General features: G+C 34.0%; 50 protein-coding genes (2 of these 50 cut by a window edge). 37 read left to right on the top strand and 13 right to left on the bottom strand.

Annotation, left to right across the window (positions count from 1 at the left end; translation table 11 throughout):
• The 4 genes from Q1A01_RS11325 to Q1A01_RS11340 form a co-directional block, all read right to left on the bottom strand.
• Window positions 1-4,994, bottom strand: partial view of a CHRD domain-containing protein gene (locus tag Q1A01_RS11325; RefSeq protein WP_299680498.1) — the 5' portion only. Its footprint begins 1,546 nt before the window's first position; only the first 4,994 of its 6,540 coding nucleotides appear in the window; it begins with the start codon at window positions 4,992-4,994; its stop codon lies off the left edge, out of view.
• Between the two features lie 758 nt (window positions 4,995-5,752).
• A complete protein-coding gene (locus Q1A01_RS11330; protein ID WP_299680501.1) occupies window positions 5,753-6,631 on the bottom strand; it encodes a DUF5777 family beta-barrel protein in 879 nt (292 codons plus the stop codon).
• Between the two features lie 28 nt (window positions 6,632-6,659).
• Window positions 6,660-7,211, bottom strand: coding sequence for a YceI family protein (locus Q1A01_RS11335; protein ID WP_299680504.1), 552 nt, complete (start codon window positions 7,209-7,211; stop codon window positions 6,660-6,662).
• Window positions 7,204-7,644, bottom strand: coding sequence for a hypothetical protein (locus Q1A01_RS11340; protein WP_299680507.1), 441 nt, complete (start codon window positions 7,642-7,644; stop codon window positions 7,204-7,206). The genes Q1A01_RS11335 and Q1A01_RS11340 overlap by 8 nt, the downstream gene beginning before the upstream one ends.
• A 229-nt stretch (window positions 7,645-7,873) precedes the next feature.
• Between Q1A01_RS11340 and Q1A01_RS11345 the strand changes: the two genes are divergently transcribed.
• Together Q1A01_RS11345 and ppgK are read left to right on the top strand one after the other, a co-directional pair.
• A complete protein-coding gene (locus tag Q1A01_RS11345) occupies window positions 7,874-9,013 on the top strand; it encodes a LytTR family transcriptional regulator DNA-binding domain-containing protein (protein ID WP_299680510.1) in 1,140 nt (379 codons plus the stop codon).
• 282 nt (window positions 9,014-9,295) lie between these two features.
• Window positions 9,296-10,039 (top strand): polyphosphate--glucose phosphotransferase, encoded by a 744-nt coding sequence (gene ppgK / locus Q1A01_RS11350; protein WP_299680512.1) that lies wholly within the window; start codon window positions 9,296-9,298, stop codon window positions 10,037-10,039.
• A gap of 152 nt (window positions 10,040-10,191) precedes the next feature.
• Here ppgK and Q1A01_RS11355 read toward each other — a convergent pair whose 3' ends face one another.
• The 4 genes from Q1A01_RS11355 to Q1A01_RS11370 all read right to left on the bottom strand — a co-directional run bounded on the left by Q1A01_RS11355 (window position 10,192) and on the right by Q1A01_RS11370 (window position 14,196).
• On the bottom strand, window positions 10,192-11,079 hold the full coding sequence (locus tag Q1A01_RS11355; protein WP_299680515.1) for a bifunctional 5,10-methylenetetrahydrofolate dehydrogenase/5,10-methenyltetrahydrofolate cyclohydrolase: 888 nt from the start codon (window positions 11,077-11,079) through the stop codon (window positions 10,192-10,194).
• 77 nt (window positions 11,080-11,156) lie between these two features.
• Window positions 11,157-12,488, bottom strand: a complete 1,332-nt coding sequence (ffh, locus tag Q1A01_RS11360) for a signal recognition particle protein (RefSeq protein ID WP_299680517.1) — start codon at window positions 12,486-12,488, stop codon at window positions 11,157-11,159.
• A 201-nt stretch (window positions 12,489-12,689) separates the two neighbouring features.
• Window positions 12,690-13,790: a hypothetical protein gene (locus Q1A01_RS11365; protein ID WP_299680520.1), complete on the bottom strand. Its 1,101-nt coding sequence runs from the start codon at window positions 13,788-13,790 to the stop codon at window positions 12,690-12,692.
• 232 nt (window positions 13,791-14,022) lie between these two features.
• Window positions 14,023-14,196 (bottom strand): hypothetical protein, encoded by a 174-nt coding sequence (locus tag Q1A01_RS11370; RefSeq protein WP_299680523.1) that lies wholly within the window; start codon window positions 14,194-14,196, stop codon window positions 14,023-14,025.
• Between the two features lie 145 nt (window positions 14,197-14,341).
• Between Q1A01_RS11370 and fumC the strand changes: the two genes are divergently transcribed.
• Together fumC and Q1A01_RS11380 are read left to right on the top strand one after the other, a co-directional pair.
• On the top strand, window positions 14,342-15,736 hold the full coding sequence (gene fumC, locus Q1A01_RS11375) for a class II fumarate hydratase (RefSeq protein ID WP_299680526.1): 1,395 nt from the start codon (window positions 14,342-14,344) through the stop codon (window positions 15,734-15,736).
• A 117-nt stretch (window positions 15,737-15,853) separates the two neighbouring features.
• The gene (locus Q1A01_RS11380; protein WP_299680529.1) at window positions 15,854-17,185 is read left to right on the top strand and encodes a 7TM diverse intracellular signaling domain-containing protein; all 1,332 of its coding nucleotides are present in this window, start codon (window positions 15,854-15,856) and stop codon (window positions 17,183-17,185) included.
• Here the strand turns inward: Q1A01_RS11380 and ccsA are convergent.
• Window positions 17,182-20,556, bottom strand: a complete 3,375-nt coding sequence (gene ccsA / locus Q1A01_RS11385; RefSeq protein WP_299680533.1) for a cytochrome c biogenesis protein CcsA — start codon at window positions 20,554-20,556, stop codon at window positions 17,182-17,184. The genes Q1A01_RS11380 and ccsA overlap by 4 nt on opposite strands.
• A gap of 171 nt (window positions 20,557-20,727) precedes the next feature.
• On the opposite strand from ccsA, the gene Q1A01_RS11390 reads away from it, so the two are divergent.
• The 18 genes from Q1A01_RS11390 to Q1A01_RS11475 all read left to right on the top strand — a co-directional run bounded on the left by Q1A01_RS11390 (window position 20,728) and on the right by Q1A01_RS11475 (window position 38,290).
• Window positions 20,728-21,489: a DUF2520 domain-containing protein gene (locus tag Q1A01_RS11390; protein WP_299680536.1), complete on the top strand. Its 762-nt coding sequence runs from the start codon at window positions 20,728-20,730 to the stop codon at window positions 21,487-21,489.
• Window positions 21,473-22,000, top strand: coding sequence for an HAD family hydrolase (locus Q1A01_RS11395; protein ID WP_299680539.1), 528 nt, complete (start codon window positions 21,473-21,475; stop codon window positions 21,998-22,000). The genes Q1A01_RS11390 and Q1A01_RS11395 overlap by 17 nt, the downstream gene beginning before the upstream one ends.
• A 64-nt stretch (window positions 22,001-22,064) precedes the next feature.
• Entirely contained in the window at window positions 22,065-22,391 is a 327-nt protein-coding gene (locus tag Q1A01_RS11400) for a hypothetical protein (RefSeq protein ID WP_299680542.1), read from the top strand.
• A 15-nt stretch (window positions 22,392-22,406) separates the two neighbouring features.
• Window positions 22,407-22,868 carry a hypothetical protein gene (locus tag Q1A01_RS11405; protein ID WP_299680545.1) on the top strand — a complete coding sequence of 154 codons (462 nt, stop codon included), beginning with the start codon at window positions 22,407-22,409 and terminating at the stop codon, window positions 22,866-22,868.
• A gap of 9 nt (window positions 22,869-22,877) precedes the next feature.
• The gene (locus tag Q1A01_RS11410) at window positions 22,878-23,312 is read left to right on the top strand and encodes a hypothetical protein (protein ID WP_299680548.1); all 435 of its coding nucleotides are present in this window, start codon (window positions 22,878-22,880) and stop codon (window positions 23,310-23,312) included.
• Between the two features lie 302 nt (window positions 23,313-23,614).
• Window positions 23,615-24,961, top strand: a complete 1,347-nt coding sequence (locus Q1A01_RS11415) for a microtubule-binding protein (protein ID WP_299680551.1) — start codon at window positions 23,615-23,617, stop codon at window positions 24,959-24,961.
• Window positions 24,962-25,302: 341 nt separating this feature from the next.
• The gene (locus tag Q1A01_RS11420; RefSeq protein WP_299680554.1) at window positions 25,303-26,355 is read left to right on the top strand and encodes a hypothetical protein; all 1,053 of its coding nucleotides are present in this window, start codon (window positions 25,303-25,305) and stop codon (window positions 26,353-26,355) included.
• A 3-nt stretch (window positions 26,356-26,358) separates the two neighbouring features.
• Entirely contained in the window at window positions 26,359-28,320 is a 1,962-nt protein-coding gene (locus Q1A01_RS11425) for an AAA family ATPase (protein ID WP_299680557.1), read from the top strand.
• Window positions 28,321-28,488: 168 nt separating this feature from the next.
• Window positions 28,489-29,661, top strand: a complete 1,173-nt coding sequence (locus Q1A01_RS11430) for a hypothetical protein (RefSeq protein ID WP_299680560.1) — start codon at window positions 28,489-28,491, stop codon at window positions 29,659-29,661.
• Between the two features lie 145 nt (window positions 29,662-29,806).
• On the top strand, window positions 29,807-31,048 hold the full coding sequence (locus Q1A01_RS11435) for a DUF6638 family protein (protein WP_299680563.1): 1,242 nt from the start codon (window positions 29,807-29,809) through the stop codon (window positions 31,046-31,048).
• A gap of 204 nt (window positions 31,049-31,252) precedes the next feature.
• Window positions 31,253-31,549 carry a hypothetical protein gene (locus Q1A01_RS11440; protein WP_299680566.1) on the top strand — a complete coding sequence of 99 codons (297 nt, stop codon included), beginning with the start codon at window positions 31,253-31,255 and terminating at the stop codon, window positions 31,547-31,549.
• 101 nt (window positions 31,550-31,650) lie between these two features.
• Window positions 31,651-32,175 (top strand): hypothetical protein, encoded by a 525-nt coding sequence (locus Q1A01_RS11445; protein WP_299680569.1) that lies wholly within the window; start codon window positions 31,651-31,653, stop codon window positions 32,173-32,175.
• Window positions 32,176-32,602: 427 nt separating this feature from the next.
• On the top strand, window positions 32,603-33,229 hold the full coding sequence (locus Q1A01_RS11450; protein ID WP_299680572.1) for a hypothetical protein: 627 nt from the start codon (window positions 32,603-32,605) through the stop codon (window positions 33,227-33,229).
• A 32-nt stretch (window positions 33,230-33,261) separates the two neighbouring features.
• The gene (locus Q1A01_RS11455; RefSeq protein WP_299680575.1) at window positions 33,262-34,968 is read left to right on the top strand and encodes a hypothetical protein; all 1,707 of its coding nucleotides are present in this window, start codon (window positions 33,262-33,264) and stop codon (window positions 34,966-34,968) included.
• A gap of 9 nt (window positions 34,969-34,977) precedes the next feature.
• The gene (locus tag Q1A01_RS11460) at window positions 34,978-35,640 is read left to right on the top strand and encodes a type II CAAX endopeptidase family protein (protein ID WP_299680578.1); all 663 of its coding nucleotides are present in this window, start codon (window positions 34,978-34,980) and stop codon (window positions 35,638-35,640) included.
• 158 nt (window positions 35,641-35,798) lie between these two features.
• Complete coding sequence (locus tag Q1A01_RS11465) at window positions 35,799-36,797, top strand: geranylgeranylglycerol-phosphate geranylgeranyltransferase (RefSeq protein ID WP_299680581.1); 999 nt, start codon at window positions 35,799-35,801, stop codon at window positions 36,795-36,797.
• Window positions 36,710-37,297, top strand: a complete 588-nt coding sequence (locus Q1A01_RS11470) for a Maf-like protein (RefSeq protein WP_299680584.1) — start codon at window positions 36,710-36,712, stop codon at window positions 37,295-37,297. The genes Q1A01_RS11465 and Q1A01_RS11470 overlap by 88 nt, the downstream gene beginning before the upstream one ends.
• Window positions 37,298-37,330: 33 nt before the next feature.
• Complete coding sequence (locus Q1A01_RS11475) at window positions 37,331-38,290, top strand: septum formation inhibitor Maf (RefSeq protein WP_299680587.1); 960 nt, start codon at window positions 37,331-37,333, stop codon at window positions 38,288-38,290.
• Window positions 38,291-38,627: 337 nt separating this feature from the next.
• Here the strand turns inward: Q1A01_RS11475 and Q1A01_RS11480 are convergent, their stop codons facing one another.
• Both Q1A01_RS11480 and Q1A01_RS11485 read right to left on the bottom strand, forming a co-directional pair.
• Window positions 38,628-39,746, bottom strand: a complete 1,119-nt coding sequence (locus Q1A01_RS11480) for a serine hydrolase domain-containing protein (RefSeq protein WP_299680590.1) — start codon at window positions 39,744-39,746, stop codon at window positions 38,628-38,630.
• Entirely contained in the window at window positions 39,697-40,281 is a 585-nt protein-coding gene (locus tag Q1A01_RS11485; protein WP_299680593.1) for a serine hydrolase domain-containing protein, read from the bottom strand. Before Q1A01_RS11485 ends, Q1A01_RS11480 begins: the two co-directional genes overlap by 50 nt.
• Before the next feature lie 191 nt (window positions 40,282-40,472).
• On the opposite strand from Q1A01_RS11485, the gene Q1A01_RS11490 reads away from it, so the two are divergent.
• From Q1A01_RS11490 to Q1A01_RS11520, 7 genes are all read left to right on the top strand, one after another.
• The gene (locus Q1A01_RS11490) at window positions 40,473-43,004 is read left to right on the top strand and encodes a PIG-L family deacetylase (protein WP_299680596.1); all 2,532 of its coding nucleotides are present in this window, start codon (window positions 40,473-40,475) and stop codon (window positions 43,002-43,004) included.
• Window positions 43,005-43,117: 113 nt separating this feature from the next.
• Window positions 43,118-44,827 (top strand): sodium:solute symporter, encoded by a 1,710-nt coding sequence (locus tag Q1A01_RS11495; RefSeq protein WP_299680599.1) that lies wholly within the window; start codon window positions 43,118-43,120, stop codon window positions 44,825-44,827.
• Window positions 44,828-44,893: 66 nt separating this feature from the next.
• Window positions 44,894-45,949 (top strand): AraC family transcriptional regulator, encoded by a 1,056-nt coding sequence (locus Q1A01_RS11500; RefSeq protein ID WP_299680601.1) that lies wholly within the window; start codon window positions 44,894-44,896, stop codon window positions 45,947-45,949.
• 79 nt (window positions 45,950-46,028) lie between these two features.
• Window positions 46,029-46,382 (top strand): hypothetical protein, encoded by a 354-nt coding sequence (locus tag Q1A01_RS11505; RefSeq protein WP_299680603.1) that lies wholly within the window; start codon window positions 46,029-46,031, stop codon window positions 46,380-46,382.
• Window positions 46,383-46,424: 42 nt separating this feature from the next.
• A complete protein-coding gene (locus tag Q1A01_RS11510) occupies window positions 46,425-46,895 on the top strand; it encodes a YHS domain-containing (seleno)protein (RefSeq protein ID WP_299674361.1) in 471 nt (156 codons plus the stop codon).
• A 114-nt stretch (window positions 46,896-47,009) separates the two neighbouring features.
• Window positions 47,010-47,987, top strand: coding sequence for a Gfo/Idh/MocA family oxidoreductase (locus Q1A01_RS11515; protein WP_299680605.1), 978 nt, complete (start codon window positions 47,010-47,012; stop codon window positions 47,985-47,987).
• Between the two features lie 67 nt (window positions 47,988-48,054).
• Window positions 48,055-48,528 carry a hypothetical protein gene (locus tag Q1A01_RS11520; RefSeq protein WP_299680608.1) on the top strand — a complete coding sequence of 158 codons (474 nt, stop codon included), beginning with the start codon at window positions 48,055-48,057 and terminating at the stop codon, window positions 48,526-48,528.
• Between the two features lie 60 nt (window positions 48,529-48,588).
• Here the strand turns inward: Q1A01_RS11520 and Q1A01_RS11525 are convergent, their stop codons facing one another.
• Window positions 48,589-49,434 (bottom strand): DUF2911 domain-containing protein, encoded by an 846-nt coding sequence (locus tag Q1A01_RS11525; RefSeq protein ID WP_299680611.1) that lies wholly within the window; start codon window positions 49,432-49,434, stop codon window positions 48,589-48,591.
• Between the two features lie 170 nt (window positions 49,435-49,604).
• Between Q1A01_RS11525 and Q1A01_RS11530 the strand changes: the two genes are divergently transcribed.
• Complete coding sequence (locus Q1A01_RS11530) at window positions 49,605-50,273, top strand: MIP family channel protein (protein ID WP_299680614.1); 669 nt, start codon at window positions 49,605-49,607, stop codon at window positions 50,271-50,273.
• On the opposite strand, the gene Q1A01_RS11535 is transcribed toward Q1A01_RS11530, so the two are convergent.
• Window positions 50,270-50,776 carry a hypothetical protein gene (locus Q1A01_RS11535; RefSeq protein WP_299680616.1) on the bottom strand — a complete coding sequence of 169 codons (507 nt, stop codon included), beginning with the start codon at window positions 50,774-50,776 and terminating at the stop codon, window positions 50,270-50,272. The two genes, Q1A01_RS11530 and Q1A01_RS11535, sit on opposite strands and share 4 nt — an antisense overlap.
• 208 nt (window positions 50,777-50,984) lie before the next feature.
• On the opposite strand from Q1A01_RS11535, the gene Q1A01_RS11540 reads away from it, so the two are divergent.
• The 7 genes from Q1A01_RS11540 to Q1A01_RS11570 form a co-directional block, all read left to right on the top strand.
• Window positions 50,985-52,097 (top strand): Gfo/Idh/MocA family oxidoreductase, encoded by a 1,113-nt coding sequence (locus Q1A01_RS11540; protein WP_299680618.1) that lies wholly within the window; start codon window positions 50,985-50,987, stop codon window positions 52,095-52,097.
• A gap of 89 nt (window positions 52,098-52,186) precedes the next feature.
• A complete protein-coding gene (locus Q1A01_RS11545; RefSeq protein ID WP_299680620.1) occupies window positions 52,187-52,663 on the top strand; it encodes an SRPBCC family protein in 477 nt (158 codons plus the stop codon).
• 17 nt (window positions 52,664-52,680) lie between these two features.
• A complete protein-coding gene (locus tag Q1A01_RS11550; RefSeq protein WP_299680622.1) occupies window positions 52,681-53,379 on the top strand; it encodes an SDR family oxidoreductase in 699 nt (232 codons plus the stop codon).
• 275 nt (window positions 53,380-53,654) lie between these two features.
• The gene (locus tag Q1A01_RS11555; RefSeq protein ID WP_299680624.1) at window positions 53,655-54,983 is read left to right on the top strand and encodes a deoxyribodipyrimidine photo-lyase; all 1,329 of its coding nucleotides are present in this window, start codon (window positions 53,655-53,657) and stop codon (window positions 54,981-54,983) included.
• Between the two features lie 80 nt (window positions 54,984-55,063).
• On the top strand, window positions 55,064-55,420 hold the full coding sequence (locus Q1A01_RS11560) for a hypothetical protein (protein ID WP_299680626.1): 357 nt from the start codon (window positions 55,064-55,066) through the stop codon (window positions 55,418-55,420).
• Window positions 55,421-55,957: 537 nt separating this feature from the next.
• The gene (locus Q1A01_RS11565; RefSeq protein WP_299680628.1) at window positions 55,958-57,169 is read left to right on the top strand and encodes a hypothetical protein; all 1,212 of its coding nucleotides are present in this window, start codon (window positions 55,958-55,960) and stop codon (window positions 57,167-57,169) included.
• 20 nt (window positions 57,170-57,189) lie between these two features.
• Window positions 57,190-57,671, top strand: the 5' portion of a protein-coding gene (locus tag Q1A01_RS11570; RefSeq protein ID WP_299680631.1) for an alpha-ketoglutarate-dependent dioxygenase AlkB. The gene runs 301 nt beyond the window's last position; 482 of the gene's 783 nt are visible here — the first part of the coding sequence; its start codon is at window positions 57,190-57,192; its stop codon lies off the right edge, out of view.

Here is a 57,671-nt window from a genome sequence, read left to right on the forward strand (position 1 = left end):
CCGAAAATTTCGAATTCTGAATTAGTTATTCCATTTAAATCTACAACACCACTATTATCTGTTGTTAAAATGACATCTTCAATTAAAGAAGTCTCAAAATTAAATACTAATAAATAATAAGGTAATTCTGATCCTGTAGTTTCTACATTTATAACTAATGGATCTGCTTGTGTATCTCCACATATGATCGCTACAAAATCATCTTCAAACGTAGTTGTTCCATTTGGATTTCCTGTTGCTTCTAAATCTATAGAGATTGTAGAATCTGCATCGGCAGCTTCTCTAATAACTGTTACTGCATTGTCTGAGATATCTGAACAATCTAAATCATCTAGTGCTGAAAGTGGCTCTCCTACTTGATCTAATCCGTTTCCTGGTACATTTCTGTAAGACCATCCCCAGATTTCGCATACACCAGCTGCTACTCCATTTAGATCAATACTATTTGTATTTACTACATTTAAGATTAATCCTGTTTCAGCATCTGTAATTACATATCTGTATGATAAGTTTGGAGAATCATTCTCGTGTACGACTACGATTGGATCCATTTGTGAATCTAAACAGATCACCGCTTCCGTATCTCCATTGAATGTTGTTGTTCCATTTGGATTTCCTGTCGCTTCTAAATCAATACTTACAGTACCTCCATCGGCAGCTTCTCTAATAACTGTTACTGCATTGTCTGAGATATCTGAACAATCTAAATCATCTAAAGAAGATAATGGTTCTCCAATTTGATCTAATCCGTTTCCTGGTACATTTCTGTAAGACCACCCCCAGATTTCGCATACACCTGCTGCTACTCCATTTAGATCAATACTATTTGTATTTACTACATTTAAGATTAATCCTGTTGCAGCATCTGTAATTACATATCTGTATGATAAGTTTGGAGAATCATTCTCGTGTACGACTACGATTGGATCCATTTGTGAATCTAAACAGATCACTGCTTCTGTATCTCCATTGAATGTTGTAGTTCCATTTGGATTTCCTGTTGCTTCTAAATCAATACTTACAGTACCTCCATCGGCAGCTTCTCTAATAACTGTTACTGCATTATCAGAGATATCTGAACAATCTAAATCATCTAGTGCTGAAAGTGGTTCCCCTACTTGATCTAATCCGTTTCCTGGAACACCTCTATAAGACCATCCCCAGATTTCGCATACACCTGCTGCTACTCCATTTAGATCAATACTATTTGTATTTACTACATTTAAGATTAATCCTGTTTCAGCATCTGTAATTACATAACGGTAAGATAAGTTTGGAGAATCATTCTCGTGTACGACTACGATAGGGTCTGCCTGTGAATCTAAACAGATCACTGCTTCTGTATCTCCATTAAAACTAGTAGTTCCATTTGGATTTCCTGTTGCTTCTAAATCAATACTTACAGTACCTCCATCGGCAGCTTCTCTAATAACTGTTACTGCATTGTCTGAGATATCTGAACAATCTAAATCATCTAGTGCTGAAAGTGGCTCTCCTACTTGATCTAATCCGTTTCCTGGTACATTTCTGTAAGACCATCCCCAGATTTCGCATACACCAGCTGCTACTCCATTTAGATCAATACTATTTGTATTTACTACATTTAAGATTAATCCTGTTTCAGCATCTGTAATTACATATCTGTATGATAAGTTTGGAGAATCATTCTCATGTACGACTACGATAGGGTCTGCCTGTGAATCTAAACAGATCACTGCTTCCGTATCTCCATTGAATGTTGTAGTTCCATTTGGATTTCCTGTTGCTTCTAAATCAATACTTACAGTACCTCCATCGGCAGCTTCTCTAATAACTGTTACTGCATTGTCTGAGATGTCTGAACAATCTAAATCATCTAGTGCTGAAAGTGGTTCTCCTACTTGATCTAATCCGTTTCCTGGAACACCTCTATAAGACCATCCCCAGATTTCGCATACACCTGCTGCTACTCCGTTTAAGTCAATACTGTTTGTTGCAACAACATTCAAAATTAATCCTGTTTCAGCATCTGTAATTACATATCTGTATGATAATTCTTCTGACCCTGGATTCTCGTGTACTACTACGATTGGATCCATTTGTGAATCTAAACAGATTACTGCTTCTGTATCTCCATTAAAACTAGTAGTTCCATTTGGATTTCCTGTTGCCTCTAAATCAATACTTACAGTACCTCCGTTAGCTTCTTGTCTAATGATTGTTACTGCATTGTCAGAGATATCTGAACAATCTAAATCATCAAGTGCTGATAGTGGCTCTCCAATTTGATCTAATCCGTTTCCTGGAACACCTCTGTAAGACCATCCCCAGATTTCGCATACACCAGCTTCTACTCCGTTTAAGTCAATACTGTTTGTATTTACTACATTTAAGATTAATCCTGTTGCAGCATCTGTGATTACATAACGGTATGATAAATCTTCTGCCCCTGGATTTTCGTGTATCACTACAATTGGATCTGCTTGTGAATCTAAACAGATTACTGCTTCTGTATCTCCATTAAAACTAGTAGTTCCATTTGGATTCCCTGTCGCTTCAAGATCGATACTCACAGTTCCTCCATCTGCTATACAGTTTAATGTAGTTGTTTGCGCTGCTGATGGTGTTGAAACACTTCCATCTGATGCTAATACTCTTTGATATAAAAGTGCATTTACAGGTGCTCCTGCAATAGCATTAAATACCACTGAATTTTCTACGTTATATTCTAAAGCAGTCCCTACACTTGTATTAATTAATAGGTCTGTAAAAGCTGCATCTGTAGCCAGTTGGTATGCATATACTACTAAATCTCCATCTGGATCTGTTGTAGCATCCCACGTTACAACATATGGTGTTGCACTATCATCTACTAAATTTACATTTCCATTTGCTGGAGATGTAATTGCTGTTGCTAAAGGGAACGCATTATCATCTCTTAATACTTGACCACGTATTTCTCCTGCTCCATTTGCTATTGTATGGATATTTACATAAAAACCTCCATCTAAAAGCGCTTGGATTTGTGTAGGTGTAACCGTGAATGTATTTTGAGCAGGGATAAAAACACCTCCTCTTAGATCTGTATCAACTGTTGTGTTTAGAATAATATCTACACCTCCTGTACTTGCAGCATCTCCTAAATGTAAGTGTGCTCCACCAGCTACTGCTGGTGATGAATCATAATCACTTGACAGATTACTAAATCCTCCTGTTACTGTTAACTGGTCTCCTGTAAGTTCTAATTCTATATTACCTACACCTGTACTTATTACTGGTTGTGGCACTTCATTTTGTCCAGATAAGTTTGCTCCAAAATAAGATTGAGCTAACGGTAATATCTGTCCTCGTAATTCTCCACTTTGAAACGTTTCTGAATGTACATTTATATAGAAACCTCTGTTAGCACTTCTACTTAAAAGCGCAGCTAGCTGCTCATCATTTTCTATAACAAATGTATTTTCACTAGGACGAATTATTGCATTTCTATTATCTGCTGCAACTTCTGGTGTAATGATAAACTCTACAGGGCCTAAGATTCCTGCATTTCCCATATGCAAATGAATTCCTCCTGCTGCTGGTAAAAATAAATCTCCACTTAAGTTATTAAATGTTCCTCCTACACTAAAGCTTCCTTCTCCATTATAAGATACATAAATACGCCCATCTGCTTCTGATGAAATAGATGGCACTTCTTGAAATCCAGATAACTCAGCTCTTAAAACTGCAGTAGAAACCGGTAGTATCTGTCCTCTTAATTCTCCCGCTGGAAAGTTTACAGAATGAATATTAATATACATTCCTTGTTCTTCTATTTGTGCTAGTTGTTCTGCGTTTAATGTAAATGTATTATTGGCAGCTTCTATAGTTGCTCCTTGATTATCTACATCGTATGTTGGGTTTAATGGAAATATTACAGCACCATTACGTCCTGCAAATGCATTATGAATATGCGCTCCATTTGCTAAGTCTATTCTAATCTCACTAGAAAGATCATCAAAAGAACCTGAAACTGCTAACTGATCTCCTTCTAATTCAAATAATAGATTTCCGCCTGCTGTTGTGTTAATAGAAGGCACCTCATTACTTCCTAATAAAGTAGCTTGATAATAATCATCTGAGCTAGGTAAGATTTGTCCTCTTAACTCTCCTCCTGTAAATACACTAGAATGAATATTTACATAAAACTCTCTAGCATTTAGAGCAGTTACTTGATCATCTGTAAGTGTAAAAGTATTGTCCACCGCATTGTAAACTCCGGCAGTATTTCCATCGCTTAACACTGCTGTCAATGAAAGCTCTATACCTCCATTACGTCCAGCAAGTGCTCTGTGAATATGATCACCACCAGCTGCTGGTGTATATAATTCTCCTCGTAATCCTTCAAAAGATCCAGATACTACGAGTTCATTTCCTGTTAGTGTAGCATTTACAGTTCCTGTTGCAGTTGTAAATGCAGCAGGGTTTTCTTGAACACCACTTAGGATTGCTGTAAATTCAACTGGAGTAGGCGCTCCCATCCATACAGCAGCACTACCACCTATAGCAGTTGTATACGGAGATGCTCCTCCTACAAAGTTTGCAGCATTATCCCAAATACCAGCTGTTACCGCTTGACTTGCGCGATCCTGATTAGGACCTCCCCACTGCATGAAATCTACATATATACTTGAGTTTGTAGATCCAAAAGAGTTTGTACTAAACAATCCTAATCCACCAGCTCCATCTGCATTTTCTCCTGTTATTAAAGGAAAGTCAAATGTTACTGCCTCATCAGCACTAAGCATATAATCACCCTCTACAATAGAGAGTGCGCTTAACTGACGGTATTGTCCAGGTCCTAAGCATACCCAATAACTAGAGATATCCAAATCCATATCACCTAGATTTGTAATCGTTACATCATTTGTAGAAGTATTTACTTCTGTAAGTGTAGGGTCTGCTTGTGCATTTACATGAATGGTAAATAATACCATCATAAGCCAGAGACCCACATTAAATAATTTTCTTTTCATGACACGTAATTTTTAAATAGTAGTTTTAATTTTCTTTTTTGATTAAACATTTGTGATTAAATAGTACTTCCATTATTTACTAACTTGTTTTGAAGAATAACTGCCTTAGATCATAGCAAATCATCAGGCAGTTATTTTCAAATCAACAAATCAATCTAGCTAACGCAAACACTAAATATTTTTAATAGGGATATTTGATTAAAAGGAATTATTGGTTTCTTATGACCGTTATCATCTATATGGTTATGTTCTTTTTTCATTTTTCCCTGTTATTATTTTCTGGTGCAAATAAAGGAGAAGAAAGCACCCTATTACAAGTAAATATGTGTGAGGTGGAAAAAACGGCTTTAAAAAGGAATTGCGGGAAGCCTTGATATAATTGACTTTACAAAGGATGTTCAAAATAAGCTATACGTAAATGCTCATTCTCGTAGTAATACGGTTACTTAAGACAAATTATTATACAATGGCATTTTATGTGGTTTTATATGCTTTCGCGAAAGCGTATAACGCACAACACACTATCTAAAAGTGAAAAGAAATGAAATGAATGAAGTAAATAATACAATAGTATTTATTTCAAATAAAGAGATATTCATCTATTGTACACTTAGGTGTTCATTACTCTAATATTTTAGTGAAATTTTCTTTTAGAGTTAGGAAAAAACCGATAAAATTATTCAAAACACAAGACAGGTAGGCATAAAAAAAGGGATACATTATTGTATCCCTTTTTAATTAATTATTATCGTGTATTCTTATAACTGAATAAAATAAGTTGCATGAAATCCAAAATGAAGATTACCATCTCTAAAATTGAAGTTATTTTCTGTTTTAATGATGTACTTATCTTCTACAAGGTTTCTTGCATTGGTCAACTTAAATTGTAAAAGTAAATTAGATACTTCCCAATTAGCTCCTAAACTAAAAGGTCCATAGGTATCTACAAAATCTACTGGCTTTAGTACATAATAGTACTCTGATACTATAGAAACATGATTACTTACTTTATATCTTGCTCCAAAACCTACTGCAAAATGGTGAGGACTAGCGTCATCTACAAGTTTATCTTCTGCTCTAAACACATAAGTTGGTGCTATTTGAAAGGAGAAGTTTCTAGAAAATTTTCTTGCTATTAGTAATTGGGTTGTGGTCGCAAATTTATTTTCAGAGGGTACATCTCGTTTTGTTGTCATCGCTTCATCTGTATAGAGTATGCCTTTAAAGGAAGACTTTCCTCTATATACACCTCCTTGAAAAAGTGTGATGCTAAACGGAAATTTAGCTCCTGAGTCTCTTTGATAAAACAAACGATATTTTCCAAATACGTCTATAGATCGGTATCCTGTACCATATCCAGCACCAACGGTAAACCTATCTGAAATTCCATAATCTACTCCTACTCTACTATTCCATTTATCGGCAGCAAAAGTTTGTACACGTTCTGTATCAGGAACAGGTCTATTCCAAAAACGATTCATAGATGATATTTCCAAAACACCTTTCTTTCTGGTTTCTACAGAGTGTCCTATAGAAATATGTGTACCTTTAAAGGTTGCAATTGTAGGTAATGAATCTTCTACAGTTATTGCTTCTAAATCTTTCAAAATATCTTGCGCATGTATCACTTGAATCATGCTCAAGAACAATAATGTGAAAAGAAATTTATTTTTGATTATCATTAGGTGCATATTGAAATTTAAAAGATACTTGAACATTCTTTGCAATGTTAGGAGATAATATGGGGGGAACTTTAATTTCATAATCTTTTATAGAAACATCTAAGGCTCCGCTTATAGAATAAATATTGTCTGATTTTACAATCATCGCTTTAAACTCTACAGGTTTTGTAATTCCTCTTAATTTAAAATCTCCTTTTATAATTCTAGTTTGTGTGCCTTCTTGTGTAGGATCAAAATCAACAATCACTCCTTGAAAGGTTGCTTTAGGATATAGATCTGACTCTATATAACTCTCATTAAAGTGTTCATACATTAATGACTTTTCAAATGTAAAAGCCCTCATAAGGATTTGAACTCCAATTTTATTAGACGAAGGGTACAATATGCTTGCCACTTGATTATTTGTAGCCTGTATATTTTCTACAGAGGTATACGAAAAGAATGTAACCTCTCCTTGTCTAGTAATGTATTGATCTTGTGCATGTACAAGACCTACTCCATAGATTGTAAAAAATAATAGTAGTAATTTATTCATTGACTTCTTCTAAAATGATACAATTTAATAAAATTGCATCCATTAAAAAACCTTTAAGTATTCCTTTTACTTTTACTTCGTCTCCAATTTTTAATGTCTCAACAATAGGACCTTGATCAACTTCCATCTCACACAAGACAAGCCTATTTTCTATTTGTTTCCCTCTCAAAAGTAACGAGTATTTTTCTCCTTTACGTGTTACTTTGTATAGGGTTCCTTTTATCTCAAAAGCTTTTTCGATGTATTTGGCATACGAAGCTTCTTTATCATTATTAAAATTTTCAAATAGCTCATTGGTTGTGATACTAATTTCTGTTTTTGCTTTTCTAGTATCAACTCCTTTTGCATTAAAAATATAGTATACTCCTCCTATGACACAAGCAATACCTATGATCATAAATATACCAATTTTAATATATGAGTTATTTTTCAATTTTTTATTTTTATGAATGTCTCTTCCCTATTAAGGAAGTAAGACATCTAAAATATTATTTCTGATACAAATGTAATTCACCTTGTCTAGTATTGCTCTATCCAAAGGATGCAAAATTGCTCAAACGGAAAATTAACCATTAAAAAGGAATCTCAAAACTTCAAAAAACAGTATCATCTGTAGCAATGTAGTATTTTAGCTATATAATAAATTGATAACATTTCTATTAATGAAGTATCGTCCATATTATCTATACACAGCAATAAGTCTCTCCATACTATATATTATTATAGCATTTATAGCGGCTCCTGTTTTTGTACGCTTAAGCATGAGCAATGTATTATCTAATGATATAGAAGCTACAAAACAAGATGCTCGTATCATTGCTACTATAAGTGAAGGTATCACAGATAAAGCTGATAAAGAAAAGCTAAAAGAGCGTATTCAGCAAAGTATTCTTAACACAAATACGAATACTATTTTTAATTCTGTATTAGATTGGTCTGGAAAGTTCATTAGTCACCCTGATAAAAAACGAAATGGTGAAACTCCGCCTGAAAGTGATGCTTTATCTTTTGGAATACAAAATGAACTTACAGGGGAAGCTTTATACGCTATCATTTTCAAAAAAACAGACTCTGTAGCAACTTCACAGATTATTCATATGACTGAAGTTAAAGATTCAGATTGGATTATTGCCAGTCATATTAATAGAGAAAAAATAATGGATCAATCTACAAGTATTCGTAATCAGATATATATCGGTTTTTTAATTGTAGGATTGATTACTTTAGTTTTCTTTTTAGGATCTATACGTATTATAAGTAGTTATTATGAAAAACAGTTGGCATTAAAAAATACAAAATTAGAAGATGGTGTGCTTAATTTATCCAAACTCAATACTTCCTTAGAAAATTACCAAAAAAACCTATCTGATTTTAAACGTGAGCGTGAGGAAGAGCAAAAACAAGCAGAAGAACAAATAGAAACTATCGTTACGACAGAAGAGACTAAAGTCTCAAAAACGACAACAAAACAACGTATTCTTACTTATGTTCGTAATGAATTACTGCCTGTTGCCACAGAAGATATCTCCTACATCTATGTAGAAAACACAATTACCTATATTGTCCGAAAAGATGGTAAACGCTCTACTACGAGCGAAAGTCTGGACTTAATATATTCATACCTAGATGAAAAATTATTTTTCAGAGCAAATAGGCAAATCATTGTTGCTATTTCTGCTATTGAAACGATTACTAAATTTGGAAATAGTAAACTTAAAATACAAGTAAATCCGACTTCTGAGATTGATATTATTATTGGAAAAAACAAGGCCGCTTCTTTTAAACAATGGCTAGACCTCTAATAATCATTTTATATACTATTGATTCTGTTTAACTATTGCCTTATAAGCTGTATACGCTTTTGCGAAATCGAGCTTGCGAGACCTGCCTACCGGCAGGCAGGTTCACGACCAAAGGGAGAATGAAATAGTAAAGCATATATACTCACCTCACTGAAAAATACACATAACCAGTTATAGTAAAGATCATTACACATTCTACACATTGAAAACCTTGTGATATTTTATTCAATATTATTGAAAATAGTTATCTTCGGCTGGTTGACAAAAAAAGTTACGAACGCTATGCAAATTTTAGGCATTGATATAGGAGGTACTGGAATTAAAGGTGCTCCTGTAGATTTAGAAAAAGAAGATTACCTAGGGCAACGTTTTAGAATTCCTACTCCAAAACCTGCTACTCCTGACGCCGTTGCTCAATGTGTACAGGAAATTATAGATCATTTTAATTGGAAAGGACCTGTAGGTGTAGGCTTTCCAACTGTCATAGTAAATGGCCAAGCAAAAGCTTATGGAAATATGGATAAAAGCTGGCTAAACGTACAAATAGATAAACTATTTGAAGAAAAAACAGGGCTTCCTTGTACTGTAATTAATGATGCTGATGCAGCTGCTTATGCAGAAATGCGTTTTGGTAATGGAAAAGGTAAAGAAGGTCTTGTTGCTGTCATTACAGTAGGTACGGGAATAGGTAGTGGTCTTTTTTATAACGGTCAACTAATTCCTAATTTTGAATTAGGACGCATACAATACAAGAAAAAACCTATTGAGTTTTATGCCGCAAATTCTGCCCGAAAAAGAGAAGAACTTTCATATGAAGAATGGGCAGAGCGTTTTGATTTTTTCTTAAAACAAGTAGAGCTTGTTTGCACACCAGACTACTATATTATAGGAGGAGGCATTAGTAAACATATAGATACATTTAAACATGTACTTACGACTAAAGTTCCTCTTGATGCTGCAAAAACTAAAAATCACGCTGGGTTAATTGGTGCTGCTTTTGCCGCAATGGAAGCACTAGAGAAATAAATTACCTCGGAACAAGTTTACGCGAGGCATTTATACGAGATTGAATTTTAATTTCAAACCAAGCCTTGGAGTATTAAATCCTCTAGAGTACCAATAAAAAACGAGTCAATTTCTTGCCCCGTTTTTTCTATATTTTATAGCATTTTAACTAGTTAGTTATTCACAGCTCTATGACGCTCTCTTGCTAATAATGTATTTTTAAGAAGCATGGCAATTGTCATCGGTCCTACACCACCTGGAACTGGAGTTATATACGATGCTTTTTTACTTACTGCTTCATAATCTACATCTCCTGTGATATAATAACCACGTTCTCTAGTTTCGTCTGGCACACGTGTGATACCCACATCTATAATAACTGCATCATCTTTTACCATTTCTGCTTTTAAGAATCCAGGAACTCCTAATGCAGTAATGATTATATCTGCTTGTGATGTAATTTGTGTAATATTTTTGGTATGACTATGTGTCAAAGTTACTGTTGAGTTTCCTGGAAATCCTTTACGCCCCATTAAAATACTCATCGGACGTCCTACAATGTGACTACGTCCTATAACTACAGTATGTTTTCCTTTTGTTGATACATCATAACGTTCTAATAATTCTAAAATCCCAAACGGTGTTGCTGGAATAAAGGTACTCATATCTAGTGCCATCTTTCCAAAGTTGGTTGGATGAAATCCATCCACATCTTTATCTGGATCTACTGCTAATAATACTTTCTGAGTATCTATTTGTGGAGGTAATGGTAATTGTACGATAAAGCCATCAATATCCCCATTTTTATTAAGTTCGTCTATTTTGTCTAGTAATTCAATTTCACTAGTTGTGCTGGACATTTTAACCAGTGTAGATTCAAAACCTATACGTTCACATGCACGTACTTTACTTCCTACATAGGTAAGACTTGCTCCATCATTACCAACGATAACAGCCGCTAAATGAGGTACTTTCTCTCCATTAGCTTTCATTTTATCAACTTCTGCCTTGATTTCGTTTTTTATATCATTTGAAGTTTTCTTTCCGTCAAGGATTGTCATATTGTTAGTATTTATTTAAGGAATTACTATTTAAAACTATCTACAGCTACTGTACACTACTTACTAATCGGCGTAGCCTATTTCTGCATTCTACTCATAGCTTGCATCATCTTACGGCCTCCGCCTCCTTGCATCATTTTCATCATTTTACTCATTTGATTAAACTGTTTGAGCAATTGATTTACTTGCTGTACAGAAGTACCAGAACCTTTTCCTATTCGTTTTTTACGACTAGAATTAATAACAGAGGGATTTGTACGTTCTTCTACAGTCATAGAATGAATAATGGCTTCAATATGCTTAAAGGCATCATCATCAATATCTACTCCTTTCAACATTTTTCCAGCACCAGGTATCATTCCCATAAGGTCTTTCATGTTACCCATCTTCTTTACCTGCTGAATTTGCTTTAAGAAATCATCAAATCCAAATTGGTTTTTAGCAATTTTCTTTTGAAGTTTACGCGCCTCTTCTTCATCAAATTGTTCTTGAGCACGCTCTACAAGAGAAACAACATCTCCCATCCCTAAGATACGATCTGCCATACGAGAAGGATAGAATACATCTATCGCTTCCATTTTTTCTCCAGTACCTATAAATTTAATAGGTTTATCTACTACAGATTTAATAGAAATCGCTGCTCCACCTCGTGTATCACCATCTAGCTTTGTAAGGATAACTCCGTCAAAGTTTAGAATATCATTAAAAGCTTTTGCTGTATTTACAGCATCTTGACCTGTCATAGAATCTACAACAAATAACGTCTCTTGTGGTTGGATTGCTTTATGGATATTTGCAATCTCGTCCATCATCTCCGTATCTACGGCAAGACGACCTGCTGTATCGACAATCACAACATTATGACCATTTGCTTTTGCAAAAGCAACACCTGCTTCAGCAATAGCTACTGGATCTTGATTATCTCTATCTGAAAAAACATCTACTTTAATAGCATCTCCTACTACATGTAATTGATCTATCGCCGCTGGACGATATACATCACAAGCTACTAGTAATGGTTTTTTCGTTTTTTTAGTTTTAAGGAAGTTCGCTAGTTTACCAGAAAAAGTAGTTTTACCAGAACCTTGAAGTCCTGACATTAAAATAACACTTGGATTTCCTGAAAGGTTTACTCCTGAAACATCACCTCCCATGAGTTCAGTAAGCTCATCTTTTACAATCTTGACCATTAATTGGCCTGGTTGTAAAGTCGTAAGTACGTTTTCTCCTAATGCTTTTTCCTTTACCCTATTGGTAAAATCTTTGGCAATCTTAAAGTTAACATCGGCATCTATAAGTGCACGACGTACTTCTTTAAGTGTCTCTGCAACATTTACTTCTGTAATGCTCCCGTGTCCTTTAAGTACGTGGAGGGCTTTATCTAACTTATCACTTAAATTATCAAACATATCTTACTACTGAAAAAATTGAATTCCGATATTTAATTATCGAGGTTACAAATTTAATGATTTGAAGCATATATACATAGTGGTAATACAAGGTATTCTATTATAATATCTATAAATTCTTGTAGATGTGTCTCTAAAAAAATGGCTAGATTATGTGAAATAATCTAGCCATTGCATTCAAAATATATAAACTTGAAGAAACTAATCTTCACATTCCATAGACTGGAGTGTTAATAGTGTTGTTGTAAACTCTAATGTATCAGGGTTTTCTATGCGTACATATATGTCTCTTACATCAGTGATAATAGCTACATCAGCAGGGATTGGATTTATAGCAGTCTCTGCCTCTATTTCTGTATCGTAAAAAGTAATTTGCCATTCAACAGGGTCAGACACCTCTCCCATATCATTTATCTCAGGTTGAGGAGCTGCAATCACAATAATACACTCTATATAATCTTCTAGCGTAAAAGTAGCTACGCCTGGTGTGTCTTCTTCTTCACATTCTTCAAAAAGTAATGTAGTACAATAAGCCCCTGCTTCACACTCTTTTTCTAATATAAAACGAGTTGCTGCATCATTTTCGATGTCTATCATAACATTTGTTAAGGCAAGTACTTTCCAGTCAAAGTTCCAATCTTCACCTACAACTCCATCTGTTTCAGAGTCATCAAGATTGATATTCAGGTGTAGCTCATCTTCTATAAAGTAAAAAATCCAAGTTCCATCATATACATCTCCTCTATAAAAGAATTCCACAACACCAGCACTAGAAAGTTTAAATACAGCATCTACATACGTATTAAAGGCAATATCATCTGGAATTTGAACTTCCCAAACACATTCTACTGCAGAAGCTGATGCATTTCCTATTATAATTTCCTGTTCTTCTTCAATACACGCATCTATCGCTGCCCTTAACTCATCTTTATCATTGATAGTCAATGAAGTTCCATCATCAAGTGTGCTCGTAATAGGAAAGCTTACATTTATAAACTGGCCATCTTCTACGCTACCTAATACATTACTAAATTCTTCATCATTATTTACAATGATAGAAGATTGAAGTTCTATGTCTTCATTATAAATAACAACGGTAAATGAGTAAATAAAATTTATACATGTTACATCTGTTGCACTAGGATCATCGGTAGTTATTCGATTCATAAGATCAAACAACTCAGAATCTTCTGCAATCAGTTCGGCTTCGGTAATTTGAAAAAGATCATCTAAATCTTCATTACCACAACTTACCAAACAAAAAAGAATAGTTATACTTAAAAGGAAATTTCTAAATGTCATAAAAAAAGGGTTATTCATATTAGTCTCTATTTTTAGGATCAAGATGATACATTTAGCTTTTTGTAATTGTACGCTTTCGCGAAAGCGTACCCAGAAAAAACGATCTCTTTTTGATCTTATACCTATATATCGACATATATATAAAAGGTTGCGTTGTATATTTTTAATTATGAGCATAAAAAAAGACTAACAGTACTGTTAGTCTTTCTAATATATTATATATCGCAATGGATTATGCCTCTCTCTTAGCTTTACGAGCTTCTATTTTTTCTTTTACCATTTCTACAATAGATCCTCCTACCCAGTAAGGGATCACAAATGTTAATAAGAATATCATTAACCAGAAACCAATAGTTAATATCGTTAAGAATGCAAGAAATCCTAAATATTGATCAAAATCAAACATGAGTAATGTGTTTTCTAAATTTTGGTCAAAGATACCGTATTAAATTCTATTTTCACAACAGAAATTTCAGATTTATTGACAGGTTATTGACAGGAAAATTGAAACCTAAATTTGTAAATTTGTCTTTTAAAAAAACAAACTCACAATGGAATATAGAATTGAGAAAGATACAATGGGGGAAGTTAAAGTTCCCGCAGATAAATTATGGGGCGCTCAAACAGAAAGATCTCGTAATAATTTTAAAATAGGAGCTCCAGCTTCTATGCCTTTAGAGATTATATATGGATTTGCTATTCTTAAGAAAGCGGCAGCATACACCAATTGTGAATTAGGAGGTCTTCCTATAGAGAAGAGAGATCTTATCGCACAAGCATGTGATGAGATATTAGAAGGAAAACACGATGATCAATTCCCATTAGTTATCTGGCAAACGGGTTCTGGGACACAAAGTAATATGAATGTAAATGAGGTGATCGCTAATCGCGCGCACCAACTTGCAGGAAAAGTAATAGGAGAAGGAGAAAAAACACTACAACCTAATGATGATGTAAATAAATCTCAATCTTCTAATGATACCTTTCCAACTGGAATGCATATTGCTGGTTATAAAAAAATTGTAGAGGTAACATTACCAGGAATAAAAAAACTACGAGATACATTAAAAGAAAAATCACTTGACTTTAAAAAAGTAGTTAAAATAGGGCGTACACACCTTATGGATGCAACACCTCTAACGTTAGGTCAAGAATTTTCAGGATATGTCTCTCAATTAGACCACGGAATAAAAGCATTAGAAAATACCTTAGATCATCTTGCAGAACTTGCATTGGGAGGTACCGCTGTAGGAACTGGATTAAATACACCTAAAGGATATTCAAAACGCGTTTCTGAATATATGGCACAGTTTTCTGGATTTCCATTCCGAACTGCAGAGAATAAATTTGAAGCGTTAGCGGCACATGATGCTATTGTAGAAACACATGGAGCACTTAAACAACTGGCTGTTTCTCTTAACAAAATAGCAAATGACATACGCCTTATGGCATCAGGACCTCGCAGCGGAATTGGAGAAATTACCATTCCAGCTAACGAACCTGGATCATCCATCATGCCTGGTAAGGTTAATCCTACACAATGCGAAGCATTAACGATGGTATGTGCTCAAGTTATTGGAAATGACGTTGCTATAAGCGTAGGTGGTCTACAAGGTCATTATGAATTAAATGTATTTAAACCCGTAATGGCATCAAACTTACTACAATCTGCACAGCTTATTGGAGACGCTTGTATTTCATTTTCAGATCATTGCGCCTCAGGAATACAGCCTAATGAAAAAAGAATTAAAGAGTTACTAGACAACTCATTAATGCTAGTTACAGCGCTTAATACTAAAATAGGATACTATAAAGCTGCTGAAATTGCAAATACGGCACATGCAAATGGTACAACATTACGAGAAGAAGCTGTAAACTTAGGCTATGTAACACCTGAAGAATTTGACGAATGGGTAAAACCTGAAGATATGGTGGGAGCGCTTTAAGATTCCTACAAGGAATTAAGACTTATAGACAAAGTACACAAAAACATCGATTAAATACTTGTTTGTTCATATATATATAGTATATTAGCACCCTAGAATTATGTACTAATGCGGTTGATGTTTTTTATCATTAGTGTATTCTTTGTGATTACGGGGGTGTCACAGGAATCAATTTCCTATTACAAGGCAACTACAGATCACCAGAATATATCTGAATTAAAAGAAATAGAGTTCTCTACGATAGAGGATACAAATCTTGGAACAGACAATGGCATCTATTGGTTTAAAATAGATGCTATTGACTTACCTCGTTCTATATTAGAATTACAAACCTCTCATGTCAAAGAAGCATCGCTATATGATGTCAATGGACAAAAGATTGGACAGATGGATGCTACTCGCTATCCTTCGTTTTTTATTATAAACAAGATTGTTGAATATCCATTATACTTAAAAGCTGATTTTCCTTTAGAAGCACATTTTCCGATACAAATTCTTGATGAGAATACATTTGCTAAAAAGGACAAGAAAAACTTCTTAGGAATTGGTTTTTTTTACGGTACAGCGCTAGCTCTTTTATTAGCTACACTTATATTCCTTCTTACAACTCAGAATAAACAATTCCTTTTTTATGGAATTCTTATTGCAGCTGTTTGTATCTCTATTATGACAAGAGATAATATTTTGTATTTCTTTAATGCTAAACCAAGTATTATTAGTAGTATTGAGTTACTAGGTCATTTCCTAGTAGGTCTTTGTGCGACTGGTTATGTCTTTAGATATTTAAGGATAAAAAACAATAAGAAGCTAATAGAATCTATATTTGTAATTATCAGTAGTATTTCATTTATATCACTATGCATTTATTGGATTACAAATACGCATTGGAGTTTCCTTGTTACTGATTTTACAACTGTTTTAAGTGTAGTATTACTATGGTCATTTACGCTTTACAATTCAAAAAACACAAAATACCTACTTATAATGATAGCTATTTATACGCTAGATATTATTGTGCTTACAGATGCTTTTCTACTACACGGTCTTGGTAAGAGTTTCTTTGATTTTTCTTCTTTGCAACTAAGCATTGTCTCTTTAGTTAACTTTACGCTTATAGCACTTGCTTTAATCTTTAGTTTTAGAAGAATACAAGGAAAAACAGTAATTATGAAGCATCAAATAAAGATGCATTTAGAACGTCTTTCTCAACTAAGTACATATAAAAATGTACAAGACTCAAATGATCAATATATAGAATCGCTTATTCATCAATTTGAACTTGAAAATATTGAAATTAAGGTACTAGATGGAATTTCTAAGGGATTGACAAATGAACGCATTGCAACAAAACACAATCTTTCTGTAGAAAAATTAAAAACAGTCACTTCTAACTTATACCAAAAATTAGGTATTGAATCTGATCAAGAAGCTACAGGTTTATTTACCTAAGACTTTTTGTAATACTTCGCATATTTCCTGTAAGAGAAAAAACCTAAGGTTGCTATGACAGCTACACCTATGAGAATTTTTTGATTAGCAATTTCACCTCCACTTTGATACGCATGCAATCCTGATAGATAGAAGTTTACACCAAAATATGTAAAGAGTATACTTCCTAACGCTATAATAGAAGACAAATTAAACAGCCATCTACCACGTAATCCTGGGATAAGTCGCATATGAATTACAAAAGCATATACAATTAAAGAAATAAGTGCCCACGTTTCTTTAGGATCCCAACCCCAGTAACGTCCCCAACTCTCATTTGCCCATTGCCCTCCTAAGAAAGTACCTATAGCTAAAAGCACCATTCCAACTGTAAGTGCCATTTCATTAATGACCGTAAGCTCTTTAATATTAAGGTCCATTTTTATCTTATTCTCTTTAGTCGTAAAAATCATTAAGAATAAGGAAACAATTCCTAAAACAGCACCTATTATAAAAGGCCCATAACTTGCTACAATTACTGCCGTATGTATCATTAACCAATAGCTATTCAGGACTGCTTCTAGATTTGCTATTTCTGGGTTTAGCCAGTTCATACTAGCACCCCATAAAATAAACCCTGTTACAAAAGCAATACTTGCTACGGTAAGATTAGAACCTTTTTTTCCAAATAGCACATCACCAAGAGAAACAACTGCAGCACCCACTATTCCAAAAGGAATGAGCATTTTACTTACTTTCTGAATACTGTATACTTTTCGAGTAGCAACCCATTTTTGAATAGAGATCGCAAGACCAAAAAACATGGCTGCCCATCCTACATATAATACAGATTCATATGCATTAGACCACGGTGCATGTCCTGAAATATACCAACGCCATACCAACGCCCCTGTATGTAATAAAAATAAAATAGTGACTAGTACAGTACCTAATTTCACCATAAGAGATACAAACTTGCTAGGATTAAAAATTTCTGTAATTACAAAAATCATCATAAAAAGTGCAGCAAGCATGTACAACCAATATAGCTTTTTGAAAGGATCATTATTATTATATAAAATCTCTGCATCGATCTTCTCTGGAGTTGGCATAATATCATTACTCATACGCCTTTGGAACTTCTCAATACCATCTAAAATTTTATTGGCATCTGTATAATCTCCATCTGTCCTAGCTTTACGAAGACTCAATAAATACGCAGGAAAAATTTGATGTGCAATGACAGAATCTGTAGCACGATATCCTCCTTCTGCTACCGCTATAGGAGAAATCCATTTATTGTTTGGATCGTTTGGTTTAGGAAGGATTTTTAAAATGGTCTTAGATAAGGTTCTATTTAATAATCCCAATCGTAAAGAAACATCTCTAAATTCCTTATCTATTATAGTAGGAGTTGCCTCACTAAAGGCGCGATCTAAATAAGGCTCTAACTTATACTGAAAATCGTCTGTGAAGAAATCTAATATTTTAAATTTCTTTACATCACTAGGCACACCGATGACATTACGAATACTATCATTTCCTTTTTTCAAGTATAGAACTTCTGCAGAATTCCAAATAAAAGGATTTTCCATCATAGAGAGTAACACCTGATCTGCATTCAATCCTGCATATGTATCACTACGACTCACCTTACGTAATAACATACTCGCATACGTATTAATAGGCATCATACGTCCACTATCGTCCTGAATGATCATACGACCAAATTTGGCGGCATGCGCTACAGGAACCGCATTGGCTACAATAGCTGAGTCAATCTGTGTTTTTGTAGGTGCTGATTTTTTATGAGTAGGGTGATCTTCCTCTGAAGATAATATAGGAAGCACTGCCTCTTCTATTTCCTCTACCGTAACGATTGAATCTTGAATTCCTGTAGCCGATGTATTGATATCTTGTGAGAATGCTGTTTCCGCTTTCGCGAAAGCGCATAATAAAAGAAGCATCGTTAACTTCGCTTTTTTAGCTTTAATCTTATCCAGTGATCTTTTTAAATCCCCAAAACGAGAGCCTTTATCAAATAAAATAAGCATCATCCCAATGTATAATAAGAAATAACCAATATAGGTTATCCATGTTCCCCAGAAATCATGGCTTACAGAAAGAACCGTAGTACGTTCTTCATCTTTAAAACTCGCCTGAAAGAAACGATACCCTTTATAATCCAGAACATGATTCATATAAATGTCATAATCAAATGTTTCATCACCTTCTACCTTAATTTTACTCGTAAAAGATTCATAACTATTTTCAGTTCCAGGATATTTTTTTGCAATAAAATCTTTTAACCTAATTGAGAAAGGTAGTTCTAAAGACTTACTTCCGTAAGACAAATACATTTTATAACCTCCTACCTCGATTTCTTTTTTGTTATTACTATATCCTTTTCCTCCAAGGAGTCCAATAGTTTTTGTTTCCCCATTAGCTGTGATATCTACAAACAAAGCATCCTGTTGATTTTTTTCTTTGAATTCCTTTTCTACAATACCCGCATTACCATTTACGGCTGGTTCAGGAATTACAAAAAGAATACCTTGTAAATTATAAAGTGATCGTAATTTTAAAGGCTGTACACTATCTTTTACAAATGTGTAATCCGTTTGTGTAGCCATGACTTTATATTCTCCTTCAAAGGGAGATCGTATCGTATAATTCTCTCCATCGTATCCTATATTAATAGCACCATCTGTAGGTTTATTAAAAGCATACAATACATTGTGCATACTAACGAGTTCGCCTTCTTTAAGGTAATGTTCGTGGCGACCACCTCCATCACCTGTCTCTACAACTTTAAGATGAAGCGGTCCTGCCTCATCCTCTATAAACCCTTCTTCTGCACCGCCTATAAATTTATTGTGTGTTATTTTTATAGGATCTTTATTAAAGTCTGTGTTCCACGTAAAATCATTGTTAAGTCTCGATGAGAGCATTAATTCTTCATCCAATGTCCTTTGCATAGATTGACCATTAATATCACCTTGCACAGTAAGTTGTAAATATGTTTTTTCGCTTAAAAACGTATTTTCTGACTCGCCTTCCGAAATAGGCATAACGCCTTCAAAGCTTATATATCGAGTAATACCTGCTCCTACTAGAATAAGAATAAAAGAAATATGAAAAATTAAGGTGGTTATTTTTTCTTTTCGAAAGAGCTTAAAGCGAGCTATATTTCCTAAGAAGTTAATCACAAACAATATGTGTATTAACGTAAACCACCAAGAATTATAAACCCAAACTCGCGAATATGGTGTAGGAGATGTGTCTTGTCCTCGGTCTAAAAAAGTACCTACTGCCATCGCGACAAAATAGGTTATAAAAAGCATTCCCATCAATCGAGTGGAGAATAAAAAATTTACAATTTTCTTTTGCATAGCGTTTGGCTAATTTTCCGAGTGCAAAGATAACCCACAGAAGGCAAATAACCGTATAACTATCCCTGTTAATATTCGTTAAGAAATAGATTGCTTTCGTATCCTGATTGACGCTCAAATACCCATTCACACAAATAGCATAATACCAACAAAAGCCCTATTTTTACCGCGATGATGACGATCAATCTTATCGGAACAGGAAATGTGGCATGGCACTTAGCAAATCAATTGGCTAAGATTCCAACATGTACCCTACAACAAATAGCAGGGCGATCTCCAGAAAAAGAAGGCGATTTCAAATCGTTTGCAGGAGAAATTGTTACTATAAACGCTCTGCAACCAGCAACTATTACCATCATAGCAGTATCAGACGATGTCATAGAAAATGTATCGACTTTAATTCCTTACCAAGACACCTTAGTAGTGCATACATCAGGAAGTATTACCATCGAAGCAATTGCTCAAAACCGTAAGGGTGTTTTTTATCCGTTACAGAGTTTTTCTAAAAACGATACCATAGATTTTACAAACATTCCAATGTGTATTGAGGCCACTACTCAAGAAGATCTAGAAATACTTCAACAACTAGCTATGCTTTTTAGTACTAAAGTATATCACATCGATAGTCATCAGAGAAAACAAGCACACTTGGCTGCTGTATTTGTAAATAATTTTACCAATCATTGTTATACCATTGCACAAGAGCTGTGTGATACTCATCAAATTCCTTTTGAGTTACTACATGCATTGGTAGGGAAAACAGCTCAAAAAGCCATAGACCACTCCCCTAGCGAAGTACAAACAGGCCCAGCAAAACGTAATGATACTAAAGTGATTAATGAGCACTTAAACATGCTCCAACAAGAAGATCACAAATCAATATATCAAACCCTTACAGCATCTATTATAGCACATTATGGAAAAGAGTTATAAAGAATACCTTCACCAAATCACCACCTTTATTTTTGACGTAGACGGCGTCCTTACTGACGGAACGTTAAAAATCACTACCGACGGACAAATGCATCGTGAGATGAATGTAAAAGATGGATACTCCTTAAAAACAGCGCTTAATGAAGGTTACAATGTATGTATTATTTCTGGAGGAACCGATGAAGGTGTACGTCATCGGTTACAAGGATTAGGCATCAAAAATGTGTATTTAGGAGCGCATCAAAAAGTCAATCAACTCACAGAATATATTAACGAGCATGGTATCCAAACAGAAAATATCTTGTACATGGGCGATGACATTCCAGATTATCCTGTAATGAAAATGGTAGGTTTACCTGCCTGTCCTCAAGATGCTGTCAAAGAAATAAAAGAAGTCTCAAAATACATCTCGCATAAAAATGGTGGAAAAGGCTGTGTACGTGATGTCATTGAGCAAGTGCTAAAAGTACAAGGCAAATGGATGCGAGAGTTTGATGCTGGAAGCCATTAATAATTAATAAGTACGATCATAATTCAAAAAAATAGTATTAGTGTAAGTATTGATAATTATCAAAATGGACAGTTCAACAACAGATAGTACTGAAAAAACAAATTATAAGAAATGGGCTTTTATCCTATGTATCATCTGTATTTTATTATGGATAGCCAGTACTAGTATACTACTTAGCATTTCTACTTCTATTGATATAGAAATACTTGTTTTGATGTTAAATATATTTGGAATCATTAGTAATATCGCATTGATCGCGGGAGTGATACTCACGATTTTAAGTATTTCAAATAAAGAAAAGAAAAATTATCAATATTATACCTCCATTGTAGGATTTCCCATACTTATACTTCAAACAGCTTTGATATATATACAGACATATATCGGTTAATATTTCATTTAAAGTATGGAAGAATTTTCAAGTAGTATTATTCAAGGTGATTTTAAAAAAATCATATACTACCTTACTTCTAGTCAACTTTTAACTAATGAAGAATTAGAAATCTACATAAAACTAGCAAGAGATAAAGGAATTGCAATTACAGAAGTCCTAATACTATCACATTATCCGACTGCTATTGATCTATATACATTACTTCAAAAAGAACAACTTATCGTAGAAATTTTAAGTCAATTTAGTCAAGATCTCTATGCCTCAAATTGGCAAAACAATATAGAATATGAAATATGGAAATGGGCAAATAATCTATCGAAACCCCCTGATTATTTTGCAGAAGAAAAGGTAGTATCAGATTCAAGAATTATTTTAGAAATAGGAAATTTAATTCAGCTATGGGCAACGTGGGATACAACCAATGAAAAACCAATACCTATTCCTTTAGATGCTTGGATCAAAAAGGTAAATTAGATAAACACAATGAAAATATTTTTTATAATCTTTTTCAATTTATTCATTAGTCTAAATAGTGGAATAAAAAACAAAGAAATAGATATTCCAATCTCAACAATAAAGGTTGATTGTGAAATTAAAAACGTAATTCTAAAAACCGAACTAGTTGAAAAAAACCGTAAATTTCTATTCTGGCCTTTAAGTCATAAAAAAGTCATAAGCATTAATCGAGTTATTGATTCAAATGGAGATATATTGTTTGAAAGAAAATCTATAACTATTTGTTCTATGGATGCATGTGAGGATAGAACATTCCAGGGAATTAAAATTGTAGATAATGAAATTTGGCTATTCAATTACAACAAAATATTAAACCCAAGTGGAAATATTAAACGTTATAATTTTTGTAAGGAATACCTCGGAACTAAGTCTTGGGAAGACGGGGATTTCTTTAAAAGGTAAATCACTTTAAAAATCTCAATCAACTTACTTCTCTCCCTCTGGGAGAGATGCTCAAAGGGCAGTGAGGGTTTTCGCGAAAGCGTACTTACTCACAATTTCTTAATTACCCATATGGTAATACAGCCTCCTATTCGTGTTAAAAAAGACGCTAATTGACTACTATCACTACTATAGTGTAACATTTTCCATTTTTTGCTACTAATCAAGAAAGCTTTTGAAAAAAGGAATTCCGTAAATCAATTTTTTTACCGAAATTGAACATCCATTTAAATTACGTACAACATTAAAAACTATCCATACTTATGTCTGATGATTTTGACTTATTAGAAACCAATGACGCGTCTCAAGAAAAAACTGAAAAAGTAGATGTTAACTGGGGGAAAGCTGTAGATACTATGAAATCTAAGCTTGCTCAGGAAGACGATCCTGAAATGCGCCAAAAAATCCTAAACGCAACTCTAGATGATGTAGTAGGAATGGCCGAAAAAGACAGAACATCACTACTAGATGCAATTAAAGACCTTACCGATTATCAAGATGAAGTAGGTATTATCTTCGAAAAGTTCTCTACGCTTAATGCCAATGAGCAAAAAGTAATAGACGATGCACAAAAATCCTTAGAGCGTGCAAAAATGGAGCTTGAAGATGCTCAAAATGTAAAAGACAATTGGTGGAATAACCTTTGGGGACGTAAAGCAAAAATCCAAAAGAAAATAGAAGAACTTGCTGCAAAGCAAAAAATACGTGACGGAGCAGATTTAAAAGCAAAGCAAATGTTTCAAGAGCGTATTGAGTCGGCAGATATTCAGACTCTTTTAAATGAGCTTTCGTACAAATCTCAAGCTGCAGTGACACGTCTTAAAAACCGTGAGGTAGAAATCAAAGAGGTAGAAGACAAATTGCAAGTAGCTATTGTAGAAGCGAGTAAAAATCATAACAAAGCCCTTGAAAAGAAAAAGGAAACAGAAGATAAACTCGAAGAGCAATATGCACTTTTAAAGCAAGCACGTCAAGCACTTGAAGAAGTGGCGGATAAGCAATCTACCGACTATTCTGAAGCGATTGCAAAAATCACAGAATTAGAACAAAAAGTAGAAGAACTAGAAGGGCTGAAAAATGCCTATACGACCCTTGCTGCGAGTAAAGACAGTTTTGTACACAAGCATAATTTAACGATCAAAGTATTGACTTCGTTACGTAGTAACTTACAAACGCATAGAGCAAAGCTAAAAAGTGATACCGATGAGCGTTTAAAATATTATGATGGCTATGTGGTGGCTTTAAAAGCACGTACCGACCAGGAATTTGCTGCGATCTTAGAACACTTAGGTGTGAAGACTGATGAGCATATTGGACAAACATTAGCGGCTATGCATACTGCTAGTTCTAAAGCACGTCAGGATATGATGGACAACATCCCAGTACACGAAAAAGTAATGCAAGGTGTATATAGTAGTTATGCTGAGTCATTGCAAGAAATTCGTGAGAAAGATGCTAATATTCAGAAAGATTTTGCCAACCGTTACGGAATTGACATGAAAGAAATCTTTGAAGAGTATTATGCAACCGATGATGATGCACCTACTGGTGATGGCGAGCCAACTCCAGAAAAGAACGACGATGCTGGCGATGATGATCTTTTAGGATAATCTTATAAATACGCTTTCGCGAAATCAAACTTGTGAGATCTGGCTGACGGCAGCCAGATTCACAACGAATAGAGAGAGCGAAATGGCAAAGCGTATATAAATAACTACCATAACACCTCATAATAAACCTCCCCTCTAAAAAGACGGTGTGCTGAGCCTGTCGAAGTAAGGGATTGAGGGGTGTGTTTTTTAGATCATAAAATAGTTTTCTTTCTCTATACGCTTTCGCGAAATCGAACTAGCGAGATTCACAACCAATAGGGAGAGCAAAGCGGTAAAGCGTATACTTACAAACCAAAAAGATATTCTAAACATATAACTAATAACATTTAACTGTTTAAATGCCCATAAACGAAATCATAACACCACTGGATAGTGCTACTTTAGAAAATAAGGAGCAATACAAGGTGTATTTTAAAATTGTCAAACACGCATTTGAAGAACTTGTCAAAGCACTCAAAGAAGAACAGTTATGCACGCCTTCTGAGACTACCTATATCAAACAGTATTGTGATTTACTCACCTATACCTTAGAAGCATTTAGAGTAAAATACCTCTTTGATGATGAAGAAAAAATGAAGGTAGATCTCACTGAGTCTGGACTTCCTAATTATTCTGAGTTTCGATATCTCGTGAATGATATGGAACTTAAAAATGAATATATTCAAAAGCTTCCAGCGGTAGAAACACTAAAAGATGAGTTTCTAGAAACACTCTTAAAATACAAAGAGCCAATTTCTGATAAGAAATTACATCAAGCGTCCTCTATTGTATACTATACCTCAGTAGAAAGCAAGTTTTTATTCAAGCGATTTGTACAAGGAAAGGTAATTAAAACAGCTCCTTCGGCAGATACAGAATTTATGGTGAGTTGGGCGTTTTATGATGTAGGATACAACAGACCTTTTATTTGCTTTATGTATTTCGATTTGCATAAAGTAGACATGGAAGAATATATCGAAGACATCTATAAAGTACTCGAAGCTACTGCAGATCGTAGTATCACCTTAGATAGCATGGCGTATGCAATCGATAAAAAATTACCGAATCTATTACCTAAACGAATAAAGAAAATAGATTTAGGCCCTATACATAATGTATTTGCCAAAGATGAATTGCAAGTCACACATGCCATCTTACAGTCTATCATTGATAAAAGTCTAGATCTTTCTGCATATGCCGTATCAATCACTGTGAATGAAACCTTTTCTAAAGATAGCATTCTAGAAGGAAGTATTTTTAACAAACAACACCTTCAGGTCTGGGAAAATAAAAGACCTGAGAATTATTTATTTACATCACATCGAGTGATGCAATTACTCTACGATAAAATCCCTGATAAAGTTTACGGACTCACCAGAGACCCTATCGAAATTGCAGCACTTAAATTATAATCTATGGAACACAATACAACTTTCCCTATAAAATTAAGCGAACTTGCAACCTTACGTGATGAAGCTACTTCTTATTTAAAAGGAGTACAATGGGAACAAGGTAGCAAAGCACAACGTCGCGATAAAAATCAAAAAGATGAATCCATCTTATTGTACCTTTCTAAAGCGACAAACGGTGGAGGCAGTAATGTCACGTCGGTTTCTAAAACCATACTAGCGCTTAAAAAGAGACTCCTCCCCGACTCTGTGGCAATTCCGTTGCATTTAAATCAAGCATTATATGCTTTACAAGAAGGAATCACTACAGGGATTTGGTTGAAGGATAGTTATTTTGATGCCTCTGGCTTATCGATTCTTAACGAACGTAAATCTACATTAGACACTAGTGGAAGACGTGAGTATGAATCAAAAATGCATACCGCAACTGCTTTTATGTTATATGGTACGGCCTACCGCATCTTATTTGATATTAAAGAAGCTGCTTCAGACGATTTGAGCGTCATGAAAAATAAGTTTGCAGGCATTCCTGAACTCTCGTTTATGAGTCCGTTGAAAGGGATTTCCTGTATGCTTTTTTATTATGACAAATATCTAAGTCATCCAGATATCATAAAATCAGATGATGATGTTTTAGACTTTACAGTTGTCTTTTTTGAAGCTATTATTAGTGAGATTCAACAACGTATTGGTTCGTTAGAATATACAGATACGATCACAGATAGAACCTACAAACTAGAGAAAAGTGAATTTGCAGTTTCTGGATGGGAGAATGTATTTGAAGGTACAGCCGTAAGTGTTGAGTTTAATAAAATACAATTTGAAGAAATTGTAGGAAACCGAGATGCAAAACACTTTGCGCGTAGGCTTACAGAACGCATGCTGAGCTATGATTTTGAAGCAAAGAAAAATCCATTTCAAGAATTGGGTGGTTTTATGCCTGTATTTATGGGCTATGGAATTCCAGGTACTGGAAAATCAATGCTCATTGCTGCGATTGCCACACGATTAAAAGAACATTGTGATCATCTAGATATTCCATTTTTATTTCATCCCATGCCAGATACATTGATCTCTACCTTCCAAGGAGGATCGGCAGAAAAAATGGTACAATGGATGAAACCTATGCAAGACCCTTCTCGACTCATTTTTGCACCTATTGATGATGCAGAAAATAATTTACAGGAGCGTACCGCACAAGGAGTTTCAGCAGGAGTTAAAGAAGTGATTGGCGTATTCTTGAGATACACAGAAGGTGCCTATGCTATTAATTATGGAAATAGCTCCATCGGATTGTTTACCAATCTTCCAGAGATGTTGGATAAAGCCGTAATCTCTCGTGTACAAGGACGTTTTAAAATAGATGGTGCTCGTACCATTCCAGATTTTATAGATCAAGATTATATCTGGTGGAAGCAATTAGAAAAGTCAATGCCAGACTTTATCAACATGACCGACCCAGAAAATTATGAATTTTTAAGCGAACAAGGACTTGCTAAAAACTTAGGAGAAATTTTAAATCAAAGTGAGAAACCTACGGAAGCAAAAGTTTTAGATATTTATGAGCAAGTCGCTTCTAAGCACAAATACACAGAGCATCTGTTTTTTGCAGAATTATATAAAGAGATTCAGAAAGAATTTTCATTTTTCTCTTCGAGAGACATTCGTAATATTCAAAGCGCTATCTCGTTACGTCTTACCGATTTTGACCTTCCTGAACAATGGTTTGAAGATCCAACTACCTATTTCAAAAAAGATTATGATACAAAACTAGTGATGCTACAAGATCTGATGAAACAAAACATGAAAGGCTTGAACTTCTCAGACATTCGTCGTCAAGAAGTAGTTCGTTACCTTGATAATGTTGCTACGATTGCCGACACTGAGTATAATCGCAAATTAGAAGTACAAGTAAATTTCATGGAAATACAAAAAGAAGCTCGCAAAATAGTAAATACTGATAATTAAAATAAGATCCGTCTAAGTTTATTGAAGGAACGTTGAGATAGAAAGATAAAAATATATAATCTAAAAAAAGATGTTTACGCTTTCGCGAAATCGAGCTTGTGAGATTCAAGACCATCGGGAGAGCAAAGCGTTAAAGCGTATAATGGATGATTTGAATAAAAAACAACTATGAATCTTGAAAGATATATTAGTATTACTGACTTTGCAGAGCAAGAGGTATATGCTTGTATTCAAACTTTTGCTAACATATACGCTAGTTCAGGATTTACTAAAGAAGTAAAGGTCTTTAAAAGTAAAAAGAATCCATATGAGTTTTTGATTAATTTCTCTGAAGATATAGATTTTGAACGATTTATGTACCTTGTAAGTTGTATGCCTCATTCAGAAGATTTAGAACCTTTTGATAATTTTTCATACGGATATTGGACCATCTCAAAAGAGGATGATATTCATAAAGAATTACATGGAAAAAGGGTCCAGCTTTACATGTCAAAACATGAAAAACATCGAGATAATGTTTATGCCATTGCACAAGGTGATACAGAAAGCATCAAACTTGGATTTGCTCACGGAGAAGAATATATACCATTAGGAAAAAAGGAGTTTGTTTTTTTTGAAAAGAAACAAAATCCTTCAGACTTTTATCCTCCACATATCATTTATGGTATTGAAAAGGAGGAGCCTATATCAAAAAAAAATGGATGTTCTTTGTTTCTCTTATTTCTATTAATAGTAACTTCAACTGTTCTTTTTTCTTGTAATTCAAATGTATCAGATTCAAATTCATTATTTACTTATGGAAGTCTTAATAATCGATTCAATTATTCAATTCTTACAATTCAAAAACAAATTGAAGAAATTGTATCAGACGAAATTTTAAGTAATAATATCAATGCAAAAATATATCATGATGCCACAAATGATTATGTTAGTTTTTTAAATTCTATTGAAGATAGTTTTACTAAAAATGTAGATTTTTCTAGTAATGAAAGAATGGAAAAAGATTTTGCAAATCCAAAATACGTAAACAATGTCCTTTTTGAAGGAAATAATTATAGTAGCATAGGGAATAATTTTATTAAAAAAAGTAAGGAATATCAAAATATCATTTTAGAGCTTATTGAAGATGAATATTTGTTAGAGAAAATGAATATGACCTTAAACACAGATAGCGTTAGAAATAGAAAAGGGGAAAAATTATATTATTTAAATTATCTATATAAAGACAAACCTTTGATTGCAGTACTAGCAATGATTCGTTTACATAAACATACAATATTACAATATGAATATGAGCATCTACTAGTATTAAAAAACCAATTACAATCAAAAGAAACATAGGTATACGCTTTCAAGGAGCATCGTGACACAGAAGTTTATACTGAGCTTGCCAAAGTACGAAAGCGTATTAGGAGAGATTAGAATTAATAATGATAAGATATTCGCCTTCGCGGATATGAAAAGAATCCACATATGTGGGCATAAAATGAAAAAACTAAAAGAAGCAGGATTATATGGCGGGGCATTAGTGCCCGTATCAGGATCGTTAGCACAGCGTTATAACGAGTGTCTTGCCATGTTAGGTGTTGAGCCAACATCATTAAAAAGCTTTGCCATAGATGCAATGGGCTGGAGCCCAGAAATTGCACTCGAAAAAGGAGAAAACTATTACCTCAACATTGGTGAGGCAAATACCAATGCGATTATTATTTCACCAGAACAACGGTACAAACCTGTGCATATGCCTAGTCATAGTTTTGATCGAAATTTGATGGAGGCTGTCTTTGCAGCAAATAATAGGATTATACGGGATATCACCAAAGATGCTGCAATTTGTGTACATATAGATCAAAAAATTGATGCCTTTTATGAACCTTTTGATTTATTGCGTTATGATACCATCACAGTAACATTTGAATTATTAGATCAGTTAGATCAAAAACAAGCAGCACAAAACGAACTCATTAAGGAATTTCAAGAAGGGAATAATTTCATTAATCGCGAACTCCATAAAAAGCTGATTGACAATGCAAAGCAATATGGAGATTTACGTCATCGTAAACTGAATATTGATCCGTTACCGCTCAAGGTGAGTTCTTTTTATACCAGAGCTTTTGGTGGTGTATTTGTCTTAAAAGATTTTATTACAGATATTATGATCTTTGAAGATAAAGCCATCTTTGACAAAGCCATTGCAGATACAGGACATGATGTGGCTTTATTTCATAAAGATCACAACGAACTCATTGACAAACTGGTAAAAGATTTTATCATTGATGGTGACCTCAAAAAGGCTTCAAAGTCAAAGCGTTTTGATCGTATCAAAAAGCATCGATTTATGGAACACTCAAAAGAAGTCACACATTCTTTTGTTGAAATTTTAGATAGCCATTTCTTATTTAAGAAATACATTACTGGCCTTGACATTGAAGTACAGAAACAACTGAATGGGGTTGAGCTTTTCTTTCAAAAAAGTATTATTAATAAAGAGATAAAGCAGGAAGATTATATTGATAATGTGTATTACAAAGCATTGCACCAGCCACATTCTTCTTTGGAGGAAGAGCAAGCAGACCTTATCTGGAAACTTTTAATTAAAATACAACCTAATGACCCTTTGCATTTATATTGGTATGATAAAGCACAGTTTTATGAAGCATATCAAACATGGCCAGAGACCTATCAAGATTGGGTGATAAAATTGATTATGGAGGAGAATGAAGGGTAGATTGTAGATTAACGATTGTTGATTGTTGATTGTTGAAGTAATTAAAATATCGAATACTGAATAATGAACACCGAATATTGAAGTGAAAAATAACCTAAGATGATTGAGTGATTTTCGCTTTTCGCGAAAATTGCGTTGTATTGAGCTTGTCGAAATATATCGAAATCACCGAATAGGAACCAAATATAAAAACACTAACTAAACGTGGACAAGATTAGCTTTAAAAAATGGGCATTCCATTTTATGATATGGGTAATTATTATAAATAGTATTATTTATTATTTAACAGCAAATTATGTCAACAAACTCATGGCAGGAGATAGCGTAATAGTGGTCATCTCAAGACTTGGATTAGTGGGGGCTTTATTACTTGTATTGACTTTACTCTTTATTATCTTGAGCATTGTTAAGAAGGAAAAAAGAAATTATCAATTTTGGATTGCCGCAGTTGGGATATTTCTTTTTGGAGGTTTTCAGTTATTAATGGCTGTATTTAGTTAGTATAATTTTATTAAAAAAGATGTTTTTAGTACTAAAAACCAAAGTAAAAATAGTAACAAAACTTGTATAAACACTACATATAATAAAGACACTATATAATTATGACACTAGAAATTATTGTATTTATCCTTTCCATTCTTTTAGGAATTGTTCTGTATTGGAGAGAGTCTAAAAGTAATGCTGTGTATCGTTTTATAAATAAACTCACGCATAATGATGAACTCCAAATGAAACCTGATAACCGTAAAGGTTTTTTACATCTGCAACCATTTTTAATGCGCTTAGTATATGTAAGTTTATTATTTATAGTAGGAGCTATTATTTTACAATTTGTCACTCCGATTCAGGCTTTTGTTAGAGATTTTGTCTCGGCAATTGTAGGGACATTAGTAGGTACCTATATTGCTTCGGCTTTTTTATTTGCGCGTGATAGCACCAAAAAGGAAAACTTAGAAAAGGTATTTGATAAAGGGAAAGAAATGGTTCAAGATTTTACTGAAGACGTAAAAGAGAGTTTTGAATCTAAAGAACAACCTATCTCAAAAACCAAAGAAACGTCTACACAAGAGGTACCTAAAAAGAAAAGTGCCCGTGATCGTTTTAAAGATAAAGGGATGATTAAGTGATTAACGATTTTTGATTTTTGATTGTTGATTGTTGATTGTTGATTGTTGATTGTTGATTTTAAAATACTGAATATCGAATAAAAAACATCGAATAATGAAGTAAAATAAAATTATTGAGTGGTTTACAAGCAAGAGTTTCCCCTCTAGAGAGGGGACTAAGAGGTGTGTTAAACCAGAATGAACTCTATAAACTATAAATAATGTTGATTGTTGATTGTTGAAGTAAAAAATAAAATAAGGTGATTGAGTGGTTTTCGCTTTTCGCGAAAATTGTATCGAAATTACCGAATACTGAAAGAAAAAAGAATATAGAGAAGAGAACATAGACTTAAAATACAAAACTCAGTCATCTCGACGATAGGAGAGATCACATAAAGTAGCTTCTGTTTTTATTAAAAGTCCGCTTTCGCGAAAGCATAAAAAAAAATTGAATTCTAAAAAACAACATATCATCTTTATAAGTATTACATGTTTTGTATTACTATTGAGTTGTACTCAAAAAATTACTGATCCAAATATTATTTTATTTCAACATGAACTTGGAGAGGAGAATATTGCAATGATTGACCTTTTAGTAGAGGAATTTGAAGATCATTTAGAGTCTCATTATCCAAAACTTAATACTAAAGAAGCGTATACACAATTCTTAAAAGACATAAGTGATCAAGATACCAGTAATGACTCATTTTTAATTACATACCAATCTAAAGCATCACGAGAAAACTATAGAAAAAGCGCATTGTACAAAGACATTTATATTAAAGAACCATATCATCAAAAAATAGAAGGACTTGTTGAATTAAATCAACCGCCTCCAGATAAGAATAATCCAATCAATGAACCTGATAGTATATGGCGCGTAAATAATATTGGTAAGTATATGCGAGCGTTATTTGCTATTGAAGGAGATAGCTTAGTACAAACGTATTTCCGAAGCAGAGAAAGTAGTGGACTTATGTCTACTACTCGATTTGCAAAAGGCATGCAATATTACAAACCAGACTTTGATAATTATATTCACAAGAGAATTGTCGTAATAGAAAATAGTTTTTAAACTGATCACCAAAACACAAAACAAACACAACCATGATAAAATCATATTGGCAAAAAGGAGGAAAACAAAAACGTATTGTGATTATCAGTGCGATTGTACTAATCTTGCTCTTATTTTTCTTACGAGATGATTATCAGCCCGCGTTATTATTTTTACGCAAGTATGTATTTATTATCTTGATCAGTATCCTATTCTTGTGGTTTATGTTGAGAAGATTTCGCGCAAGCGTACATATAGGAAAGCGCATTTTATATCTGGTTGGAATTGCTGCTTTCTTTGGCATCTTGTGGTTTGCAGGATGGAAAACAGGTTTGTATCAATACATGCAAACATATAACGTTTACAACAATTTAAATCTTGTTGAAATACACGAACTCCCTTTAACACAAAATGAACGCATCCAACCATACAATAACATTGTGACGATGGCGTATGAGTCTATTGGAGAAACACAAGAAGTGTCGCCTCCTCAATTGGTACGTATTGATACCATAAACCAATGGACTATGGCAGTACAACCAGCTAAGGAATATATGTTCCAAAGAATGAATGATAATACCGAAGAACTTTTTACGGTAGAAAGCACCTCTCCGTTTCCGCGGTTTACAGATAAAAGTAGAGTGCCTGTTACTTTTTCTATTGGAGAATCTCTTGCTTTTAGTAGAAATACATACAATGCGGTAGTGCAACGTTTTAATTTCTTCCAATTATTTACACTAGAGCCTAGTCAGGTATATTACATGAAAAATGATGATGGGAAATGGGTTCAGGTAGTAAATCTCATCAAGTGGAAAGGTTTCTTCTTTCCGTATCCATCGTATGGAGGTGTGATGATTATTGAATCTGGAGAGCACACAGCTACAGATTATCTAGAGCGTATAACCATAGGAAAAGGCACCTATGTGCCGCCATCAAAAACACAGGACTATCCATTTTTAACAAAGCAGAATACTTTAAGTGAAGAGGTATCTAGATTGCAAGCAAAGTCGCTTCAATTCTTAGGCGGATTTACCGATCCGTTACCTTGGAATATGGAAACAGCAGTTAAAATTCCAGATCTAAAAGATGATGAAAATCAACAACCTTTTGTCACTGATTTTAATTGGAGTGGAATGGAAACACAAGCCTATAGTGGTTTGTACCATTGGTTTGGATTAGAACCTATTGGAGAAGAGCGTACTAGTTTATCGTTTAGTGTACTCATTCCTGGCGATGGAACAGACAAGCTATACTATTACAATCATGCGGCTAAAAAAGAAGGGCTCGCTGGAGTTTCTGCAATGCCTTTAAAAGTAGTAGAATCTCGTAAAGAGTATGATTGGTCTGTAAATAAGCCTGTAGAGTTTAGACCTTTTGTAAAAGAAATCGCAGGACGTAAACGTATGTTTGTGATTAGTACCATTGCTGCCAAAAGAGATGATAGCAAAAAATTTGATGGTGCTGCTACACCAGATCTGGCATTGATAGATATAGAATACCGAGATGTGATTTGGGTAGATGCAAAACATCCTTCGCAATGGGAAAGTACCATTATTGAACAACTAGGAGAAACTTGGAAAACTGATGAAGGTCTTACAGATGAAGATTTATATCCCAACAGAAATGAAATAGATTTCGAAGGTTCCAGAGACCTCTCTACTATTATAGAGGCTGCTCAGAATACTATTAAAGATAGTGTCGTAACAAAAATAGATTCTATAATTACTGATCGTAAGGAAGTTGTAAAAGACTCTTTGTAATACCTATAGATGAATGTTCCTAAAGCTATTTTAGCAACAGTTGTTTATATTATAGTTATAGAACTTTCTGGTTCATGGATTCACATTCCATCACTTACTAAAACTGAGAACTATCTTGATTATTATAACATCATTCAAGGTACTCTACAATTATTTATTATTCTTATATTTTTATTTGGAATAAAAAGGTATTGTTTCAAAAATCTTATAAAAAAAACAAATTACATATGGTACCTACTTGCTTTTATTATGGGGAGTATTTTTGTTTTTATTCAAACCCCATTAAAATGGTTTTACAACTATTTATTTGACACAACGTATTATATTGATTATAGTTTTGATGGTATATCTAAATTTCATGACATTAATTTAATTTCAATCATTTTAATAATCCCTATTGGAGAAGAATTATTTTTTAGAGGATATATTCAGAAGCGCTTACAGTTAAAGACGACAACTAGTATTTGTATTTTAGTAACTTCGATACTTTTCGCATTAATTCATGCTCCTTATTCAAATTTACTTTTAGAAGAATATTACCAAGATTGGCATTTATTTTATTTAACTTTTTTTGGTGGTCTTCTCTCTGGAATATTATATTATAAATCAAAATCAATAGGACCTTCGATAATATTTCATATTTTTTGGAACTTAATGGTTAGTATCTTTTAAAGAACATCTATGATTAACATTTACCCTTAAAGATATTTTTTCTATTTCCATCTGAATATTATTTACCAATTGATACACATAAAAAAACCATAAGTTTTTTTCTACTCCAATTTATTTATAGTACTTTGTTCTTAATACACCACACAGAACAAACTAAAGTGAACTATTTACGTCTCATACGATTTCCTAATCTAATAATAATCATTGCTACGCAATGTATTATTATGTTTGGCTTTTTCAAGCCTTACACTATTGAGCTAACGCTAAGTATATTAGGATTTATTTTCCTTGTGACAGCAACTACATTTATAGCGGCAGGTGGTTATATTATTAATGATATAATAGATGTAACCGCAGATAAGATCAACAAACCTAAGCGAAGAACTGTAGGAGTCTCTATAGATCCTAAAAGAGCGAAACTACTCTATTACTTGTTTACTTTCATAGGAATAGGTTTTGGATTTACACTTGCAGCCGTTTTAAGTACTCCATTGTATTTCCTCTTATTTGCAGGTACTGCATTTGGATTATATATGTATTCTAGATTTCTTAGAAAAATAGTGCTTGTGGGTAATGTATTAGTCAGTTTCACAATTGCTATTGCCATCGCTATCGTTCCTATATTTGAGTTACTACCTATAGATCCTGGATATGATGATGATCTTAAAAGACTGCTACTAGATATTATTTTAGATATCTCTATTGCTGCTTTTTTAATTAATCTTATCAGAGAGATTGTAAAAGATGTAGAAGATATTCAAGGGGATTATGTTGCTAGGTACCGCACACTACCTATTATTCTTGGAGCACAAAGAACTGCTCGTATCGCTTCTGTATTAAGCCTAATTACACTCACACTTATTTCTTGGTATACGTTTACTTTTTTATATGATCATAAAATAACTGTAGGCATTCTATTTTTTGGAGTCATTGCTCCTTTAGGGTATGTCGCTACACAGTTATGGGAAGCTAATAAAAAGAGCGAATTCACAAGACTTTCCTTTATTCTAAAAATCATAATGCTTGTTGGCATTATCGCTATTCCATTAATATCATACACCCTCGAAAAATGCTGTCTAAACGATTACAACATAGAAACATTATACTTGCTTCTGGATCCCCTCGTAGACAACTCTTTTTTAAAGAACTTGGCTTAGATTTTACGATTCAATTAAAGCCTATTGATGAAGTTTTCCCTACTCATTATAAAGGAACAGAAATCACAGATTATCTTGCACAATTAAAGGCGGCGGCTTTTAAAGATTTACAAGAAACTGATATTCTTATTACTAGTGATACGATTGTTTGGCATCAAAATAAAGCACTTAACAAACCAGAAAACCGAAACCAAGCATTTGAGATGATTTCGAGTCTCTCTGGAAATACCCATGAAGTAATGACTAGTGTTTGTTTTACTTCTCCAAGTAAACAAATCACTATCAATGATACAACTCAAGTGACTTTTAAAACACTGACAGAAGAAGAAATCAATCATTATATAGATAATTACCAACCCTATGATAAAGCTGGAGGATACGGTATACAAGAATGGTTTGGGTATATTGCTGTAACACGATTAGAAGGTTCTTATTTTAATGTCATGGGATTACCTACCCATAAAGTTTATGAAACGTTAATACAGCTTGCCGACTCTTAAGTTTTTAGTAATTTTAACTTAAAATTTTACGCTATGTCATTTCCCAAAAAAGTATTTAAACTAGAACGCACTCTATTTTTTTTAATGGTAGCTGTTGCCCTTATAGCTCTTTTTGTTAATTGCAAAGGAAATACAGAGGCTTCTACGCCAGAAACAATGCCTATTGCAAATAGCACCCTAAATGTTACAAAAAACAGAAACATTACCCAAGAATTCAAAGACTATTGGTATGCTGGGAAAGCAGAGATTTCTTCGTATACATTAGAACAGGCACGTTATGGTGAAATGCGCGATGGTACCGCTGCTCTTATTTTTGTAACAGAAGATTTCTTACCTGAAATACAAGTAAAAGCAGATAGACAAAATGATTCAAATGTACCTGTACTCAAAGTAAATGCCACTAAAAATTTTAATACAGGCATCTATCCATACTCCGTAATGTCAAGTACATTTTATCCTGTTTTTGAAGAAAAACATGCAATCAAAGTATCTCAAAGTATGCAGGAATGGTGCGGACACCAATATGCACAAATTAATAATAGAACACAGTTTGAAGTAAATTCGCATTCTTACTTTGAAGGAGAAGCTGATAAAAGCTTTACACTTGAAAAAGATATTTTAGAAAACGAATTATGGGCACAATTACGCATAGATCCAAAAGCATTACCAACAGGTAATTTTAAAGCAATTCCTGATTTTTCGTTTACTCGTATGAAACATGTGCCTTTAAAAGCATATGATGCAAAAGGGACATTAACCGCTACTTCCTATACATTAGCATATCCTAAACTGAATCGTTCCTTAACCATTAACTTCTCATCGGCATTTCCATATACTATAGAAGGTTGGGAAGAAACATTTGTAGATGGTTATGGCGCGCGTGCGAAAGAACTCACTACTAAAGCTACTCGCATCAAAACCATCAAAAGCGCCTACTGGGGTAAAAACAGTAACGCAGATGCTGGTCTACGTACTGAACTTGGATTAGAGTAACTATTAACAAAGGGGTGGTTGTTTTGAGGTTTTTGTAATTTTTCCCTTTACAAAAAATCAAAACTTTCCGTTCACGCTCTTCTACAAGGCAGATGCTAGTTTACGTACTGAACTTGGATTAGAGTAACTATTAACAAAGGGGGGGGTGTTTTGAGGTTTTTGTAATTTTTCCCTTTACAAAAAAATCAAAACTTTCCGTTCACGCTCTTCTATAATACAGATGCTGGTCTACGTACTGAACTTGGATTAGAGTAACTATTAACAAAGGGGTGGTTGTTTTGAGGTTTTTGTAATTTTTCCCTTTACAAAAAAATCAAAACTTTCCGTTAGATGAAAATTATATTTTTTCAAACCATACACCCATAATAGTAAATCCAATGATTTTATTTGTTTCATCCCTTACAAATTCAATAGGGCTTATAGGAATTTCTAATACATCTTTTGATAAAGACCCTATTTCATCTTTCCATGCGCCATTTCTATAATAGTAATAAAGCATTCCATTTTCTAATTGAAGTTTTCTACCAACCTGAAAGTCTTTACTAAAATAATGCCCTTCATATTCTTTCAATTCTTCTTGAGAATGCTCATAAAATGAAGTCTCTTTAAAAACCCAAGGCTTTTCATATTCAAAATCATCATAGGTATACTGTTTCTTATTCCCAGAAAAACTAAATTCCACAAGAGCATCACCGTCTTCTCCAAACAAAAATTTATGATCTCCAAGTGGAATTAGTTCTGTAATTTCATCTCCATCTAAAGTCAGCACTTTTAATTCATTATTAATTACCTTAATTGAGTTTGCCTTTCGTTCTTCATCATGCTGATAAAACAAATACGTCCCCTCATATCTCTTTAACTCTTCATTAGAAAGACGAACAGCTGCATTCATATTCTCATCTACATATTCCTCTTCCTTCTTTTTCACATATAAATCTATAAGCTCAAAAAATCGTTCTTTAAAATCCCAATCAAATGTATTCTGAGTAGTAAAAAATGCAATATCTAATTCTGGGAAGTATAAATACTTTGAGACAAAACCTAGTTTAATCATCCCATCAAAACCCATTGCTTCATAGCCATTATGAGTTTCAAACTCAACGCCCAATCCATAGTTAATACGCGTGCCATTATTCAGAACCGCCTTTGTATGCATTTTATTCCATAATTCAACCGAGCCAATAGTAGCTTTTTTAAGGTTTTGATGCCATTTAAACATATCTCTTGGAGTTGTGATTATCTGCCCATCACCAACATATCTCAAAAAGTAAAGATGCGTTTTATCAAAACCTTCTTCTGTCTCATTATAACCAATAGCTTTATTTTTTATAGTTTTTGAAGCAGCTATATCTATAAATGTACGCTCCATTCCTAGTGGTCTAAAAATACTTTCCTGTAAGTACTCACTATATGATTTTCTTGAAACTTTTTCGATAATAGAAGCTAAGTAAGACATAGTTAGCATTTGTATAATAGAAATAGTCACCTGGAGTAAAACGAAGTTCTTTTACCTTAGTAATAATATTTATAAGCTGTGGCTGGGAAATATAATCACTGTAAACAATATCCACTACTTCTAAATAATTATCAACTTCCTTTATGCCACTTGTTTGATTTAATAAATGTTCAATGGTTGGATTCCCTTTTTTATATCTAGGGAGATTTTCAATGTATTTATAAACAGGATCTTTAATAGACAATTTCCCTTCTTGTTCTAATAATAGAATTGCAGCTGCTGTAAATTGTTTCCCAATAGAGCCTACATTAAAAACAGTCTCACTGGTTATAGAAGTATCATAATCAAGATGTGCAGTCCCATATTGTTTTTCTAAAATGATTGCATCTTCCTTAAAAACTGCAATAGAAAAACCAGGTTCATCTTCATGTACTTCATATAATCTATCAATCTTTGATGCTATATTTTGAGACATTACTGAATCAGTACCTAATTGGATGAGTAGCGTCAAAGTGAAAACTAATATTTTATTCATTTCTAATGTATTTTCTTAGAGACATCGTTTATTAAGAACTGTTACAACAGTAACTCAAAATACAATTAATTCTCATTACTTAAGACGAATAGCTACAAGCCAATAATTCCTTTTTGTTAAAGAAAATGTAAAGGATTTCTGCTCGCATCCATTTTGGTTATATTTGAAAAGACTCAATACACCACAACATAATGCGTACTATCACTTTTGTATTTGCACTCCTTTTTTGTTCGCTTTGCGCGAAAACAAACGCTCAAGGAATCACAATCAAGCCAAAAAAACCAGATGCTTCAGCTATTTTTGAAGATATTAAAAAACTAAATTTCTTAGGCTCTGTTTTATATGTAGCGGCACATCCTGATGATGAAAATACGACGGCTATCTCTTATTTTGCAAATACAGTAAAAGCACGTACCGCCTATTTATCATTAACAAGAGGTGACGGAGGACAAAATATTATCGGTCCTGAATTACGCGAACTCCTAGGCGTGATTCGTACGCAAGAACTCTTGGCTGCTCGTGCAACCGATGGTGGAGAACAACGATTTACAAGAGCCAATGATTTTGGCTATTCAAAACATCCCGATGAGACACTTGCTCTTTGGAACAAAGATGAAGTATTAAGCGATGTCGTTTGGGCTATGCGCACCTTCAAACCAGATGTAATTATTAACCGTTTTGACCATAGATCTCCTGGTTCTACTCATGGACACCATACTTCAAGTGCGATGCTAAGTGTAGAAGCTTTCGATCTTGTAAATGATCCAACCAAGTATGCAGATCAATTAAAGTATACAGATGTTTGGCAACCACAACGCCAATTTTTCAATACAAGCTGGTGGTTTTATGGGAGTAGAGACGCTTTCGCGAAAGCGGATAAATCCAACCTCGTAAAAGTAGATGTAGGAACCTACTATCCTGGTTACGGACTTTCAAATACCGAAATTTCTTCTTTAAGTCGTAGTCAGCATAAATCACAAGGCTTTGGAAATACAGGTAACCGCGGAAGCAGTGACACCTATTTTGAATTATTACGAGGAGAAATGCCTACAAACAATGATGTATTTCAAGGCATAGATACTTCATGGGGTCGTGTAAAAGGAAGTAGTAAAGTAGCATCTTTACTCGCTTCTGTTGAAGCAAATTTTGATCATGCACATCCTGAAAAAAGTGTTCCTCAATTAGCCCAAGCATATGCCGAACTTCAGAAATTAGAAGATCAACACTGGAAAATTATAAAGAGTAAAGAAATACAAGATCTGATCGCAGCCTGTTCCGGATTATATCTAGAAGCTGTTGCGAGTACACAAACAGCTACAATAGGTGAAGAAGTTACCTTAAGACTAGAAGCTATTAATAGAAGTGATGTGACTATGAACTTACAAAGCATTACTGCTCCTTCTAAAAAAAGTAACCTTATTAGCGAAGACCTCGCAAACAACAAACGTTACAGAGGTGAAGAAAAAATAATGATCTCTAATGAGTTTGCATCTACTAATGCCTATTGGTTAGAAAATCCAGGCACCTTAGGAATGTATCGTGTAGATGATCGTAGGCTTATAGGAAAACCAGAAACGCCTAGAACAAATGTGGTTACTTTTGAAGTGAATATTAATGGTGTCATTTTCAGATTCGATAAGCCTATTGTTTATAAATATAATGATCGCGTAAAAGGAGAAGTGTACGAACCTTTTGAAATTGTTCCAGAAGCTTCTGCAGGTATCAAAGACAAAGTACTCATCTTTGCCAACGCCGATGCAAAACAAATTCCCGTAACTGTTACGGCGCATAAAGATGCATTAACAGGAACTATAATGCTTGATATTCCTCAAGGGTGGAATGTATCACCTAAAAGCGCACCTGTAACAATTGCTAAAAAAGGAGAACAACAAATAATTGACTTTACAGTGACTCCACCTTCAAATCAAAATGAAGGCATCATCGTTCCAAAAGTGACTGTTGGTAATACAACCTATGATAAAGAATTAGTAAAAATAGATTATAGTCATATCCCATTACAATCTTTATTTCTCCCAGCACAAGCAAAAGTAGTACGACTGGACATACAGCGTAGAGGAGATTATATAGGATATATCCAAGGTGCAGGAGATGCTGTACCACAAAATTTAGAGCAAATAGGATATCAAGTAGCTATTATTACCCCTGAAGAGATTACTAAAGAGCGCTTAGCACAGTTTGATGCTGTTGTTGTAGGAATACGTGCATATAATGTAGTGGAAGAACTACAAAGTAAGCAACCTACACTGTTAGAATATGTAAAAGAAGGAGGAACTTTAATTGCACAATACAATACAAGCGGTAGATGGGGTAATACAAAAATAGGCGCACCTTACCCTATGAAGCTTTCACGAGATCGTGTCACCGATGAATATAGTGATGTGAAGGTACTTGCTAAAGATCATCCGCTTATGAATTTCCCTAATAAAATCACTCAAAAAGATTTTGAAGGGTGGACACAAGAACGAGGGCTTTACTTCCCAAATGAATGGGCCGATGAATATACATCGATATTATCTATGCAGGACAAAGGTGAAACTCCTAAGGAAGGTAGTTTACTCGTTGCCCCTTATGGAGAAGGTCATTATATTTATACAGGACTAAGCTTTTTTAGAGAACTTCCAGCTGGAGTTTCTGGAGCATATCGTCTTTTTTCAAATATGCTTTCTATAGGAAAAGAAAAACCTAAAAAAGTAAAAGGATAACCTTATGAGTAAAGAACCTAAATACGTTTGGAAAAAATCTTACACTGTAGTTCTTATAGCTAATCTGGTGTATTTTATTTTGTTTTTCCTTTTAATGAAACAATACGTTTAGTATGGAAATTATTGATTGGATTGTTCTTGGAGCAACACTCGTTTTTATTGTTCTTTATGGAGTGTATAAAACACAAGGAAGTAAAAATGTAGAAGACTATATACGAGGAGGAAACACTTCAAAATGGTGGACAGTAGGCTTGTCTGTTATGGCTACCCAAGCCAGTGCAATCACCTTTTTATCTACAACAGGACAAGGTTTTTATAGTGGAATGGGATTTGTCCAGTTTTATTTTGGACTTCCTATTGCTATGGTCATCATATGCTTGGTTTTTATTCCATTGTATCATAAACTTAAAGTATATACAGCCTATGAATATTTAGAAAGTAGGTTTGATCTCAAGACAAGATCTCTTGCAGCTATTTTATTTTTAATACAACGTAGCCTTGCTGCTGGTATTACGATTTATGCACCTGCTATTATACTATCTGCTGTATTAGGTTGGGATCTTACTACCTTAAATATTGTTATTGGAGTCATTGTAATTGCGTATACTGTTTCTGGAGGAACAAAAGCAGTAAGCGTAACTCAAAAGCAACAAATGGCAGTCATCTTTATTGGGATGTTCATCGCCTTCTTTTTGATTCTAGATTATTTACCCGAAGAAGTTTCCTTTTCTGATGCATTAAGTATTGCTGGGGCTGGAGACCGAATGGAATTATTGGATTTCTCATTTGATTTTAATAATAGGTACACTGTTTGGACTGGTATTTTAGGAGGTACTTTTCTTATGCTTTCTTATTTTGGAACAGATCAAAGCCAAGTACAACGTTATTTGTCTGGAAAAAATATTAGAGAAATGCGTATGGGGCTTATTTTTAATGGCCTTCTTAAAATTCCTATGCAATTCTTCATCCTCCTTGTTGGGGTGATGGTATTTGTTTTTTATCAATTTAATGCAACGCCACTTAACTTTAACCCTATGGCAACAGAAGCTGTATATGCTTCTGAATATGCAGATGAATATAAAGCGATAGAAAAACGATTAGAAACAAATCAACGCTATCAAAAAGGAGCTGCCTATAATTTTGCTAAAGATCCTGCTAATGATGTCTATCAAGAACATGGACAGCAACAATCATATATCGCTAAATTTGAAGCGGTAGATAAAAATTTACGAGCAGAAGCCAAAGAACTTATAGATAAAGCTAATGATAATGTGGAAAGTAATGATAAAGACTATGTGTTTATTCATTTTATCTTGAACAACCTACCTAAAGGACTTATAGGCTTATTATTAGCGGTAATTCTATCAGCTGCTATGTCTTCTACAGCATCAGAACTGAATGCACTTGGAGCCACCACCTCTATAGATTTATATAAACGTAACGTACGTGAAGAAAAAGACGAACAACATTATGTAAACGCGACAAAACTATTTACACTTGGTTGGGGAGTACTTGCCATCATTGTGGCATGTACAGCTAGTCTTTTTGAAAACTTAATTCAATTAGTAAATATTATTGGATCTATTTTTTATGGAAATATTCTAGGTATTTTCTTATTAGCATTTTTTATAAAATATGTGAGAAGTAATGCTGTATTTATAGGGGCATTAATTACACAAGTCGTTGTTCTTGTAGGATATTTTGGAGATTGGATGCCCTATTTATGGTTGAATTTATTTGGATGCATTGTTATTATAGTAATAGCAACTATTATAGAAACGATATTTAGGTCTACAACAAGCACACCAATTGAAAACTCATAAGTAGTTTTACGACAGATAGGATCAAAATAGTATATTGCACTCTATTTGATCGTAATCAGCAAACCATTGAACGTAGAAAAAATTTCTCCAGAAATCAATAAAGTATACTTTATAGAAAAGCATACTTTAATTCATATACTATCAGGAAAAGGAAGTATTCAAGTTGATTTTGAAAACTATTTTGATTGGCAAGAAAAAGCTATCTTCTTAGAAAAAGGACAATATATTAAGTTTTTATCTGATGATTTTACGGTACGAAAAATAGAATTTACCGACGATTCAAAATTTTACAATGATGACGTTAGAGTTCTTTTCAAGCATCTTATTTCATTAGGATATATTGACTTAATGGAATGCGAAGAATGCCAAAAATTTCTTTCAAAATCTGTCATTACTCAAGATTCCTCAAATATTATTGATGTTTCTTCAAAACAATGGTACTGGCAAAACCCATTTAAAGCCAATAAAGAAGAATATCAAATCATTTTTGATACTAAAGAAATTATAGATCAAGAATATGCACATCATCTTTCAAGTGCTGATTTAGTTAACTTGATAAATGACAGAGGATATAATGCGCAAACACTTATCAAGGATAAAATAGGATTATCTGTAAAGCACTTATTAGGAGCAAAAAGACTTAAGGAAAGTAAAAAAGAAATTGTCTTTACAGAAAAGAATATTCAAGAGATTTCTTATGATCTTGGCTTCAAAGATGATGCTTATTTTAATCGCGTATTTAAAAATGCTACTGGAATTACACCTCGTCAGTTTAGAGAAAATTTTGATTTTAAACAACGAGATCAGTTTACACAAGATATTTTAGAACTTCTTCAAAAATATCACACACAAGAAAGAAGTTTAGATTTTTATGCCGATAAAATGAATCTTTCTATTAAAACATTGTCAAAAAAAGTGCAACTAAAAATGAACACTTCTTTAGGACAATTAATACGTTTAGAGCTTATCAATACTGCTAAACTAATGCTATTAGAAGGTCAAAGTATTGTTGCTATTTCTGCTCAATTAGGTTTTGAAGAACCAAATCACTTCTCTAGCTTCTTTAAACATTATTCAGGAAGTACTCCTACAGAATTCAAATTAGTAAAGTACAATTCTTAGTACTTTTTTTGTAGCATCTTCCCTCCCCTTTTGCTTCATCTTTGCAGTGTAATTAGTAAATAACACAAACAAAATAAAGATGAACATTAAAGATCAAGTAACTAAAATGGACGCTATAGTAAGTAAAGGAGCTATAGTAGACGCAGTAAAAGAATTTTTTGCAGACAATGCTACCACTTCTGATTATGGAAATGGAGGTACGAATGGTAAAGCAGAAATGATTACTAAAATGGAAGGATTTGCAGGAGCAATTGCAGCTGTAAATGGAATCACACATCACAGATCTATTGTTGATGGAAATGTATCTGCATCAGAATTTACGTTCGATTTTGACATGAAAGATGGAAGTAAAATATACTGGCATGAAATCATCCGTAGAGTATGGAATGAACAAGGACAAGTAATTCAAGAAGAATACTTTAACGCAGCTTAAAAACAAATAACAATCACATAAATAATAAACAAAAAAAAGAAAATGAAATTAATTAAATCCACCCTAGCCATCGTAGCGTTATTTGTAGCTACATCAGTATTTGCCCAAGACAAAATGGCAAACAACGTAGATAATAGTAATATCGCACTTCAAGGATATAGTCCTGTATCTTACTTAGATTTAGGCCTAGCTCAAAAAGGAAATAAAGCCTATAAATCTGAGTACAACAAAGTAGCTTATTACTTTACTTCTGCTGATCAAAAAGCAGCTTTTGATAAAAGTCCAGCTAAATATGTACCACAATACGGAGGATACTGTGCTTTTGGAACCTATGCAGGAGCAAAATTCAGAGTAGATCCAAACAAATTTATTGTAAAAGACGGTAAGTACTACTTATTCTTAAACAATGTAGAGTTAGATGCAAAACAATTATGGTTGGCTGAAAACAATCACAAAAAATTAAAAAGTGTTGCAGATAAAAACTGGAGTAAATTAAGTAAAACACATAACTAGTATTTTTAATTCAAATATATAATTGTGTTAAAAGCAAGCTGTCATAGCTTGCTTTTTTTATATACATTTATGTCGTATTGTTTGTGATACAAATAACTCATATAAAAAAGAAAAATGCAGAATACCAACTGGGCTATTTTAGGATGTGGGCATATCGCTCATAAATTTGCAGAAGACATTATAGCAACCGAAGGAGCAACACTCTATGCAGTAGGAAGTCGTAGTTTAGAAAAGGCTAACAACTTTAAGCAACAACACCAAGCCCAGAAAGCCTATGCTTCCTATGAAGCGCTTGTAAGAGATCCTGAAGTTGATATTATTTACATTGCTACACCTCATGTTTTTCATAAAGAAGTTACCATTCTTTGTTTAACACATGGCAAGGCAGTATTATGTGAAAAACCTTTTGCCATGAATCGCAATGAGGTGGAGGATATGATCGCTTTCGCGAAAGCGAAAAAAACCTTCTTAATGGAAGCCTTATGGACCTATTTTTTACCTCATTATCAATTTGCTCTACAAACGCTACATTCAGGAGAATTAGGAACCATTAAAAGTCTAAAAGCAGATTTTGGCATTGATGTTCCCAAAGACCCATCACATCGATTATACAATAAAGATTTAGGAGGAGGAAGCCTGTTAGATGTGGGAATCTATCCCGTATTTGCAGCGATGACTATACTAGGAACTCCTGAAAAAATAGAAGCTAAAGCTACATTCGATACTAATGAAATAGATCTCAATTGTGAGATGGAACTTACCTATCCTAACCAAGTAAAAGCACACTTATTTTCAGCTATCGATACGCAGACAGACACCATCTGTCATATAGAACTAGAAAAAGGTACCATTCATATACATAGTCGTTTTCATGATCCTTCAGGCATCGCTATTACAATAACTAAAAATGGTAGCGCAGAAACTATTGATTTCCCTACAAAGGTACATGGGTACCATCATGAAATTTTACACTGTCAGGAAATGCTCGCCCAAGACAGAAAAGAAAGTAACATCATGACATTTGAAAAAAGCATACAATTAATCACGCTATTAGATACGATACGTAAAGAAATTGGTTTGGTATATGGATAAATACGTATTACTATTACCAAATTTCCTAAACAATTCTCTTCATTTAATAATTCTATATACTTAAGGTATGAAACACCTAAAATATGAAGAAACACAATCTATGTATTGGTTTACTTTATTATTTGTAACAGTAACTATTTTCATCATAGCAGCTACCTATTTTCAATGGGGAAGTAATCCTATTTCTTCATGGCTCTTTGCCCTTCCTTTAATTGTTATCAATATACTTCCAATACTTGCCTTTTATAATATGAAGATTGTAATAGACTCAGAAGTCGCTAGTGTCAAATTTGGAATAGGATGGTTACATAGAAAAATACCCATACAAGATCTTGACCTCTCTACGGCAGAGATTGTACATCTTCCTTGGTATGCTGGTGTAGGGTATCGAATAAATAATAGAGGCACTTTCTTTAATACAAAACCCGGTCCTGCATTATTAATTAAAACGAAAAATAGAAATACTGAATTCTTTGTGGGTACTAAAAATGGAGCGCAAATGATTGCCACCCTAAAAGAATTGCAAAGAAATAGTGCTTAGAAACAAAAAACGCCTTCAAAAAAATGAAGACGTTTTTATGATATTTTAAAACAAAGAAACTTATTTAGCTCCCCATTCTTTTAGAGAATCTGTATTTAATTTGATATAATCTTCATTTCCAGCCTCTTTAGCCCCTACAAGTGATGCTTTAGCGGCTTTGATAGCACCTTTCTTGTCTCCTGATTTTGCAAGAATAAGAGATTGCTGACGTAATTGCCAGAAACGAGGTTCCTTGATCATAGACATTGCTTTGTCCATATATTCTTTTGCTGTATTAATATCTTTTCCATTTTCAGCCATATATACAGCCGCTGCATAATAATCTCCAGCACCAGGACCTGCCATTACTTTTTCGATTTGAGCAGATACTGTTTTGTCTGTAGGAACTCCAAAAGGAACACCTACATATGCATTCTCCCAAAGTATCCCTAGGTTTGCACCATCACTTTTAAGATCATCAAAAGTGATTGTAAATGACTCAATATCCATAGGCATTTTTTGTACAGGTACGTTTACCATAGCCGCTACTTTTGAATCATCCCACTCTCTTGGCGCTCCGCCTCCTTGATACTCTGTATAAAAATATACGGTCCATGAAGATGCTTCTGGTTTTGTGAAAATCGCATACGTTCCAGCCTTAAGCTCTTTGCCTCCTACTGTAAAATCAGTTGAAAATGTAATCTTAGTACGTTGATTTGCACCTGTTCTCCAGATTTTACCATATGGCACTAAGTTTCCAAAAATAGTTCTACCACGCATTGCTGGTCTTGAATATTCTAAACTAACTTCTGTTAATCCAACCACTTGTTCCACTTTCGAAAATGGACTAGGAGCCGGCGTGTTAATTTGAGCAGATGCACCTACTGTACATAAGGCCATTGCTGCCACAAGGAGTAATTTTTTCATAATAATTTTAGTTTTAATAAAGAGTTATATGGTTTATACGTTTTGTACACTACACGGGTTAGGTATACGAATAACGTTAATCGTTTCACAAAAATACCATTCCCACATCTATCAAACGTTAACAAAATCTTAATATCGCAACCTGTATCTTTGTAAAAAATTAAAAATTCATGAAGCGATATATCGCCGAACTTATTGGTACGTTTTCTATGGTTTTTTGTGGCTGTGGAGCAATGACTATAAATGAAATTACAAATGGTTCTGTAACACATCCAGGTATCGCTATTACTTGGGGGCTCATTGTGATGGGAATGATCTATGCCTTTGGAGATATTTCTGGGGCACATTTTAATCCAGCTGTGACGGTTGCTTTTGCTTACGCGAAAAAATTCTCTTGGCGCGAAGTTCCAAAATATATCATGGTACAAATCATCGGAGCGACACTCGCAGGGGCTATGCTTTGGTTTCTATTTCCCGAAAGCGAATTCCTAGGGAGTACGGTTCCACCAGATACTTTTGAACATTACAAAGCCTTTATACTAGAGATTTTACTTACTTTTTTCTTAATGCTAGTGATCATAAATGTATCTACGGGGTCTAAAGAAATAGGGGTAATTGCAGGAATTGCGATTGGAGGTATTGTACTACTAGAAGCCATGTTTGCAGGTCCTATGACCAATGCATCTATGAATCCTGCTCGTTCTCTCGGACCTGCTATATTTTCTGGAAAATGGCAACCTATGTGGTTATACGTTACCGCGCCTTTTATTGGAGCTCTTCTTGCTGTAATAAGTTGTAAGCTCGTAAAAGATGAGCAATGCTGTGATGATGATTGTTAAAATATACTTTTAACCTTTCGCTTTAAGCGTTGGCTATCTGAATATAACATAACAACTCCGCATTTACCATACGCTCCATATAATGCTAAAGCTATAGCTCCTTTTTTAAGCACAGTTACCCCATCAATATTTTTATTGTTTATGAGTTCAAGTACTCTATTTGTTTTTGGACTTTCATTCAGATCAAGAATATACAGATCCCCCTGAAGACTTAGAATAAACATGATTTTACATTCAAAATTTGTTTTTCCTACTGTTCTTTTTAATACTTCTGCTTTTTTAACACCTGTCAAACAGTAGCTTCTTTGTCGCTTATATACAGTATCTTCAAAAACTTTTCTTTTGATTTTAACTATTTGATCAGATACTAGATTTAGCTTTTCAAATTCCTTAATCCATTCAGTATTATGCTCGTCAGTCAAGTATAAGTCATCTTTTAGTACTTGAGATACTATTATTTCATTTACAAATAATGTTAAACCTAAGAATAATAATAGTTTCATATGCTACATATGTATCTCAAATGTAATAGTAACAAGGTCTGAATAAAATCTAAAACGAGTCAATGAGAGCGTTCATTTAGGCAAGTATACTTTTATAAACGTCTTCATGCTTATGAATGAATCCATAAACGTTAAGTCTTCTTCACTATACCGACCTAATCTTTACAAAAGAATTGCCTAACTTTCTAAAGCTTTAAAAGGATACGATATGAATAGAAGAACATTTAACTCAAAACTATCAAAAGCAGTGGGAGGCGTTGCATTATTAAGTAACATTCCACTAGCGTGTGCTTTCGAGTCTTCAGAGAACAAAAAAAGTTTAGGTGTTGCGTTAGTTGGATTAGGCATTTACAGTACCTATGAACTCGCTCCTTCCCTATTAGAAACTACCCACTGTCATCTTGCTGGTATTGTCACAGGAACCCCGGAAAAAGAGAAAATCTGGTCAGAAAAATATAATATTCCAAAAGAGAATATCTACAACTATGACAATTTTGACACCATCATAAACAATGATAATATAGACATTCTATATGTCGTATTACCCAATGCCATGCATGCCGATTTTTGTATCCGAGCTGCCAAAGCAGGTAAACATGTGATCTGCGAAAAACCGATGGCTGTTAGTGTTGCAGAATGCCAAGCGATTATTGATGCTTGTGCAAAAGCAAATGTAAAACTAAGCGTTGGCTATCGATTACACTCAGAACCACATACCCAAGAAATACAACGCATCGTCAAAGAAAAAGAGTTCGGTAAGATTAATTTCATCACTACAGAAGCTGGATATCCATCCTATGGAAATCCTGATCCAGATCAATGGCGTTTGAATAAAGCATTATCCGGAGGTGGTGCTTTAATGAATATGGGGGTTTATGCCATACAAGGAGCTATCTATGGCGCAGGAGAAAATCCTATTTCTGTAACTGCACAAGAGTTTAGTACAAAACCTGATTATTTTAAAGATACCGATGAGACGATTACAGCACAATTTGAATTTCCAAGTGGTGCTGTAGGATCTATATTTACATCACATAATGCTAAAGCAGACCGCTTATATGCTTCCTGTGATAAGGGATGGTTTGAATTGGATGTTGCTTATACTTATGGTCCACTACACGGGCGTACCTCTAAAGGAAATGAAATCACATTCCTCCATAAAAGACAACAAGCATTGCAAATGGATGATTTTGCATTACATATCACTCAAGGACTTCCTAATAAAGTCCCTGGTAGCATGGGCTTAAGAGACCTTAAAATTGTTGAAGCCATTTATCAATCTATCAAAGAAGGAGGTGAAAAAATAGCCTTGAATTTATAGCGTAATCAAATTTTTAATTTTGTTTAACCAAATATGTTTTATTCTTAAACAAAATAATAATACATTTATGGTCTGTTATTAGATAGACTATGAAAATATATACATTACATGCAAAGCAAAATCTCCCTATTTCTTTAGATGAAGCGTGGAGTTTGCTTTCTGATCCCAAAAACTTAAAGACCATTACCCCAGATTATATGGGGTTTGAAATCTTATCAGGAGCAGATAGACCCATGTATCCGGGGCAAATTATCCAATACATAGTCACGCCTGTTTTAGGGATAAAGACCAAATGGGTTACAGAAATCACACATGTACAGGATCATAAATATTTTGTAGATGAGCAACGCTTTGGTCCTTATGCATTGTGGCATCACAAACACTTTATCAAAGAGATTCCTGGCGGTGTCGAAATGGAAGATATTGTAGATTATAAAGTCCCGATGGGAATTTTGGGGCAACTCGTACATCCTATCTTGGTAAAGCCAAAACTCAATGAGATTTTCGAATATCGAAAAAAGAAATTAATAGAACTCTATGGAGAATTTAAAGCTCCTACTTCATAACTTATAATATAATACACATGTCAAAAAATATACTTTTAATAGGCGGTAGCCACGGGATTGGTTTTGAAATTGCTCAAAAACTACACACACAACATACTGTATATGTAGCCTCTAGAACTAATGAGAATCTAGGAAATCTAGATGTAAATCATATTGCATATGATGCAGAAAAAGATGAACTAGATCTTTCTGAATTACCTGATCATATTGACGGATTTGTATACTGCCCAGGAACGATCAACCTGAAACCATTCAAAATGCTCTCTACCGATGTGTTTAGAAGTGATATGGAACTCAACTTCTTAAGCATGGTCAAAACCGTACATCAAGTGATGGAGCATCTTAAAAAATCAGAACAAGCAAGTCTTGTTTTCTTTAGTACTGTCGCTGTAAAAGTAGGAATGCCGTATCATACAAGTGTTGCCGCTGCCAAAGGAGCAATAGAAGGCTTTGCAAAAGCACTAGCGGCTGAGTATGCTCCAAAATTACGTGTCAATGTAATTGCACCTTCTCTTACAGATACACCACTTGCCAAACGTCTTTTAAGTAATGACAAGAAAAAAGAAATGATGGATGCTAGACATCCCTTAAAGCGTGTTGGCGCACCAGAAGACATTGCCAATGTTGCTTCATTTTTACTAAGTGATGAAAGTAGTTGGATCACAGGTCAAGTACTAGGCGTTGATGGGGGAATGAGTACATTAAACGTCAACTAATCATACTTGGTACGCTTTCGCGAAAGCGTATACTGAAACTATTTAGGCAGGTAAGCAAAAGTATATTTTGAATGTCACACTGAGCTTGTCGAAGTGTAAAGCCGAAGTACGAAATCGAGCTTGCGAGACCTGCCTGCCGGCAGGCAGGTTCACGACCAAAGGGAAAGCGAAGCGATAAAACATACGCTGAGTGCATAGAAAAACACTAAATAAGATTTCCGCTGGAGTTTATACTGAGTAAAGTCAAAGTGCGGAAATGAAATAAGAAAGATCAAATGAAAAAAGTAACCATCTTTTGGTTTAGACGCGACTTACGATTGGATGATAATATAGGGTTATATCATGCCTTACAATCAGAATTCCCTGTACTTCCAATTTTTATTTTTGATAAAATAATTTTAGATAAACTTCCAAAAGACGATCCTCGGGTGACATTCATTTTTGAAACACTCCAACACATGCGTCAGCAACTTCAAGAACAACATCAAAGTGCGATAGCTTTCTATTATGACTCACCCGAAGCTGTATTTGAAAAACTATCTACAACCTATGAGATACAAGGTGTGTATACAAATCACGATTACGAGCCTTATGCGCGAGAAAGAGATGAAGAGATAAAGGGTTTGCTTTCGCGAACCTGTCTCGCCGGCAGGCAGGAGCGTATATCTTTTAACACCTATAAAGATCAAGTTATTTTTGAAAAAGATGAGATTGTAAAAAATGATGGCTTACCCTATGTGGTATATACGCCTTATAAAAATAAATGGAAAGAGCGCTTTAACCCTGAAGTTGATCTAAAAGAATATAATCTTGCTACATATCTAGGAAATCTAATACAGGATCGTGAGTTACCTAATCTCACCCTAGAAGCCATGGGATTTGAGGAAGCAGCAATCAAGGTCCCAAGCTACACCGTTACAGAACATCTCATCGAAAATTATGAAGCAACGCGTAACTTTCCTGCAAAAGAAAATGGTACTTCCAGATTAGGACCTCATCTTCGCTTTGGTACGGTGAGTATACGCCAAATGGTCAAAAAAGCCATTGCACAAGAAAATGAAATCTTCTGGAGCGAACTCATATGGCGAGAATTCTTTATGCAGATTCTCTGGCATTTTCCACATACCAAAGACAAGGCTTTCAAACCCAAATATGATCGTATCGAATGGCGTAATAATGAAGCGGATTTTAAAAAATGGTGTGATGGTCAGACAGGATATGCCTTTGTAGATGCAGGTATGCGAGAATTAAATACGACAGGTTTTATGCATAATCGTGTACGTATGCTTGTAGCGAGTTTTTTATGTAAGCATCTTTTAATTGATTGGCGATGGGGAGAAGCCTATTTTGCAGAAAAATTATTAGATTATGACATGAGTGCCAATGTAGGAAATTGGCAATGGGCAGCGGGTTCTGGTGTTGATGCAGCGCCGTATTTTAGAATCTTTAATCCTATCACGCAAATTGATAAGTTTGATAAACAAAAGGAATATATCAACACCTGGGTTCCAGAATTACAAGAACTTACCTACCCTCCTATGATGGTAGATCATAAGATGGCACGCGAGCGATGCTTGAAAGTATATAAAGAGGCAGTGGGGTGACATAAACAAAACCTCTTTTATTCTGACTGTCTTCTAATTCTAAAAAGTGTATTTTAGTTACACATTAGAGGAGTCAGGACGTGATCAAATCAAAAATTGAAATCCCAATAGACAAACTAACACTTTATAATAAAGTTGTTAAAGGCAATCCTGAAATTGAAAGAAAAGGAAAAACTACACCCTATACATCTATAAATGGTCATATGTTTTCATTTTTATCAAAAAATGGAACTATGGGATTACGTCTTTCTGAAAATGACAGAATTAATTTTATACAATACTTTGACAGTCAACTCTTGGAACAACATGGTAGAGTGATGAAGGAATATGTTACGATACCTAATGACTTATTAGAAAATACTGAACAACTATCTGAATACTTACAAAAAAGCCTAGATTATGTTTCTTGCTTAAAACCAAAACCTACTAAAAAGTAAAAGTTATACCATGATAATTGTACACGGAGGCTCTATATGGATATATTTAGTAATCTTTATTTTGATGATTGTTTTACCTTCAATCATCATTTTTCTACTACTTAAAAAAATATTTTTCAAGAAATATCTAAAAAAGCAAAAGGACCGATCTATCAGATTAGTCTTGCAGATTTTTTTGTATTTATTAGCGTTATTACTAACATTTATAATAATCAATAGTCTACAAGGAGTTTGGTAATATTGATTCAAATTTCTTTATAACTTACGAGGCTTTATATATGTATTAGCAAATTTTGCAAGCAAAAAGAATATATTAACACGTGCATTCTAAAGCTACAAGAGCTTACCTACCCACCTATGACGGTAGATCATAAAATGGCGCAGGAGCGTTGCTTGAAAGTGTATAAAGAGACTGTGGAGTGATATACATTCTGAAAAAAATCTTACTCATTTGTATTAAATTTTATGGTATATTTTGAGGTGTTATTCAATACATAATCCTATTTATTGAAAAAAACTAAAAGTTTAAAAATAAAAATGAATACTGAAAACAACATTTCAAAAGATAAAAACATTCTTTTGGTTTTGTCTGATATTACAGACAAGACAGATGAATTAACGTATCTAATTGAACATTTTTGTGGAACTGTTATAGATAACATTTCAGAAATCAAAAGAACCAAAGACCACACGAGACTTTATGTATGTGGGAACTTAAACAACTTTGAATACAAAAAAAAACCTCTATATATCATCCAAGAGCTATCCTCTAATTATGAAGATTTTGACACAAAAAACACTGCTCTAATTACACTAGGGCAAGTACCTATTTCTATTTATAATGTAGGAGTATATTACCGACAATTATTTGGTGATAATGATTATTTTAATGCTATAAAATCTGAACACACATTTCAAGAACTCACAGAATCTAACAAGCAATCAACAGCTTTACGAAAAGGGATTTATCTGTCTGAGGTATCAAAGGATAAAGAGGAATCGTTACATTTTCACTTATTGCGATGTTCTAGTAACTTGACAGGGCCTACAGATAATTTCAGAAATACAGATCATCACATAGTAGGATTATTAAACAATGCTATCACGTATGACTTTGAACAAGAGACAAAATTAAATCATGTACTTGCTCAAATATACCTAAACAAGAAAAAAACAGACGGCAAAAAGAAAGAAGTTAAAGCAAAAATTAAAGCGCATTCTGATAAAACAAAAGACATGCCTAAAGAAGGGCTTATTGCGTTTTGTACTTTTTATGATACTGCTAATTTTGAGCATTTACAACCTTCCAAAACAGACCCGTATGATTGGTGTTATAAACAAACAAGTGGATTAACACGATTGCTATTTAAATTAAAAAATACTGTTGATGATGATTCCTTGGAAAAAGAATTCAGTGTTACGCTATACCCAAACTCTGCATTTTTAATTCCGCTTTCTACAAATAGATTGTATACTCATGAAATTAGACCGTCAGTTCTAAATATAGATAAAATACCTATCAGGATGGGATATGTAGTACGCTGTTCTAACCTAGAAGCTGTTTATAAAAATGATCAAACCTATATCAAAGAACAAGGTGAATTAATAAAACTAGAGGAAATGACTCAAAAAACTATGGATACTTTACGAGAATCCTATTATGAGGAAAATAAAACAGAAAAAAGAGTCAAGTATGGTAATGTTCATTTTAGCATGAATTCAGGAGATTATGAGAAACCTATCTATTAATATAGAAAATAATGAATGACATGGGCTTTTATAAAATTACGCTTCCTTTGGAAACTAATATTTTTCAGGAATTAAAAGATACCACTCATTTTGAAAATGTAGGTAAAGGGAGAATAGGGAATCATTTAGTTCATGTAAGTGACCAAGGTGTTCCTATAGTGAGAACTACAACAAAGTATACAGTTCCTGCATATAACTTCTCTCCTATTCATCATCACGTAATAACGTCTATAAATAGAGCGACTCAAAATGAGGCATTAAATCATATTCTTTCACTAGATTTCAACAATGCCTTAATTGAAATTTACGATCGTCAGTATACCAAAATGGGATATCATTCAGATCAATCTATGGATCTAGATCCTAACTCATATATCGGGCTTTTTTCTTGTTATGAATATCCAGAAGAACTTTCTGAACAAAGTATTAGAAAACTCAAGATCATCAACAAAGAAACTAAAGCAGCATCTGAATTCTTATTGACCCATAATTCAGTAATATT

Source organism: uncultured Dokdonia sp. (assembly GCF_947492815.1).
GTDB lineage: Bacteria > Bacteroidota > Bacteroidia > Flavobacteriales > Flavobacteriaceae > Dokdonia.

Excerpts from the sequence above, each read along its gene's own strand:
- Q1A01_RS11555 (WP_299680624.1), top strand. The coding sequence starts at position 53,655 with ATGAAAAAAGTAACCATCTTTTGGTTTAGACGCGACTTACGATTGGAT.
- Q1A01_RS11365 (WP_299680520.1), bottom strand. The coding sequence starts at position 13,790 with ATGACATTTAGAAATTTCCTTTTAAGTATAACTATTCTTTTTTGTTTG.
- Q1A01_RS11475 (WP_299680587.1), top strand. The coding sequence starts at position 37,331 with ATGTCATTTCCCAAAAAAGTATTTAAACTAGAACGCACTCTATTTTTT.
- Q1A01_RS11430 (WP_299680560.1), top strand. The coding sequence starts at position 28,489 with ATGAATCTTGAAAGATATATTAGTATTACTGACTTTGCAGAGCAAGAG.
- Q1A01_RS11490 (WP_299680596.1), top strand. The coding sequence starts at position 40,473 with ATGCGTACTATCACTTTTGTATTTGCACTCCTTTTTTGTTCGCTTTGC.
- Q1A01_RS11460 (WP_299680578.1), top strand. The coding sequence starts at position 34,978 with ATGAATGTTCCTAAAGCTATTTTAGCAACAGTTGTTTATATTATAGTT.
- Q1A01_RS11540 (WP_299680618.1), top strand. The coding sequence starts at position 50,985 with ATGAATAGAAGAACATTTAACTCAAAACTATCAAAAGCAGTGGGAGGC.
- Q1A01_RS11550 (WP_299680622.1), top strand. The coding sequence starts at position 52,681 with ATGTCAAAAAATATACTTTTAATAGGCGGTAGCCACGGGATTGGTTTT.
- Q1A01_RS11525 (WP_299680611.1), bottom strand. The coding sequence starts at position 49,434 with ATGAAAAAATTACTCCTTGTGGCAGCAATGGCCTTATGTACAGTAGGT.
- Q1A01_RS11335 (WP_299680504.1), bottom strand. The coding sequence starts at position 7,211 with ATGAATAAATTACTACTATTATTTTTTACAATCTATGGAGTAGGTCTT.
- Q1A01_RS11455 (WP_299680575.1), top strand. The coding sequence starts at position 33,262 with ATGATAAAATCATATTGGCAAAAAGGAGGAAAACAAAAACGTATTGTG.
- Q1A01_RS11370 (WP_299680523.1), bottom strand. The coding sequence starts at position 14,196 with ATGTTTGATTTTGATCAATATTTAGGATTTCTTGCATTCTTAACGATA.
- Q1A01_RS11485 (WP_299680593.1), bottom strand. The coding sequence starts at position 40,281 with ATGAATAAAATATTAGTTTTCACTTTGACGCTACTCATCCAATTAGGT.
- Q1A01_RS11405 (WP_299680545.1), top strand. The coding sequence starts at position 22,407 with ATGGAAGAATTTTCAAGTAGTATTATTCAAGGTGATTTTAAAAAAATC.
- Q1A01_RS11425 (WP_299680557.1), top strand. The coding sequence starts at position 26,359 with ATGGAACACAATACAACTTTCCCTATAAAATTAAGCGAACTTGCAACC.
- Q1A01_RS11380 (WP_299680529.1), top strand. The coding sequence starts at position 15,854 with ATGTTTTTTATCATTAGTGTATTCTTTGTGATTACGGGGGTGTCACAG.
- Q1A01_RS11345 (WP_299680510.1), top strand. The coding sequence starts at position 7,874 with ATGAAGTATCGTCCATATTATCTATACACAGCAATAAGTCTCTCCATA.
- ffh (WP_299680517.1), bottom strand. The coding sequence starts at position 12,488 with ATGTTTGATAATTTAAGTGATAAGTTAGATAAAGCCCTCCACGTACTT.
- Q1A01_RS11400 (WP_299680542.1), top strand. The coding sequence starts at position 22,065 with ATGGACAGTTCAACAACAGATAGTACTGAAAAAACAAATTATAAGAAA.
- Q1A01_RS11420 (WP_299680554.1), top strand. The coding sequence starts at position 25,303 with ATGCCCATAAACGAAATCATAACACCACTGGATAGTGCTACTTTAGAA.
- Q1A01_RS11530 (WP_299680614.1), top strand. The coding sequence starts at position 49,605 with ATGAAGCGATATATCGCCGAACTTATTGGTACGTTTTCTATGGTTTTT.
- ppgK (WP_299680512.1), top strand. The coding sequence starts at position 9,296 with ATGCAAATTTTAGGCATTGATATAGGAGGTACTGGAATTAAAGGTGCT.
- fumC (WP_299680526.1), top strand. The coding sequence starts at position 14,342 with ATGGAATATAGAATTGAGAAAGATACAATGGGGGAAGTTAAAGTTCCC.
- ccsA (WP_299680533.1), bottom strand. The coding sequence starts at position 20,556 with ATGCAAAAGAAAATTGTAAATTTTTTATTCTCCACTCGATTGATGGGA.
- Q1A01_RS11435 (WP_299680563.1), top strand. The coding sequence starts at position 29,807 with ATGAAAAAACTAAAAGAAGCAGGATTATATGGCGGGGCATTAGTGCCC.
- Q1A01_RS11410 (WP_299680548.1), top strand. The coding sequence starts at position 22,878 with ATGAAAATATTTTTTATAATCTTTTTCAATTTATTCATTAGTCTAAAT.
- Q1A01_RS11515 (WP_299680605.1), top strand. The coding sequence starts at position 47,010 with ATGCAGAATACCAACTGGGCTATTTTAGGATGTGGGCATATCGCTCAT.
- Q1A01_RS11445 (WP_299680569.1), top strand. The coding sequence starts at position 31,651 with ATGACACTAGAAATTATTGTATTTATCCTTTCCATTCTTTTAGGAATT.
- Q1A01_RS11395 (WP_299680539.1), top strand. The coding sequence starts at position 21,473 with ATGGAAAAGAGTTATAAAGAATACCTTCACCAAATCACCACCTTTATT.
- Q1A01_RS11565 (WP_299680628.1), top strand. The coding sequence starts at position 55,958 with ATGAATACTGAAAACAACATTTCAAAAGATAAAAACATTCTTTTGGTT.
- Q1A01_RS11520 (WP_299680608.1), top strand. The coding sequence starts at position 48,055 with ATGAAACACCTAAAATATGAAGAAACACAATCTATGTATTGGTTTACT.
- Q1A01_RS11330 (WP_299680501.1), bottom strand. The coding sequence starts at position 6,631 with ATGATTCAAGTGATACATGCGCAAGATATTTTGAAAGATTTAGAAGCA.
- Q1A01_RS11535 (WP_299680616.1), bottom strand. The coding sequence starts at position 50,776 with ATGAAACTATTATTATTCTTAGGTTTAACATTATTTGTAAATGAAATA.
- Q1A01_RS11505 (WP_299680603.1), top strand. The coding sequence starts at position 46,029 with ATGAACATTAAAGATCAAGTAACTAAAATGGACGCTATAGTAAGTAAA.
- Q1A01_RS11495 (WP_299680599.1), top strand. The coding sequence starts at position 43,118 with ATGGAAATTATTGATTGGATTGTTCTTGGAGCAACACTCGTTTTTATT.
- Q1A01_RS11390 (WP_299680536.1), top strand. The coding sequence starts at position 20,728 with ATGATGACGATCAATCTTATCGGAACAGGAAATGTGGCATGGCACTTA.
- Q1A01_RS11470 (WP_299680584.1), top strand. The coding sequence starts at position 36,710 with ATGCTGTCTAAACGATTACAACATAGAAACATTATACTTGCTTCTGGA.
- Q1A01_RS11545 (WP_299680620.1), top strand. The coding sequence starts at position 52,187 with ATGAAAATATATACATTACATGCAAAGCAAAATCTCCCTATTTCTTTA.
- Q1A01_RS11480 (WP_299680590.1), bottom strand. The coding sequence starts at position 39,746 with ATGTCTTACTTAGCTTCTATTATCGAAAAAGTTTCAAGAAAATCATAT.
- Q1A01_RS11510 (WP_299674361.1), top strand. The coding sequence starts at position 46,425 with ATGAAATTAATTAAATCCACCCTAGCCATCGTAGCGTTATTTGTAGCT.
- Q1A01_RS11355 (WP_299680515.1), bottom strand. The coding sequence starts at position 11,079 with ATGACAATCCTTGACGGAAAGAAAACTTCAAATGATATAAAAAACGAA.
- Q1A01_RS11415 (WP_299680551.1), top strand. The coding sequence starts at position 23,615 with ATGTCTGATGATTTTGACTTATTAGAAACCAATGACGCGTCTCAAGAA.